Origin of the sequence: Bradyrhizobium genosp. SA-3, from assembly GCF_004212635.1 — a bacterium.
Lineage (GTDB): Bacteria > Pseudomonadota > Alphaproteobacteria > Rhizobiales > Xanthobacteraceae > Bradyrhizobium.
The window spans coordinates 1-55559 of sequence record NZ_PSRT01000050.1 but is presented as its reverse complement, the minus strand read 5'-3'; the positions used below and the strand labels follow the sequence as shown (position 1 = coordinate 55559).

Sequence of the window (55559 nt, the reverse complement as noted above, 5' to 3'; positions counted from 1 at the left end):
GCTCTAGGGAATCGCAGATTCGCCGATTATGCAAAGCTCTCGCTTGCGGGAGAGGTCGACGCGCTCGAAGAGCGCGGCGGGTGAGGGCTTTCTCCTGTTGGGGAGCGTTCATTGCGGAGACACCCTCTCCCCAACCCTCCCCCGCAAGCGGGGGAGGGAGCGCAGCGTCTGTGCCGATGCTCCTGCGGCGCATCTCTTCTCTCGTCTCACTTCTGCATGAACGACGCCCAGCGCTTCTCGGCCGCTTCGCCCGCGGGCGAGGACCACCAGGCGTAGGACATCAGCGCCTGCTTGGCCGCGTTGGCCGGCTCGCTCGGCAATTGCGCCGCGCGCTCGGGCTTGATCACGCTGGTCTCGAACGCCTTCGGATTACCGGGGCCGTAGTCGATGTGGAGCGGCAGGTTGGCCTGGTGCACGGGATCGACGGCCTCGTTGAGGAACTTGACCGCGGTAGCGAGATTCGGCGCCCCCTTGAGGATGCAGAGCGAAGTGCTCTGCAGGATGCCCTGGTTGTAGGTGAAGGCCACCTTGGCGCCTTCCTTGGCGACCGCGCTGACGCGGCCGTTCCAGGCCATCTCCATGTCGACCTCACCGTCATTGAGGAGCTGCGCCGATTGCGCGCCCGAGGTCCACCACACCGTGATGTGCGGCTTGATCTCTTCCAGCTTCTTGAAGGCGCGGTCGACGTCGAGCGGATAGAGCTTGTCGGGCGTAACGCCGTCCGCCATCAGCGCCGCCTCGAGCGTTGCGATTGGATGGTTGCGCAGCGCCCGGCGGCCGGGAAATTTCTTGACGTCCCAGAAATCCGCCCAGCTGTTCGGCGCATCCTTCGGGAACGTCTTCTGGCTGTAGGCCAGCACGCTGGAATAGAATTCGTAAGACACCGAATAGGGGCTGCGATAGGCCTCAGGCATCGCCGCGGCGTTCGGGATCTTGGAGAAGTCGAGCTTCTCGATCAGCCCCTGCTCGCCGCCGCGCAGGCAATAGCCTGTCGGTGTGTCGACGACATCCCAGATCGGCTTGCCGCTGCCGACCTGGGTCTTGATCGCGGGCCAGGCGTCGGGAATGGAGTCCTGGTTGATGGTGATGCCGAGCTTCTTGGCGGAGGGATCGAGGATCGCCACCGTCTGGGCCTGCTGATAGGCACCGCCCTGCGAGACGAAGGTGATTTGTTCTGCGGCATCAGCCGCGGTGGTCAATCCGACTGCGCCCAACAGCGCGCAGCCCAATCCAATGGTGCGCTTCATATTCATCCTCGCCTCCTCCATCGTCAAAGTGATCTCACTGACCGATCGCATCGAGAAACTGGTACCAGCCGGCGACCATGCGCACGGCGGGCTCGCGCAGCGGATAGAACGGAATTGCTTTCATGCGCCTGATATCGAGCAGGCCGACCTCGGGCGTCTCGCCGCGCACGAAGGCGGCGAGATAGCGGCCCATCAGGCTCGACATTGCGACCCCGGCGCCGTTGTAGCCCATCGAGACCAGCGTGCGGTCGTCGAGCCGGCCGATATGCGGCACCTGGTCCAGCGTCATCGCGACGAGGCCCGACCATTTATAGGCGAGCGGGATATCGGCAAGATCGGGGAAGATGCCGACCATCGCCTTGCGCAACGCATCGAACGCCGGTTCGGAGTCCTGCTTGCCAAAGGCGCCGCGGCCGCCGAAGATCACGCGATTGTCGACCATGCGGAACCAGCGCATCATGCGCTTGGTCTCGGTGTAGGTGCGCCCCGTCGGCATCAGCTTGCCGGCGAGATTGCGCGGCAGCTTGTCGGTGGCGATGATGGCGCTGCGGAACGGGATCAACGTGCGCTGCATCTGCGCGGTGGCATCGGTCAGATCCGAATAGCTGTTGGTGGCGATGATCGCCTGCTTCGCCCGCACCGCGCCTTTCGGCGTCTCGGCGACGATGCCGCCATTCTCCCGCCGGAGTTTGAGCACCGGCGACTCCTGAAAGATGGCAACGCCGCGGCGCGCGACACCGTCGGCAAGGCCGCGCAGATAGTTCAGCGGATGAATGCCGCCCGAGCCGGGATTGAGCACGCCGCCGACAAAGATGTCGGAGCCGGTCTCGTCGCGCACGCCGCGCTTGTCGAGGATGCGGACCTCCGCATCGCCCATCTCGCGCGTCATCCAGTTGGCTTCGTCGATCGCGGCCTTCAGCGTCGTCTCGTTATGCGCCGCCTTGACCTGGCCGGTGCGCGTCAGCTGGGCGCTGGTGATGCCGAACTCGGAGACGAGCTCTTCGACCATGTCGGTCGATTCATGCGCGATCTCGTACATGCGCCGCGCCATGGCGCGTCCGTGCACGGCATCGATCTCGCGGAACGAGAGGCGGAATTTTGCGGTGATGACCCCGCCATTGCGGCCGCTCGCACCCCAGCCGGGGCGGTTAGCTTCGAGCACGACGGGCGACAGGCCGCTCTTGGCGATGTGGTGCGCAGCAGAGAGTCCGGTGTAGCCCGCGCCGATGATCACCACATCCGCCTGTTGCTCGCCCGACAGGACCGGAAACTCGCGCGCCGGCTCGGCCGTGGCCGCCCACAGCGAATTGGCTGATGGCAGCGCGCTCCAGTCCCGTGTCATGCCCGCGCTCACGGACTCAGGCCGCCGGGCCGATGGCGGCGTCGGCGAGCGCCTTCAGCGTCGGATAATGGAAGTCCGGCTTGGTCAGCGTCTCCACCGCGGGCGTGCCGCCGAAGCCGGCGATGCCCTGGCGGCGCTCGATCCAGCACACCTTGTAGCCGAGCTTCCGCGCGATCCCGATGTCGTGGTACTGGCTCTGCGCAACGTGCAGGATGTCGGACTGCTTGTAGCCGAAGGCGGACTGGCGACCCTTGTTGTAGGCGAAGAATTCCGGGTTCGGCTTGGCCACGCCGGTCTCGTCGGCGCAGACCGTGTCGTCGAAGGGATTGCCGAGCGCATGCGCGTAACAAGAGAGCGCAACGCGGTCGGCATTGGTCATCGCGACCAGCCGGAATTTGGTGCGCAGGCGCTTGAGCGCCTCGACCGAGTCCGGGAACGGCCCCCAGCGCAGCACGGCGAGCTGGAACACGTCGCAGGACGCATCGTCGGCCGGCAGCCCGAGCTCCTTGGCGAGATAGCGGTAGACGTGGAACATCACCTCGCTCGAGCGCTCGTAATGCTTGTCACGACCGCGCTTGTAGGATTCGAAGATCTGGTCGTCGCTGAGCTCGGCTGGCGTCTTGCCCGAGATCCTGCGCACCGCGGCGAGCACGCCGGTCTCGAAGTCGATCAAGGTGCCGACGACGTCGAAGGTGAGAACCTTGAAATTGCTGAACGCGGCTTGGGTCGACATATCAGTTTCTTCTCTCAGGTTGCAACAAGGCTTCAGTCCACCCTGGGCACCACGATGGTGTCCTCGGGGTGAAGGGTGACGGTGAGACTGCCGCCGAGCGGCGGAATGCGGCTGTAGGCCTGATGGTAGCTCGGCTGGCGCAGGCTGAGCGCGATGCCGCCTTCGAGCGCCAGGAAGACACGCAGGCTCTCACCCTGATAGACGATATCGGTGACCGTGCCGGTCAGCCGGTTGCAGGCGGCATCCTGCACGCCGTCGTCGATCAGCAGTTTTTCGCTGTGCACGGCGAGCATCAGCGCATCGCCGTCCGGAATGGCGCGGGCGCTGCGCAGCAGCGCGTTGCCGAGCGCGACGCAGGCCGCATCGACACGGCGAACGGGCAGCATCGTCGCTTCCCCGATGAAGCTCGCGACAAAGGAATTTGCGGGATGATCGTGCAGCCGCTCGGGCACGTCGATTTGGATCAGCCTGCCGTCCTTCATCACGGCGACCCGATCGCTCATGGTCAGCGCCTCACGCTGATCATGGGTGACGTAGATGATGGTGGCGCCGATGCGCTTGTGCAGCGCGCGCAGCTCGATCTGCATGGATTCGCGCAGCTGCTTGTCGAGCGCGGAGAGCGGCTCGTCCATCAGGATCAGCCGCGGCTCGAAGATCATGGCGCGGGCCAGCGCCACGCGCTGGCGCTGGCCGCCGGAGAGCTGCGCGATGCCGCGCGCCTCGTAGCCGGCGAGGCCGACCATAGCGAGCGCCGCGCGTACCTTGTCAGGCCAGCTCGCTTTCGGCAGCCGGCGCGCGCGCAAGGGAAAGGCGACGTTCTCGCCGACGCTCATATGCGGGAACAGCGCATAGTTCTGGAACACGACGCCGAGATCGCGCTTGTGCGGCGGCATCCAGGTGACGTCGCGGCCGCCGAAGAGAATTGTTCCGCTCGATGGCAGGATGAAGCCGCCCAAAATGCCGAGCAGCGTGGTCTTGCCGGAACCGGACGGACCGAGCAGCGAGACGAACTCGCCGGCGCCGACATTGAGGGACACGTCGTCGAGCGCGCGAACCGCGCCGTACGTCTTGCTCGCGGACCTGATCTCGACGCTTTCCGCTCGCTTGTCCAACGATCGACCCTCGCCACGTCCGTGTGATGGCGTGCCTCACTGCGCGCCATAAGCCTGCTTTATAGACAGGGATTTCGAGCACTCACGGACGAAGCGTGCACCGCACCAAATCTTCCTCCACAGGCCCTGTCTTTTGGGCTGTCATGCCGATGACACCAGACTTGGCAAAACTCGGCAATTGCCAAATTCTCACGCGGCTCATAACATGACGTTATGCCAGAGCTGCGCCGCATGCTGCCGTCCAGTAACGCCCTGTTCGTCTTCGACGCGGCGGCGCGCAACGGCAGCTTCACCGCGGCGGCCGCAGAATTGAACGTCACGCAGCCGGCGGTGAGCCGGATGCTCGGCCAGTTCGAGGAGCATCTCGGCGTTCGCCTGTTCGATCGCACGGCCGGACGCGCGGTGCTCACCGAGGAAGGCGAGTTCTTGTATCGCCGCGTGCTTGAAGGCTTTCGCAGCATCGAGAGCGGCCTCGTGGAGATCGAACGGCGGCGCAAGGGCACCGAGACGGTGACGCTGTCAGTCTCCTCCGCCTTCACCACGCATTGGCTGATGCCGCGCATCGACAAGCTCCAGAAGCAGTTTCCGCAAGTCGATCTCCGCTTCCAGCTGATCTCCGGCGCGCTGCGCGGGCCGGTGGAGAATGTCGATCTCGGCATGCGCTTTCGCGATCGCGATGAGCCGCCGTCCGGCGGCACGCTGATCATGAAGGAAGTCATGCTGCCGATGTGCAGCCCCGGCTATCTCGGCGAGACCGATCCCACTGAAGGCAACACCATCATCCGCCTTGCCGAGACGCCGGGCGATTGGGCCGCCGATTACGCATCGCTCCTCACCGGGCGCCGCGGCGCGGCCAAGGCGCTGAGCTTCACCGACTATGCCGTCGTGGTGCAGGCCGCGCTGCTCGGCCAGGGTATCGCGCTCGGCTGGCTGACGGTGGCCTCGCACTGGCTTCTCACCGGCGCGCTGGTGCCGGCCTCCGACACCCTCACCACCACGCGCCGCGTCTGCGAATTCCTGCCGCCGCGCAACCGGCCGATGCGCCCCATCGCCGCCGAGATCCGCGACTGGATCATCGCGCAGATGAAAAGCGAGATCGCCGCGATTGACCGGCTCTATCCGAAACTCGGCGCGATGGCGGCGTGCTATTGAGCAGGCGTTAGGGTGAGGCACCACTCCCTCCACGTCATTGCGAGCGTAGCGAAGCAATCCAGAGTCTTTCCGCGGAGGGATTCTGGATTGCTTCGCTACGCTCGCAATGACGATGTGGATAGAGCTTTGGTCCTACCGATGCTCGATCGCGCGGATGGCGCCGCGGAGTTCGGCGAGGCCGCGCAGGCGGCCGATCGCGGTGTAGCCGGGATTGGTGCGCTTGGTGGCGGCGAGATCGTCGAGCATGCGGTGGCCGTGATCGGGACGGAACACGATTCTCTTGTCTCGGGAACGCCGCGCATTCTCCTTCAACAGCGCCTTGAGCACTGCGACCATGTCGACGTCGCCGTCGAGATGGTCGGACTCGTAGAACGACAGGCCGTCGGCCTCGCGCTTGGTCGCGCGCAGATGGGCAAAGGCGATGCGAGGGCCAAAGCGCTCTGCCATTTCAGGCAGATTGTTCTCGGCGCGCACGCCGAGTGAGCCCGTGCACAGGCAGATGCCGTTGGCCTTGGACGGCACGGCGTCGAACAGCGCCTGGTAATCCTCGGCCGTCGAGGCAACGCGCGGCAGGCCGAACAGCGGGCGCGGCGGATCATCCGGATGCAGCGTCAGCGATACGCCGAGCTGCTCGGCGACCGGCGCGACCCGGCCCAGGAATTCGGCGAGATGCTGCCGCAGGATCGCCGGCGTGATGTCGCGATAGGTTTCCAGCCGGTCGCGGAATTGCGGGATGGTCATCGGCTCGGTGGTCGAGCCCGGCAGAGCGCTGGCAATGACCATCACGAGATAGTCGATATCGGCCTGGCTCATCTGGTCGAACAGCTGTTTCGCGCGCGCCTGCTGCTCCGGCGAATACTCCTGCACGGCCGCCGGGCGCTTGAGGATATGCAGCTCGAAGGCGGCAAAGCGGTCCTGGTCGAAGCGCATGGCGCGGGCGCCGTTCGGCAGCTCCCATTCCAGATCGGTGCGGCACCAGTCGACGACAGGCATGAAATTGTAGCAGATGATCTTGATGCCGGCGGCGGCCACCGCTTCCAGGCTCGCGATCCACGCCTCGATCGACTTCGTCGCCTTGCCCCCGAGCCGCTTGACGTCGTCGGGGATCGGAATCGATTCTACCACCGACCAGGTCAGTTGCGAACGACCCGGCTGGCCGTGCTCGATGAAATTCTTGCGCTCCTCGACCGCCTTGCGCGTCCAGCCTTCCCCGATCGGCACCTGATGCAGCGCGGAGACAATGTCCGTCGCGCCGGCCTGCCTGACATCGTCGAGCGAGACCGGATCATCCGGCCCGTACCAGCGCCATCCTTCCAGCATCATGCGTTCTCCTAAAGCGTTTTCGAGCGAAGTGGGCACCGGTTCGCGTAAAGAAAACGCGTCAAAACAAGAATCCAGAGCCCGTTCCGATCCAATCGGAACGGGCTCTGGGATCAGTTCGCGGTCAGCACGACCTTGACGCTCTGCGAGCGGTCGAGTGCCAGCCTGAGTGCGTCGGGCGCGGTCGACAGCGGCCGTTCGGCGGTGACCAGCGACAGCACATCGACACTGCCGGCCGCGATCAGTTCCACCGCCGTCATGAACTCGAAGCCGAAGCGGAACGAGCCGCGCAGGTCGATCTCTTTGGCCATCACCGCGTTCGACGGGGTCGGGATCTGCCCGCCCGGCAGATTGCCGATCTGCACCACGACGCCGCCGCGCCGCACGATGCCGATCGCGCTCGCAAGCCCCGCGGCCGTGCCGGAGACCTCGAACGCGACGTCATAGGGACGCGAAGCCGCCTGCGCCTTCAGACCCTCCTCCCCGCCCGAGACGTTCTCGACATGCGAGGCGCCGAGCCGGCTTGCGAAAGCCAGTGGCGCCGGCGCGATGTCGGCCACCGTGACATCGGCCATACCGGCGCGGTGTGCGGCGAGCATGGTCAGAAGCCCGATCGGGCCGGCGCCGAAGATGATGCCGCGCTTGCCCTCGATGTTGCCGGCGCGCGCGACCGCGTGCAGGCAGACCGCGAGCGGTTCGGCCAGCGCTGCGGCCTGATAGGACACGTGATCCGGGATCTTCACGCACTGTGCGGGGATCGCGTCGAAGTAATTGGCGAAGCCGCCCTGCATGTGCGGCGTCTTCGAGGCCGAGCCCATGAAGTAGATGTTCTCGCAGAGGTTCGGCCGGCCCTCGCGGCAGGCGACGCAATGGCCGCACCAGCGCGACGGGTTGACGGCGACGCGGTCACCGATCTTCAGGTTCGCTGCGGCGCCGGAGATCTCCACGACTTCACCGGAGATCTCGTGGCCTAGCACCAGCGGCGACTTCACCACGAAATCGCCGGTGCGGGCGTGACGGAAATAATGCATGTCCGAACCGCAGATGCCGCCGGCGCCGAAGCGGATGCGCACCATGCCGTCTGCGAGCTTGTCGAGCGGATGCTCGATCATGCGCAGGTCTTCGGGCCCGAACAGGGTCGCGGCGAGAGCAGTGGAGGTCATTTGGAGAGTCCCATGTATTTTGGCAGCCAGAGGGTCAGGTCAGGAATGTAGGTGATCGCGATCAGCGCGAGCATCAGCGGCACCAGCCAGGGCAGGATCGCCACCGTCGTGCGCTCGACCGAGAGCTTTGCCACGCGAGCGAGCACGAACAGCACCATGCCGAGCGGCGGATGCAGCAGTCCGATCATCAGGTTCAGCGTCATGATCAGACCGAAGTGAATGGGATCGATGCCGAGCTTGAGCACGATTGGCAGCAGGATCGGCACCAAAATGGTGATCGCCGCCGTGGTGTCGATGAAGCAGCCGACGAACAGGATCAGGACGTTGGCGAGTGCCAGGAACACCCATTTGTTGTGGGTGACGCTGAGCATCCAGTCCGACAACGTCTGCGCGGCCTGTGACACCGTCAGCAGCCAGGCGAAGATCGAGGCCGCTGTGACGATAAACAGCACCGAGGCCGTGGTCTCGATGGTGTCGAAGGTCGCCTTCGCCACCGTTTGCAGCGTCATGGTGCGGTAGCGGACGAGGCCGAGGAACAGCGACCAGATCACGGCGGCGACCGCGGCTTCCGTCGGCGTGAACCAGCCGAGCGTCATGCCGCCGATCAGGATCACCGGCGCCATCAGCGCCATCACCGCCGAGAAGTCGAAATACCAGTCGATCACGAGCAGCGTGCCGAGACCGATGACCACGGCCATGTTGACCGAAAGACCGGCCAGCACCATCAGCCAGATGGCGAGGGGGAACGAGAGCACGATGATGATCTCGAGCCCGGCCGAGCCGAGCTGCGGCCAGGAGAACGGCGTATCGCTGCCCCATTTGTTCTTGTGCGCGAAATAGGTGACGGTGGCCATCATGAACAGGGTCAGGACGATGCCGGGAATGACGCCGCCGAGAAACAGCGCGCCGATCGAGACGTTCGCCATCATGCCGTAGATCACGAAGGGCAGCGACGGCGGGATGATCGGCCCGAGCGTCGCCGAGGCTGCGGTGACGCCGACCGAGAACTCGGTGGAATAGCCGTGGTCCTTCATTGCCTTGATCTCGATCGTGCCGAGACCGGCGGCGTCCGCGATCGCGGTGCCGGACATGCCGGAGAAGATCACCGAGCCGATGATGTTGACGTGACCGAGGCCGCCGCGCATCCACCCGACCAGCGCGACGGCGAATTTGTAAATGCGCCCGGTGACGCCGGCAATGTTCATGAGGTTGCCGGCCAGGATGAAGAACGGCACGGCAAGCAGCGGAAAGCTCTCGACGCCGGCGATCATGCGCTGCGCCAGCGTGACGTCGGGCGTCACGCCGCTGACCAGGATGTAGAGCAGCGACGACGCGGCCATGGCAATCGCCACGGGAACGCCGAGCAGCATCAGGATGAGAAAGCCTCCGAGCAACAGCAGCATGATGTTATATCTCCGATCCGTCGTAGGCACCGGGACGTTCGAGGACCGAATAACCCTGCCGCCAGTGTTGCAGCGCCGCCTGCACCGAGCGAAGGAACATCAGCACGAAACCGAGCAGCACGGCGTAATAGACGTAGTTCTTGGGGAAGTTGATCGTGGTCATCTGCTCGTCACCGATGATCTGGATGTAGACCCAGACCAGCTTGGTGGCGTAGCCGAAGAAGGCGATCCGGATCAGGTCGATCACCGTCGACAGCGCACGGCCCACGGGCCGCGGCAGATAGCGATAGACGAGATCGACCTGGATGTGCCGCGACAGCCGCACGCACATCGCGGCGCCGATGAAGACCACGCCGATCAGGCAATAGGTCGCGATCTCCTCGGTCCAGGCGTAGCTGTCGTTGAGCACGTAGCGGGTGAAGAACTGGAGGAAGACGGCGAGCGCCATCACCCAGAAGATCGCAAGCGCCACCCAGTCCTCGAACACGTAGATGCCGAGATCGACCTTCGGCGTCGCCTCCTCCTCGAAGGTGTGGGCGATCTCGTCCGCGGTGATCTGCCGGTGTATTTCGGCGGTCGACATGGGGTTGCTCCTTAATGCACTCGATCGTCATTCCGGGGCGGCTCGAAGAGCCGAACCCGGAATCTCGAGGTTCCGGATTCGACGCTTACGCGTCGCTCCGGAACGACGGGCATCGGTTACTTGACCGCCTGGATCCGCTCCCAGTCGGCCTTGCGATAACCAAACGTCTCGAACGCGACGTTCTTCAGCACGGTGTCGCGGAACTCGTTCTTGTCGACCTCGGTCACGCTCAGGCCCTTCTCCTTGAAGAAGGCGACCAGCTTGGCCTCGTTCTGCTTGATCTCTCCGGTGGCCTTGGCGGCGGCTTCCTGCGCCACGTCGGTGAAGATCTTCTTGTCATCGTCGGAGAGCTTCTTCCACAGCGCGCCGGCGACCACGGTGTTGAGGTGATCGACGATGTGACCGGTCAGCACGATGTGCTTCTGCACCTCGTAGAACTTCTTGGCCTCGATCGTCGTCAGCGGATTCTCCTGCGCCTCGACGGTGCCGTTCTGGAGCGCGAGATAGACTTCGGCGAACGCGATCGGCGCGGTGTTGGCGCCGCAGGCGCGCGGCATTGCCAGATAGGCCGGCACGTCGGGCACGCGAATCTTCAGGCCCTTCATGTCGGCGCAGGTCTTGATCGGCTTGTTCGACGAGGTCTGGCGCACGCCGTAATAGGTCACCGCGACGATGTGGTGGCCGCTCTTGTCCTCATAGCCCTTGGCGAGCTCCTTGAAGATGTCGCTCTTGGTATAGGCGAGAAGATGATCGGCGTCGCGGAAGGTGTAGGGATAGTAGGTCACGCCGATCGGCGGGAAGCTCTTGGCCGCGAAGCTCGAGCCGGAGATGATGATGTCGACCGAGCCGAGCGAGAGGCCCTGGTTGATGTCGGCCTCCTTGCCGAGCTGCGAGGCCGGATAGACCTCGATCTGATAGCGCCCGTTGGTGCGCTTGCCGATCTCCTGCGCGGCCCAGACCGAGGCGGTGTGGAACGGTTCCGAGGTCTCATAGACATGGGCCCATTTGAGCTTGGTCTGCGCCATGCCTGCATTGGTCGCAGCCAGCAGCGCTGCGGCGGAGAGTGCCGCGGCAATCGTCATCTTCTTCAACATCGACTTTTCCTCCATCGTTCAAGTCTGCTTCTTGTTCGCCCGCCCCGACAAGGATGCGGACCGCCCAATCTCATCGCCGCCGCGCGTGGCTGCTCGCAGTCCGCTTCTTCGGCGCATGTTTCGGTTTCGACGGTTTTGCCGCAGGTCGCACCGTGCTGGCGCGTCCGGACGACGATCCCGCCGCGTTCTCGGCGCCAAAATTCTGCGCAAAGCGTTCCTGGGAGCGCGCCAGATGAACGCGCATGGCATCGCGCGCGGCGTCCGGATCATGCGCCACGATCGCGTCGCGCACCGCGCGATGCTCGTCGAGCGCCGTGCGCCACGTGCCCGGGCTCTCGAAATAATGCGCAAGCTGCGCGAAATAGGGATTGAGGCGCTGGTCGAACAGTTCGCCGACCACGCGCACCAGGACGGCGTTGCCAAGGCTGCCGGCAATCGCGACGTGAAACGCGCGGTCGTGGACCATCGAAGCTTCGCCGGGATGCTCGACATTCTCCATCGCGACAAGGGACGCATCGATGCGGGCGATATCGTCCTTGGTTGCCACGCGCGCGGCCTGTTCGGCGATGGCGCTTTCCAGGAATTCGCGGGCGCGCAGCAGCTCGAACGGGCCTTCGATGACGGAAGCGGGTGCCGGTGCCGCAACGGCGGCGGGCTCGATCACGTAGATGCCGGACCCGACGCGGATGCGGAGGCGGCCTTCGACCTCGAGCGCGATCAGGGCTTCGCGCACCGTCGGCCGCGACACCTTGAGCTCCTCGGCGAGTTCGCGCTCGGTCGGCAAGCGGCTGCCGACCGCGTACTCGCCGCTGTCGATCAGGCCTCGCAATTGATCGGCGACTTGGCGATAGAGCCGTCTCGCCTCCACAGCTTCCAGCGGCACGCTGGTCCTCCCGAAAGGGTCGCGCGACGCACCTTAAGCACCCGCGACCGGCCAATTTTGGAAAATTGGTCTTACCAATTGACCGGAGCATTGACCGAGGACGGGCGCCATGTCAAGCAGCGGCAAAGCAAAGGGGAGACGTCCATGCGCCTTAATTCAACGCGCCTTGGCCGCGCCAATCTCGACCGGCTGCCGCCCGGCATCCGCCGCCCGGCCTATGACCGCTCGCGCGTCACGCCCGGCATCATGCATCTTGGTCTCGGCGCGTTTCATCGCGCGCATCAGGCCGTCGTCATCGACGACTGCCTTGCCGCAGGCGCTGCGTCCTGGGGCATCGTCGGCGCGAGCCTGCGCAGCCCGGATACGCGCGATGCTCTCGCCCCACAGGACCACCTCTACACCGTTGCGATCCGTTCGGCCGAAGGCACCGAGCACCGCGTCATCGGCGCGCTGCTCGACAGTGTCGTCGCGCGCGAGGATCCGGCCCAGCTGGTCGCGCGGATGGCCGATCCCGCCATTCGCATCGTCTCCCTGACCGTCACCGAGAAGGGCTATTGCCACACGCCGCAGACCGGCGACCTCGACGAGCGGCATCCCGACATCGTGCACGACCTCAACAATTTCGACACGCCGCGCTCGGCGCCCGGTTTCATCGTGGCGGCGCTGGCGCGCCGCCGCGCACAGGGCCTTTCACCCTTCACCGTGCTGTGCTGCGACAACCTCGCCGCCAACGGCCACACCGTGCAGCGGATCGTGACGCAGTTCGCCGCGCTGCGGTCGAAGGAGCTCGGCAAGTGGATCGCGGATGCGGTCGCTTTCCCCTGCACCATGGTCGACCGCATCGTGCCGGAAACCACGGATGCCGACCGGGAAGCGGTATCATCCGCGCTGGGCATGCGCGACGCCTGGCCCGTGATGACCGAGCCGTTCACGCAATGGGTGGTCGAGGACCGCTTCACGGCGGGCCTGCCCGATCTCGCCGCCGCCGGCGTCGAGCTCGTCAGCGACGTCAAGCCGTTCGAGCTGATGAAGCTGCGGCTGCTCAACGCCAGCCATTCGGCGCTGGCCTATCTCGGCTATCTCTCGGGCTACGAGACCATCGCCGATACCATGCAGGACCCGCATTTCGCACGCCTCGCCGCGCAGGTGATGGAAGAAGCCGCGGTGACGCTGACAATGCCTTCAGGTACCGACCTTGCCGCCTATCGCGCCTCGCTGCTCGAGCGCTTCGCCAATCCGGCACTTCACCACCGCACCTGGCAGATCGCGATGGACGGCTCGCAAAAGCTGCCGCAGCGCCTGCTCGGTGCAATGCAGGATCGCCTGCGCCAGGATTTGCCGATCGCAACCCATGCGCTCGCAGTGGCCGGCTGGATGCGCTATGTCACCGGCCTCGACGAGCAGGGACGCGCCATCGACGTGCGCGATCCCCTTGCCGGCGAATTCGCCGCATTGGCGCGCGAGGCAGGTCCCGTCGCCGAACGGCTCGCGCCCGCATTGCTTGGAGTCGCGAAGGTGTTCGGACCTCTTGGCGCCGAGCCGCGCCTGCGTGAGGCCGTGACCGCGGCGCTCGGCTGTCTCTACAAGGATGGCGCGCGGCGGGCGGTGGAGACGCACGTCTCGGCGTGACTGCGAAACGGGCCATGCTGCACTGCGGTCAAAATTGACGGAAGTCGCGCTTGATTTTTGCCTATCATTGCCGCACCCGAGAGGCATGGCAAAGGACAGCAAGGTCATCGCCGCGAACGCGGCCTTCTACGCCGCCTTTTCGACCGGCAATTTCGACGAAATGGAGCGGATGTGGGCCGATGATGACGCCATTTCCTGCATCCATCCCGGCTGGCCAGCCATTATCGGGCGGGCCACCGTGATCGGAAGCTGGCGCGACATCCTGCAGAACCCGGAGCGGCCGCAGATCGTCTGCGCCGAGCCGCAGGCGATCATCGATGGCGACAGCGCGCGGGTGCTCTGCATCGAGATCGTCGACGGCACCGCCTTGGCCGCATCGAACCATTTCCGCCGCGTCGGCGACGGCTGGCGCCTGGTGCATCACCAGTCGAGCCCAATCGCGCAGATTGTCGAGCAGGCTGAAGAGGATAGCCCGAGCCACCGGGTCCACTGAAGATGGCGATCACGCCGGCGTGATCTACTGTGCATGGGGTTGTTTTTTCATTTTCTTGTTCTGCCGTCTGGTCCAAGCCCAGACAGATCGTCCAGCACGACCCGCGCATGGCTGAAATCATCGTCCCGGAAGAACATGCTGCGCGTGATCAGAACCGGTATGCCGGCACGTGAGGCCGCGATCAGGCCATTGGCGGAGTCTTCGATCGCCACGCAGTCGTGCGCAGTCAGCCTCAGCCGCGCCAGGACCTCTAAATAGACGTCCGGCGCGGGCTTCTTATGCCGCACGTCGTCGCCGGCAACGATCGCGTCGAAATCCCCGGCCCAGCCCGTCCCCAGCGCCTGCGAGAGCAGTGCGTCGATATTGCCGTGAGAAGTAGTGGTCGCGATCGCGAGCCGCTGGCCGCGCTCCCTCGCCGCGGCGAGCAGCTCCGCCACGCCGGGCCGTAAGTGGCAGCAGCCGGTCTCGACCAGCTCGGCATAATGGGCGGTCTTGATGCGGTGAAGCTCCGCGATATCCGCGTCCGCCAATGGCTGGGCGATCCGTAGCCTTGAATGGTAGGCGCGCATGCGTTCCTTGCCCCCAGTCACCCGCAGCAGGTCTTTGTAGACGGCTCGGTCCCACTCCCAGCCGAGCCCGTGGCACGAGAAGGCATGATTGAAGGCCTGTCGATGCAGCTCCTCGGTTTCGGCCAGCGTGCCGTCGACATCGAAGATCAGCGCGGCGGCGCGCCGGATCAGCTCGGCGGCCTCGCATGCTAACGGGGCGGGTGCTTCTGCCTGCATGATCGATGATTTCTCCTGACGCCCGGGTGACCATCGCCCGAGGCCGCAGGTCAGACAAATCGCAATATCTTTTGCCGGCCCCAAAAATCTCTTATGAGCGGAGAGGCGCGCGGCGGCGCGACGGGAACTCCGACCAGCACGGCAGACGCATGCGGCTCTTCATTCTTGGCTTCGGCTATAGCGCCAGGCACTTCGTCCGCAGGTTCGGCGGCGCCTTCTCGCACGTCGCCGGCACCGTGCGCGATCCCGAGCAGCGGGATGATCTCGCCAGCATCGAGGTGCATCCCTTCTCCGGGACTGATCCGGATCGCACGACGGCCGAACGCATCAGCGACGCCGACGTCCTTCTCATCTCGATCCCGCCCGGCCGCGCCGGCGATCCCGCGCTGGCGGCGTTCGGCAACGTGCTGGCGGCGGGCCGCCGCAAGGTCGTCTATCTCTCCACAATTGGCGTATATGGCGATCACGCAGGCGGGTGGGTGGACGAGAGCACGCCGCCGCAGGCTGCGCTCGAGCGCACGCAAATGCGGATCGCAGCGGAGCAAGCCTGGACGGGTGCGTCAAGCGGCGACGTCGCGATTCTGCGACTTGCCGGCATCTACGGTCCCGGCCGCAACGCGCTGGCGACGCTGCGGGCGGGAACGGCCCGGCGCATCATCAAGCCGGGACAGGTCTTCAACCGCATCCACGTCGACGACATCGCAAGCGTGATCATGGCCGCGATTCATCACCAAGGCGGTGGCACCTGGAACGTGTGCGACGACGAGCCCGCGTCGCCACAGGACGTGATCGCCTACGCCGCGCAGCTGATGGGCGTTGCACCGCCGCCGGAAGAAGCGTTCGCGACCGCCGAGATGTCGGCGATGGCCCGCAGCTTCTATGCCAGCAGCGCCCGGGTCTCCAACGCGAAATTGAAGCGCGAGCTCGGCGTCACGCTCGCCTTCCCGACCTATCGGCACGGCCTCGATGCGCTGTGGCGCACGGGCGAAGGACGATAGGGCCGGGCGCGTCCCAGACATGCCGGGGCAGGTCCGGGACATCATCGATTGCGCAATGACGAAGTGACGGTGGAGCCGCAATCCTCAATGCGGCGCCGCCTGCGATTGCCACTCGCCAGGCTTTCCCAGATATGATCGTGTGCCGGATTTAACCGCTTGGCCACGTTGCGGCGCAATATCCATTAACCGAAAACTGCGGTTCTCCCGCCGCAGTCCATGCGGGAGATGCCACCGACGATCCGCGTCCTCGCGCAAATCGACGCGCTCCGTTGCAACAAATGGGCGTCATCATGGCCGGAGCGACACATCATATTGCTCAGTGATCGCACATCGCCGTCAATCCGGGCGCGAGCCGTTGTGATTTGATTGAAATTTTCAGAGCAGTTGAGCCGAGCGATTTACTCGAACTTTCTTTGTGACGTCCTAGTTCCACGGCCGGAAGTTCCATCTCCGGAAACGGAGAAGGGTAGTCCCCGCGCGAACTGCCGTCCGACCAGACGAAGGATCGCCCGAGTGCTTCATTCTCGTCCACCCAGATTGCGCTTACTCAGGGCTCAATTGAATAAAGCTTTATCCGACCTGGAATTGAAATGAATTTGGCTCGCGAATCGATTGAACTGTTGGAGCAGGTCGCGCGTATCCTGTGGTTCGAAGGCACCAAGCACGGATTGCGCGACCGCGAGTGGATGGCGTTGCGCTTCCTCTCCCGCGCCAACCCGTTCTCGCGGACACCTTCGGCGCTGGCTAGTTACGTCGGCACCACGCGCGGCACCGCCTCATTCATCATCGGCGAGCTGGAGCGGCTCGGCTATCTCGAGCGGAAGCGCTCGGCCAAGGACAAGCGCTCGGTGATGCTGAGCGTGACGCAGCAGGGCAAGAGGTTCCTGGTGCGCGACCCCGTCAACGTTCTCGTCGAGGCGATCGCCGTCCTCGACGACGACGTCAAGATCCGCTTTCGCGACACGTTGCGGCACGTGCTGGATCAGTCGGACGCAGCCGAGCAGCGGCACCACACCGACATTTGCCGGCGATGCATCTTCCTCCGGGAAGATCGCACCGCCACGGACAGCAAGACGACGGTGGAGTTCAGCTGTCGCCTTTTTCGCGCGCCGATCGCCGAGGCCGAGGTTGATCTGCTATGCACCAGCTTCGAGCATCACCGCCAATAGAAGACTCCATCGATCAGGGCGTTGCCTTGCGCGACGAATAGACGACGCCTCCGCTGGACTCCACCACCAGACGCCCGTTCTCGTTCCTGATGTCCTCGATACGGCCGAGCCCGGGTACCTGCTGTCCCAGCACGGCCTCGATGACGCCGTTCGGGCTTTGCAGGATCGCAATTCCCTCATAGGCCTGGCGGACTGACCAGCCCTTGATCACCTTGCGCGGCGCCGACGGAGCAAGCGAGCCCGTGACCTCGGGCGCAGCGGCCGAAGCCACCATCGGCATTGCCTGCGATGATGGCGGCTGCGATGCCACAGTTGCCGGCACCGGAGCCTGGGCCTGTACCTGAGCCTGCCCTTGGGCGAGCTTATCGAGCTTCACTGTGGAGGACGAGCTCACCCGCTCGATGCGGTCCAGGTTCTCGGCAAACCTGCCGAAGCGGTCATTGGTCGCCTTGCTGGATTGATCGACCGCGGTACGCAGCCCGTCGAGATTTTCGGATACGCCCGACACCTGCTTGCGCAGTTGCGCGACCGTCTCGCGCAGATTCCTGATCTCTGTATTGGCCGCGACGTTGTTCTGGACGGGCTGCGTCGTGGTGAGATAGGCGATCACGCCAGTGCAGGCGCAGACCACCAGGATGGCGGCGACCGCCAGTGTTGCGAGCGGCGCTACCCATGCCGGGCGCGGCGGCGGCGGCTTGGCCACGATCACGGCCGGCTTGATCACGACCGGGGCGGGTTTCGGTATCGCCATCTTGTCGAGGCGCGCCTTGGCGCGAATACGCTTCAGCCCCTCGAGCGCTTCTTTCGCCAGAGCTTCATCGCTCGCCGCAGCCGAAACACGCTTTGCGCTCGCTGCGGGCTTGGTCGCTCGTGCCGCATTGTCCTTTGTATCGCGCGCCTCCGGAGCCGGCTTCGCCGCCGCGGAAACATCAGCGCTCGCGTTGGGACGAGCTTGTCCATCGGACAACATTTTGGAAATGCTCCGTTCGGTTCGATCTTTCGAACCGCAACGTTATGTGTCGAAGCTTGCCTGAACCGTGCGCACCGAAAAACTTTTCATGGCGCGCGACGCGACGTCAGATGAGTCGAACACGTCATGCACGTGGCAAGAGTGCGACTCGAAAGACACACCCTCGCCAAGATTTGGCCAAGCTGGAGTCTCGCCGCTGCACATGAGTCGAATTGTCGCATGTGGAAACAGGGTGGTGGGGGTCAATCTCGGGTTGAAAACCCCTCAATTTGCATGACGAGCAGCATCACCCAAAACGGCTGTAATTATACGGGGATGCGGAACTTTAGGAATGCCACGGTGCAAAATTAGTTCAAGATCCAAATCAACTGATGCGTTTGAATATATCAAGAAACAACTCGAAACGAACCAACAGCATCAAGCACACGTAGCAATCGCTTTGTGGCGCACGCTTGATCGGAAATGGGCAATCGTTACGGTCCTAGTCAAGTGATTCTCGTCAGTTGGCGAGGAGATCGACACAGTTCAGTAGTGTTCGGACGCGATGAGCAACTTGGCGCAACTGTTCTAGGTCGTTTCTCAATCCGCTCCGCGAGGTGATCCGTAAGACACCCGCCGGGCCTCACGCAGTAAGCGTTCAGTATCGAGTCGAAGTAGCAGGCCTGCGAGACGCAGGCACTGAATGCGTAGGGCTGCCCGCGAATATCGGAACCATAACAACGATACGCGGGAAGGAATGTCGTCAAACAGCATCGTTGCCGAGCCGGGGCATCACAATAACCAACCGGGCGCAACAAGTGCGAAACAGGGGCGAAAGACTGATGTATATTATCGTTGATGATCGCGAGAGCGTCGCGAACAGCTACGTCGGAGGGCTCGTTCGCGAAGGTGTATCGTCGATCGGCTTCTCCTCCGGAGAATTCTGGGACTGGCTGCAATCTGCGAGTGAATCGGATCTAGCGGCGGTGGACGCCTTCCTGCTCGGGGACTGCGATGCCCGCGGAAGCCTGCCGCGGGCGATGCGCAAGCGCTCCTCGGCTCCGATCATCGCCATGAGCGGCCAGAAGATGCTCAAGAACACGCTGGAGCTGTTCGAGTCCGGCGTCGACGACGTCGTGCACGTGCCGATCCACCTGCGCGAAATCCTCGCCCGAACGGCGGCGATCGCGCGCCGCCGGGTAGGCGAACTGCCAAGGCACTGCGAGACCAGGATCCAGGTCTTCTTCAACGGTCGTGACCCCGAGATCGCGGGCCACGCCCTCACCCTGCCCCGCCGCGAACTGCGCATTCTCGAATATATGGTGAGCAACCACGGCAAGTGGATCACCAAGACGCAGATCTTCAACGCGGTCTATGGCATCTTCGAGTCGACCTTCGACGAGAGCGTGATCGAGAGCCACGTCAGCAAGCTGCGCAAGAAGCTCCGCGACCGCCTCGGCTTCGACGCGATCGTGGCCCGGCGCTACGTCGGGTATCGCCTCAACATCCCGGCCGGCGAGACGCTCGACGTACCGATGCAGGAGCTCGACGAGGTCGGCATCCTCCTGAACAGGGCGCACGCCGCCCCGGCAGCGTATCCGGCAGGTAACTAGCGCGGCAAGACAGCGATACGAAGGCGGCCTCCGCGGAGATATCCCCGCGGAGGCCGGAGTGTTCTGAAGGCTGACGGAAGCGGCAGGAATGCCTGCGCAGCGCCGCGACAACGAAGATCGAGCTACGGCTTCTGCTGGAATTCTTCCTTCGACACGTAGTTGAAGTCCTCGACCAGGACGTCCTGGACCACGTCGGCCTGCATCCGCTCGTTGACGCGCTGCTTGATGGCCGTCGTGAGGACGGAGAGGTCGTAGCGGGCGAGCTTCCTGAAATCGAGCCGGTCGTCGGCATAGATCCTGCGGAAGGCCTCGTCGACGACGAACGGCTCCGGCGGAACGTTGAGCTGATGCATGGTCCGCGCCTCAACCGTGTAGACGAAGCGCGCGACGATGTAGCCCTGCACGTTGCCGTTCTCGACCATGGGCACGCTCAGCGCCCGCGTCTTCTGATATTGCAGCCCCTCGAGATACTCGTCCTTCGCCGGCAGCAGGCTGCCGTTTTCCTTCCAATAGGCCACGGCATAGCTCGTGCCTGCGGTGAGGATGCATACCCAGAGCCCGGCCAGCACCAGCCTGATCATTTTCCATCCTGTGTTGCGCGGCCGGTATAGGTGCCGTCCGACTCGGCATCCTTGATCGCCTTGACGATGATGGTCGCGACCTCGCGCACCGCGTCGTAATGCATTTCGAGGACGGAGCGATTCCGCTCCAGCTTCTCGCGCAACCGCTGGATCTCCTCGGTGATCTCGATCTCGCCGCCGAGATGCACCCGTGCCCGCATCAGGCGGACGAATTCGAGCATGCTCCGGCTCTTCCGGGCGCTGAAATCGTCGAAATCGATCTTCTTTCCGGCCGCGAGCGCTGCCGTCTCCTCCTCGACGATGCTTTCGAGCCGGCGGATCGCCGCCAGCAGGCCGCGCATCTCGTCCGATCTCGCTGCGTCAGTGCCCTCGATCACCACCTCGCCGCCGGGATTCGGCAGGAGCACGGGCAGCAGCGCATCGCCTGCTGCTGCTCCCGTCGTCGTCGCCTCGATGTCCGCGACCGGCTGTTCCATCACCAGGGCCGCCGCGCCTTGTTGTGCCTGCATAGGAAATTCACCCTTCAACTTCTGTCACCATTCCCGGATCGCTATCCGGCCTTCCCCGCAACGTCCGGTCCTGCCGGATGCGCGGCAGCGAGCTGCCTGGCAATGCCAATGCCCTTGCCCTTGGCCAGCTGACTACCGAGCTGCTCCGCCAGCATCGACTTCCAGACGCCGCCGGCCGTGCCCTTGCCGAAGACCTCCTCCGACTCCTTCGGCAACATCGTCTCGACGAAGGTCTGGAGAATGAAGGCCTCGAACTTCCGGTATACCTCGCCGGAGGCCGGCGCCTTGATCACCTGCACCGGCGCGCCGTTCACTGCGCCCGACTGCGCGTCGGCAATCTTCGTCGCGGATTGATCGACAGCAGCAGCCTTGGCCTTGCCGACTTCCGCCTCCATCGTGGCGGCGAAATCGACATCCGATGATTTCGGCGCATCGAGCTTCGCGGTGGCCACGCGCTGCGCCACGGGGTCACCAGCTTCGAGGACGTCGAGAACGAGGTCGGGTGTCGCTGTCACGATCATGTCTTGTTCCGGCTGGCTGGCCGCGGCGTCCACTCGCGCACGGCTGGGCTTGTGCCCGTCATTTCCTCGAGCGAGCGCTTCTCCGCGTCGCGAAGCTTGTCGGCGAGCGCCGCTTTCGCGACCTGCTCGAGCTGTTTCACACGGCGGCTCTCCGAGCGAACCAGGTCGAGCTGCTGCGATGCCTGCGCCTGAACCGCGCGGGCGCCGACGCTCGTCCTGGTGAGGCGCCGCGCGATCGATTCGCTTGATGATCCCGCCGGCGGCTTCCCTTCGTTCAGGGCCCCTACCAGCCATTCCTGCTCGTCCTGCAGGCTGCGCTCCTGCTGGCGCAATTGCGCAAGCTGCCATTCGGACAGCCGGAGCTGGAGCTTCACCAGCGAGACCATCCGACCGAGCTTGTCCGCGCGCGACGTCATGACCATCACTCCGCCAGCCACGACGAGACGCCGAGCATGAATTGCGTCAGCAGCTCGTCGCTGGTGAGATAAAGCAGCAGGAAGCCGCCGAACAGCACGAACGGCACCGAGATGAAATAGACCGGTATGGCGGGCGTCAGCTTGTTGATCAGGCCGACCGCCAGGTTGACGATAACCGAATAGACGATGAAGGGACTGGTGATCCGCAGCGTCAGCACGAACGCTTCCGAGAGGCGGCTGACGAGCTGGTCGAGCGCCATGCTGCCCCCGAGCCTGTTCCCGGGATGCCAGACGTCGTAGGAGTTCATCAGCCCGCGCAGGACCTGCCAGTGCTGGTCGGTCATGAAGAACAGCGTAGTGACGGCCGCCATGATCAGCGGCACCAGGGCCGGCGCCGGATCAGTGTCGCCGACCGGCGTGCCCGGGATGTTGCTCAACCCGATCGCGCTCGCCATCACCGTCGCCATGGTCTGGAGCGCGAGGAAGAACACACGCCCGCCGAGGCCGATGACGCTGCCGACCACGAGCTCGGAGCAGATCAGGAGCGCCAGCGTCAGCGGCGCCGCGTTGTCCGTAAGCGGTTTCAGGACCGCGATCAGGATCGGCGTCAACGCGAACGTCGTGACGAGCGCGACGAACAGGCGGACCTGGGCCGGAACGTTGACGCTGGAATAGCCCGGCACCAGCATCAGGCAGGCGCCGATGCGGCAGAACACGATGAACGTCACCAGCACGCTGTCGGCGAGGCCGCTGATCACGATACGGCTCCGAGCGCCCTGATCTCGGCGCTGCGCGCGACTTCGACATGCGACAGGATCGGCAAGGTCGGGAATACCCGCTCCAGGATCATCCGGACATAGGGACGGGCTTCGGGGGTCACCGCCAGTACCACGCTGGTGCCGTTCTCGGTGAACTTGCGGATCGCCGCGCTGGCTTCGGTCGCGAACTGCTCGATCAGACGTGGATCGGCGTCGAACTCGACGACGTCGCCCTTGCCGTCGCGCTTCAGGCTCTGATGGAACGCCAGGTCCCAACGATTGCCCAGGCGGACCACGTTCAGCACGCCGTTGTCGGAGAGGTCGCCGCAGATCTGCTGGGCAAGACGCGTCCGTACGTGCTCTGCGACCTGCTCGGAGCGCCGCACATGCGGCGCGATCTCGGCGATCGCCTCGAGGATGAGGTGCAGGTTGCGGATCGACACGCGTTCGGCCAGCAGAATCTTCAGGATGGCCAGCAGCCCCGAATAGGAGATCTGCGACGGGCAGAGATCCTCGACCAGGCGCTTGTATTCCGGATCGAGCCGGTCGAGCAGGGCGCGCATGTCCTTGTAGGACAGGAGCTGGGCGAGATTCGCCCGGATCACCTCGCTGAGATGCGTGAGCAGCACCGACAGATTGTCGACCGGCTTGCAGCCCTGCCGCTTGATTTCGTCGGTGAAGGCCTCCGTCACCCACAGCGCCTTCATGCCGAAGGCGGGTTCGATCACCTCTTCGCCGGGGACATCGGGCTTTCCGTCCTTGTCGACCAGCACCAGCACCTCGCCGAGCCTGAGCTCGCCATGGGCGACGCGGGTGTCGTGGATCCGGATCTGATACCCCTTGGGATCGATCGACAGATTGTCGCTGAGCTTGATCTCCGGAATGACGAAGCCGTACTGCTTGGCGAACTTCTTGCGGATCTTGGCGACGCGGTGCGCAAGCTCGGTGCGCGAGCCCAGGAGATGGACCGAAAGATGGCCGCCGAGCGCCAGCTCAATCTCCGCGGTCTTGAGCTGCTCCTTGACGGATTCCTTGGCATCGGCCTGGGCACGTTCGTCGGCCTTGCGCGCATCTTCCTTCTGCTTCAGCGCCGCCTGCCGCTTCGGCAGCGAGTAACCGACGAAGGCCATGACGCCGCCGAGCAGCACGAACGGCGCCATCGGCAGCCCCGGCATCAAGGCGAGCACGAACATCATCAGCGCAGCTGCCGACACCGCGCGCGGATAGCCGCCGAGCTGCCGCAGCACGGCCTGCTCCGCCGACCCCCTGGTGCCGCCCTTGGAGACCAGGAGGCCTGCCGACAGCGACACGATCAGTGCCGGCATCTGCGACACCAGGCCGTCGCCGACGGAGAGTTTCGTATAGACGTCGGCAGCGCGCGACAGCGTCAGCCCGTGATGGGTAACGCCGATGATGATGCCGCCGAAGATGTTAATTGCGGTGATGATCAGGCCGGCGATGGCGTCGCCACGGACGAATTTCGAGGCGCCGTCCATGGCGCCGAAGAACGCGCTCTCCTCTTCGAGCTCGCGGCGCCGGCGCTGGGCCTCCTTGTCGTCGATCAGGCCCGCCGACAAATCTGCGTCGATCGCCATCTGCTTGCCGGGGATGGCGTCCAGGGTGAAGCGGGCGCCGACTTCGGCGATACGCGTCGCGCCCTTGGTGATCACGACGAAATTGACCGTGACCAGGATCGCGAAGATGATCAGGCCGATGACGAAGTCGCCGCCCATGACGAACTTCGAGAATCCGGCGACGACGTAGCCTGCGGCCTGCTCGCCCTCCCCGCCCCGCGACAGGATCAGGCGCGTCGTCGCGACGTTCAGTGCGAGGCGCAGGATCGTCGCGATCAGCAGCACGGTCGGAAAGGCCGAGAAGTCGAGCGGCCGCTGGATCCACAGCGCGACCATCAGGATCAGCGCCGAGAGCGCGATGGAGAAGGCGAGGCCGAGATCGATCAGGATCGGCGGTATGGGAAGGAACAGGATCGTGAGCATGGTCACGATACCGCCCGCAAAGAAGGCGTCCGCCCCGAGGCGGCGCGGGCTTGGCAGGCTAGCAGCTAACGTATCGGCCATGGGTCACCGGCAGAGGATCCGCCCGGTAATCTGCCGTGCAAAGCTTACGCGAGGGTGGTGCCTCGGGGATCAGAAGCCGTGCTCGATCCGCGAATAGACCATCTCGGTGAAGGTGGAGAGATGCGCCCCGATGAAGGAGCCGGAGACGGCGACGACCAGGAGAATGACGATGATCTTCGGGACGAAGGTCAGCGTCACCTCCTGGATCTGGGTCAGCGCCTGGATCAGCGCAATGACGGTGCCGACGAGCATTGCCGCACCGACCGCGGGCCCGGAGGCGACGATGATTGTCCAGATCGCGGCCTGGACGATGTCGAGGGCGTCCCGCTCGTTCATGATTGGCTGATGGTGAGCCCGGGCCCGACGGCGACCTTCGTGCCGTTCTCGAGGGTCGCGATGGAGCCGTCGCTGTTGATGGAGACTGAAGCGACCTTGCCGCTGAAGCTGGCGCCGGTCGAGTCGGTGAAGCTGACGGTTTTTCCGATCAGCCCGTTGGCCTGCGACAACGACTGTGAGGACAACAGCGCATCCAGCTTCGTATTGGTCTGCATGGCCTGCTCGACCGTCGAGAGCTGCGCGAACTGGCTCATATATTGCGAGGTGTCCATCGGATTGGTCGGATCCTGGTTCTTCATCTCGGCGACGAGCAGCTGAAGGAACGTGTTGTAGTCGACGCTGTTGCTCGACGTGGCCGTGGTCGAGCTGGTCGAACTGGAGGACTTGCCGGTCGTGTCGGTCGCGCTGGTGACGTTCATCTAGCTTCTCCGCTGTCAGGCAGCCTCGAATGGGGTATGGGTGGTGGCGCCGGCCAGGATCGCCTGCTCCACCGGGAACAGCGCCCGGATCCGCTTGAGCGCCTCGAAGTAACGGGTCGTCTCGACCAGCTCGTCGACCGCGGCAAGTCCGTCGAGCATCTCGCGGTTCTCGCACACCGCAAGCAGGGCCGCGTAATGTTGCGCGTAGAGCGCCGACGCATCCCGGACGTCGGTCGGGTTCATCAGCATGAGCTGCACGATGAAATAAAGCTGCCGCATCGCCGTAGTGGCGTCGGATGCCTGCATGACCTGCCCTTCGAGCAGGAACATCACGTCGTTGACGAGCTCGACGGAGACCTTGCGGTCCACGCGCAGCACCGCGCCGTTGATGTAGATCCGTTCGCCCGCCCGCAAGGAGATCTTCATCAAAGAGCGTCTCGGATCAAGCGGTTGATTTCGATGAGCTGCATCACGTCGTTCGATTTCTCTTCGCGAAGGCGGTCGGCTTCCTTGACGACCCACAGGCCGATCGAGATGATGTCGGCCCGCAGCTTGTCCGGCAGTCCGTTCTCCGGATGCGAGAGGTCCTCGATGAAGATCGTCCACAGCCGCCGGACATAGAGCAGGCTCTCGACCAGATCCTCGAGGCGGAATCCGCCTCGCTGAATCCGCTCAAGCCGGTCGATGCCGAGGCTGAGCGCCTGCCGCTCGCGGCCCCGCGCCTCATGGCCACTCTCGTCGACGACCGCTTCATAGGCTTCAAACGTCATCAGAACCACTCTGCACGGGAGACCGAATAACAGGACAAGGTTGCGAGCCTTACCAGCGAGCTTTGGCTCAGAGATAGTTGATGAGGCTGATCTTCTGGAGCTGCGAGGTGAGCGCGAGCGCCGTCTGGATCTGGGTCTGCAAGGTGTTGACCCGGACCGAGGCCTCGGTCGGGTCGACCGCCTCCATCTTGACGATCTGGTCGTTGAGGATGTCCTTCTGGATCTTCAGCTTCTCGGTCGCGCCGGTGACGCGTTGCTGGATCGAGCCGACCGTGCCCCCGAGCACGGCGAGATCGTTGATGGCGCCGCTGACGAGGCTGATGGCCTTGTCGACGACGACCTGGAACGTATCCTTGCTCAGGTTCGTATTCCCGAGATCGGTGAGCATGGTGTAGGCCTCGGCCAGCTTGCGGAAGCCGGGCTGGTTGGCGCTGACGGAGCTGTCGACGACCTCGGTCGTGGAGATGCGGCTCGACAGCGTCTGGTCGGTCGCCGACGACCAGTTGGTGTTCCAGGCCGGGCTCGCGAACTCGGTGTCGAGGGTGTTGTCGAGGAAGTTCTGCATCTGCGCCGGAGTGATGGTGCTCACGCTGGCCGAGGACTGCGAGAAGCCGAAGCTCGCCAGGAAGTCCGCGTCGACCTGGTTCTTGCTGGCCGAGCCGGCGGTGTAATTCGTGACCGGCTGGGTCTGCGTATTGATGCCGCCGAACAGGTACGAGCCGTTATAGGAGACGTTGAGCGCGCCGACGAGATCCTGGAGATTGGCGGATGCGCTCGGTAGGATGATCCGCGCACCGCTGTCGGCGTCGCGAGCGGCGATCAGGTTCTTGAGGAAGTCCGACGCAGTCGTGCCGAGCTGGGTGATCCGGTTCTGCGTCACGTCGAGCCGACCCGCGACGAGTTCGTTGGTATCGACGAGCTGGTCGGCGAAGTTGAATTCGGCGCGCAAGCTCACGTCGCGGCCCGTCCCCGTGCCGAGTTCGAGACCGACGTCCGCGAAGCGGCCCGTGGTCGCCTCCTTCGAGGCCTTGCTCAGCGCACTCTGATTGTTGGTGATCGATGACCTCAAGGCCGAAGACAGCATCAAGGTCGAGATGTAGTTCGCGCTCATCATGACTTAATTCCCCACGGCGGCCAGCAGGCTCTGCAACATCTCGTCGACGGTGGAAATGATCTTCGACGATGCCGAATAGGTGCGCTCGACCTGGAGCATCAGCGACATCTCGTCGTCCATGTTGACGCCGTTGACGTTGGACAGCGCCGCGGTGCTGCGGTCGAGCAGCGTGTTCTGGTACTGCACGCTATCGTCCGCGGCCTTGCGTTGGCTTTCGATCCAGCTCGCCGAGGAGGACGCGAATTCGATCACGCTGCCGCTCGGCTTGCCCTGAGCCGTGGCGTCGAATGGCTGCGACGCGTCCATCTCGTTGATGAGCTGCTGGAGCCGCGCCGAGAAGCCGGCGTTGCCGGTCGTGTTGTAATTATAGGCGGCGTTGCCGCTGATCGCGCCGTCGCGCAGCAGGTTCGGGTTGCCGCCTGCGGCCGGATCGACCGACGCGGCAACACTGATCGTGCCGGCAAGGCCGACCGAAATGGTGGCGCTCGCGGGCATCGCGGGCGCGCCGGGATAGGTGAAGAGGCCGGGCACGTCCGGTAGCGCGGCGCCGGACTGGTCGACTTCCTTGAAGGCGTCGACCAGACCGCGCGCGATTTCGTCGAGCTGGCTCTGATAGGTGACCGTGGCGTTGTCGCGCAATTCGGCGAGCCCCGCGAGCTTGCCTGTCTTGAGCGGCATCACGGAATTGGCACCGGTGACCGGGACGCCGTCGATATAAACCGCATTGCCCGTGGTGCCGGCAGTATAGACGTTGGTCGCCGTGAAGCTCACCGTTCGCGCCGTCTTGTCGAACAGCACGACGCCGCTGTCGGTGTAGAGCGCCGCATCGCCGTTGGCGCGGAGCGACATCGAGACGCCGACCTCCTGCGACAGCTTCGAGACGATGCTGTCTCGCTGGTCGAGATAGTCGGTGACGTCGTCACCGGTGATCGTCCCCCGCACGATCGCGGTGTTGACCTTGTCGAACTGGGTGAGGAGCTGATTGATATTGGCGACCGACGTCGCCATGTCGGCGTCCGCGCCTTCGCGGACCGACTGCACGGTCTTGGTGGCCTGGTTGAGCGCGGTCGCCATGTCCTTGGCGGAGGTCACCGCGGCCTGCGCCAAGGTCGCGTTATCCGTCGAGTTCGCGAATTGCTGGAGCGCCTGCTTCAGCTTGTTGAGCTGGGCGGTCGGCGATTGCTCGAGCTCGGGGTCGTCCACCGTCGAGGTCGCGATCTTCTGGAGACCGTCATAGATCGCGCTCTGCTTGGCAGACGCCGACGTCGCGGTCAGGACGTTGGTGAACAGGCCGCCGCTGGCCGCGCGCTGGATCGCCGCGACATAAACACCGGTATTGGGAAGATTGTCCAGCACGGCGATCTTGCGCGAATAGCCGGCTGTGCTGGCGCCGGCGATGTTGCGCGAGATCGTCGACGACTGGATGCCCGACGCCATAAGCGAAGCGCGGGCGGAGTCGAGAGCGGCGGTAAGGGACATGATTTGCTCTTGCCCGGAATGAGCGCTCGAGGATTCAGCGCTTCAGGTTGACGACGACGTCGAGCAGGTCGGCGCCGGTCTGGAACGATTTCGAGTTCGCTGTGAAGCCGCGCTGCGCCTCGATCATCCCGGTGAGTTCGTCCGCGAGATCGACGTTGGAGTCTTCCAAAGCGCCGGACTGGATCGTGCCCAGCCCGCCAGTGCCGGCATTTGCCGCCTGCGCGTTGCCGGAGTTCATGTTGGTTGAATAGACGTTACCGGGCTCGGGCGTCAGATTGTCGGGGCTCGCAACGTCGGCAAGCATGATCGTGTAGAGCGTCAGCTGCTGGCCGTTCTTGAGGACCGCCGTCACATGGCCTGCCTCGTCGACGTCGACCTTGTCGATGGCCGAGGGGGCGCTGCCATTGACGGTCGTCTTGAAGCTGAAGTCCGTGCCGGCTTGCGTCATGTTCGACAGATCCATGGTCAGCGCCGCACCGCCCGGCACGGTCACGGTGAGACCCGTCGGACTTGCCGCAGCCAGGGCGCCCTTGCCGACCGCGGTGGTGTCGAAGGTAAAGGTGGTGGCGGGGGCGAGCGAGGTCCCGGTCGCGGAATCGTAGACCTGGATCTGCCAGGTATCCGAACCGGCCGCCGTCGCGGTGTGGGACATATAGACGTCAAGCGTAACGGGCTGGCCGATATTGTTGTAGGCCACGATCGAGCTTTTCGATGAATATGATGCCGGGCCAGGCGGACCGGCAATAACAGCCGCATTCGGATCCAGATTGCCGGCCGTCAGCGTTCCCGCCGTCGACGGCACGGGCACCTGCGAGACCTGGGCGATGTTCACGATCTGCATTCCGGCCAGACTGTTCTGCGAGAAATTGGTCACGAGACCAGGCTGACCGAGAAGATAGTAACCGGCGGCGTTGACCAGGTTGCCCTGGCTGTCCGGCACGAACGAACCTGCTCGCGTCAGGAACTGCTGCGTGTTGGTGGCGTTCGACACCACGAAGAAGCCATTGCCTTGAACGGCAAGGTCCGTCGTCGACGTGGTGAACTGGGTATGCCCGGCGTCGCTGATGGCGTAGCGGACGGTCGTCTCGACGGCGCCGGAGTCGTAATTGCCCGAGCCGCTCTTCAGGATCAGTGAGGAGAATTCGGTCGAAGCCCGCTTGTAACCGGTGGTGTTGACGTTCGCGATGTTGTCCGAGACCGTCGACAGCTTGTTGGACTGCGCGCTCATCCCGGAAACGCCGGTGCGCATAACGCCGTAGAGGCTCATGGATTGGGCTCCTGTGGTAGGTTGAAGTTACAATGAGGGTTCTTGCTTGCGCGGGGCTGATGGTGGGGAACCATGCACAGCTTCATGTCGTCAGGTCGTCTTCGGCTGGCAGAACGAGCGCGCCTTGTCGGTCCACGCGCCGAAGCCGCTGGAGACGAGATGGGCGACGATGTGACAGACGTAACGCTGCTGCGCCGGCTGATTGTTGGGCCCTGCATTGTAGCGGGCGACCGCCATGGTCCAACTGCCCTCGCGCTGCTTCAGCTCTTTCAGGAAGCGCGCGGCGTATTCGACGTTCTTGGCCGGATCGAACATCGCGCGCACCGAGGCGAACTTGTCGCCGTGATAATAGTGATTGATCTGCATGCAGCCGAGGTCGATCAACTTGATGCCCTTGCTTCGCATCGTTTCGAAATTCACGATCGCATCGTTCATGTCCTTGGCGAACACGGTCTGGCCGTCGGCGCCGAGCGCGTAGGGATGGAGCGCGCCGCGCCGCCCGGTCTCGGTGAGGCCGACTGCATAGAGGATGCCGAGCGGAATCCCGTGCTGCCGCGCCGCACGCGCCATCTCGCGCTCGCAGGGGCGCACGCTGTCGGCCGCCGCCTCCGCAGCGCCGGCGTTACAGATAAACAGGGCCGCGACGAGTCTGCGGCGCCACGTCCTGGTCATGACGCGTCTCCTGATTGGGCTGGCGCTCCTGCCGGGCCTGCTTCGCGTCGCCGTCAGACTGCCCCGACGACGTGCTGGCGCCACCGAACGAGCCTTGCGACTGCGATGGCGGCTGCTGCTGGCTCGAAAGCTGCGGCTGCGACTGGCCGGAGCCGCTCTGGAATCCATCCAGCGAGCCGTGCTGGACCGGCGCGACGTCAGCGACATAACCCGCCGACTGCATGAGATCGCGGATCGAGTCGCGCTGCTGGTCCAGCATCTGGCTGGTGTCCTTGCGTTCGGCCGCGAGGTGGACGGACACTTCGGCGCCGACGAGACGCAGGCGCACGGTGACGTTGCCGAGCGCCGGCGGCTCCAGATTGATGGTCAGGATCTTGAGCGGCTGATCCGGCGCGTTGGTCTGGGACGCTGCGGGATCGGCGGCCGCAGAGGTCGTCGGGGATTCCTTCAGCTCGGCGACAACCGCGTTGGCGACCTGTTGCGGCGCGTTGAACTGCGCCGGCGGCAGATGGGTCTCCTGCTGCACCACGGTGACCTTGGTCGCCTCGGGCAATGCATCCCGTGCCGAGGCTTTGATGGCGCGTTCCACATTGGCCGTGACGGCCTCGAAGCCGGGTGCCGCCGGCATTGCCTTTGGCGATGTCTCGCTGCTCTGCTGTGCGGCCGGGGGCGCTGCATCCTGAGAACGCGTGCCAGCCGAAGCGAGAGCGGACGACGCGGACTCGGCTGTCGCGACCTTCGCCATGCCCGCAGCCTGAACCTCTCGCTTCGGGGACATGCGCTCGTCGCGCGCGGACACGTCTTTCTTGTCAACCGCCGCCGGCTGCGGCTTCGCGGCCGGCACAGCGGCGAGCTCCTGTCCGACGATCGCGGGGATGCTCGGCCGATTCGAAACGTCCGCCTTTGCGGTCGAGTCGACCGAATCTTCCGCCCCCGGCAATTCGTCGATCTTCCGGTCGCCGGTCTTGTGACTGGACTCGGGCTCGTCAGCCGCTGAGATGCGGTCGGACGTCGCCTCGTCCTTCGCCGTGTCTTTCCCGATCGGGTGCGTCAGACGCGTGTGCAGTGTTCCGGTTTTCGCGCTCGTGTCGCTGCCCTGATCGTCGAGCGCGCGCTTGGCGAGGTTGGAGACGGTGTGGAGCAGATCGTTGAACGACGAGTCTGCCGACGACTTCGCTCCTGCGGTCTTGCCGGAGCGCGACGTGCTGCGCATGTTGAGGCTTTCGGCGAGGCCCGAGAATGGTTGTCCGGAGGTTCCGCTGAGCTTGGTCATGGACGGCGATCCCTGGTGAGGAGTTCAAGTTCGCCGAGCTGTTTCTGCGCCCGCGCGATGGCCGCGGTCGATGACGCGAGGTCGAGGCGCGCCGGCGTTGCCGGAGGCTTGTCGGCTGCGGCCGCGGATCCGGCGGCGAACGGCTTGCGGACGTCGAGCGCGAGCTGCACCGTCGCATTCAGAAGGGGAACGTCGCGCTCGGGCAGCTTCGAGCGGTCGAGTGCCTTCAGCTCGGCGAGACCGCCGTCATACTCGTCGGTGAGCGTCCGCGAGACGCCACGGAAGAAATGCGCACGTTCGCGGTCCGCTGATGCATCAGCGCTGAGCGTCAGCGCACGCTCGCCGGCGAGCCGGCTCACGGCCAGCTGTCCGCGCAGCATCGCCGCGCGCGCGATCACGAGATAGAGCTTGAGGCGGCTCGCGCGATCGATCTGCTCCAGCAGGGCCGTGATCCGCGCAAAGCGGCGCTCGTCGAGCGCGAGGCTGGATTGCGTCAGGCCCATGGAGAAGCGCTGCCAGAAATCGCCGGCATAGATCGAGTTGCGGTAGTGGCGGATATAGGCCAGCGTCAGGAACTCGAACTTCTCGAATTCCTCGGCCTGCCCAACCAGCAGGATCTCGCGCCGCAGCGCCGCCTCCTCCACGAGCGTTCCGGGCAGGAGCAGGCGCGCGTCGTCGAGGCGCTCGATCGCGAGCGAGGCCTCGGCACGTGCGAACAACGCGCCCTGAACCAGCGCGACCTGCCCGCCCAGGCCCGACGGAAGCGTGCGCGGCCTGACGTCCTTGAGCAGCTCGCGCGCTTCGTCCTGGCGGCCCTCGACATAGGCCAGCGCACCATTGAACAGTCGTTCGTCGACGTTCAGCTTCTCGCGCGGCAACTTGCGCACAATCTGCGGCGCGCCGCCGCTGAGCAGATAGATGACGACGGCCTGGCCGTTCCGCGGATTGCTCCACACGCCCGCGTCGGCGGCGAGAAATTTCTCGCCGACCTGACGGATCAGCGCGATGTGGCTGCCATGCGCCGCGGTGTCACCATTGGCGATGCCGTCCTGCACAGCCTGCAATGCGCGCACGAGTTCATACGGCTCCCCCGATGTCGATACCGGGGTCGGCGCAGGCTCGGCCAATGCCCCTGCCACCGTGAACGGCAGCAGCAGCAAGGCGGTGCGGAGGAGCGGCCAGATCAAGGGCGCTTCTCCCGGATCAGGATCTCGATCCGGCGATTCTGCGCGGCCGCCGGATCGTTCGGCAGTTTCGGCCGCCGGTCGGCGTAACCTTCGACATGCTCGATCCGCTGCGCATCGACGCCGGAGCGGACCAGCATGTAATAGGCCATTTGCGCACGGGCGGTCGACAGCCGCCAATTGTCGTAGGTCTCCGACTTGTACGGCCGATTGTCGGTGTGACCGCGGACGATGATGATGCCGGGCCGCTTCGTCAGCAGCGGGCCGATCTTGTCGATGACGCGGACGAGTTCGGGCCGCGGCTCCGCCGAGCCGACCGCGAACATGCCGAAGCTCGCATCGTCGGTCAGGCTGATCAGAAGGCCTTCCTCGACCTGACGAACCTCGGCCGCCGGTCCCGCACCGGCCTTGACGTCCGACAGCGCGTCCGCGATCGCAGACTGAAGCTGCTTGACGGTCGGCTGCTGCGTTTGCGCCGCATCGCGCGGCTCGGAGTCCTTCGTCGTATCGTTGGGACGTGCCTGCGCGGCGGCATTGGCCTGAACGGTCGCTTGGGCGCTGCCCTCGCGCGAAGATTGCGATGGCGCAGGCCCCAGCGGCAACAGGGGCGACAGGCTTGCGGACGGGCTATCTGCGTTCGGCGCAACGCTTCCGCCGGCATCATCCAGCTTGGCGCGGCGCGCCTGCGGCTCGCCCTGACCCGCGCCGGACGCATCGCGCGCGGAGGCATTCGGCTTCGGCTCGCTCTCGATGATGCGATCCGCGTCCGTCGACACCTGCGGCGCCAGCTTCCAATAACCGGGATCGAAGGGATCGCGGTAAGCGTCGCCGCCCTTGAGGCCGTCCTCTTCGGCGGACGTCAGGGCGCCGGCGCGCCGCTGGCCCGAGGCCTGGTTCGCGCTGTTGGCGATCTCGGCAAGCGTCGCATAGGGATCGCGGAACAGGACCTTCTCTTCGTAGGAGGCCGGCTTCTCCGCCGTCGGCGAGTCGCCACGACGTTCTTCGTTCGGCCCCGCCGGCTTACGCCTGCCGTCCTGGCCTTCGAACGACGATGGCTCCTTCTTGGAGAGGTCCTTCAAGCCCTTCGGAGCAGGCGCATTCTCCGCGAGCTTGATCGGATTGAAATAGCTCGCCACCACCTGCTTCTGGTCCTGGTTGAGCGCGTTGAGCAGCCACATGACCAGGAAGAACGCCATCATCGCGGTCATGAAGTCCGCATAGGCGATCTTCCAGACTCCACCATGATGCGGCTCGTCGGCGAAGGCGCTCCGCCGGCGGATGATCACGAGCTCTGGCTTGACTTCATTCATGGCGGACTACCGGCGCGCCTCTTTCAGGTGCTCGCTCCAGGCCGATATCTGGGTCTCGATCACGGTCTGGTCGGCCACGACGCGGACCTCGAAGGTGTCGGCGGCCTCATAAGCGATGCCCGTCCGCCGGGCCTTATCGAGCTGCGCCTTCACCAGGTTCAGCAACTCGCTCGGGCCGGTGACCTTGAACACCGGCACCGGCGAATTGCCGGTCAACGCCGCGATCTGCTCGACCAGCGATTCGATCGCCTTGTCGCGGACCGCCTCCGTGAGGAACGGCAGCAATATCCGCGCAACCGAGCTCGCGATATTGGTCTCGATCTCGCGGCAAGCCGTCTCGAAGCCATTGACGATGGTGGCCGCCTGCTGGTCGGACCACTTGGCCCGCTCCTCGCCGAGCCGGATCGCGCTGCGGACACGTTCCTCCGCAAGCCTGGCCTCGCCTTCCGCGACGCCGGCCGCATGGCCGCGCCGATAGGCATCGTCGAGAAGGTTGACCGGCGGGGCTTCCGGTGCCGGGGACGGCGGCTGAAGCTGCTGCTGCGAGTGGGTCTGTGGCTGCGGCTGAGGCTGAGGTTGCGGCTCGCGCCGAACCTCCCTCGGCCTTGTCAGCACGTCCTGGATCTTGGGCGGCGGAGGCGGCGGCGATTTGGCCCGGCCGTTCGCGTCGAACTGCGTCAGGAGCTTTCCGATTGCTGCGTTCATGCCGCCTCCTCGCGTCGCATCCAGTCTTTAAGGATCGCGGCCGCCTGCATCTGATCGAGCCGGACGATCTGCTCCAGCCGCTTTTGCGGCGTTCGCTGCATCTTGCCTTCGAGATCTTCGACGAGGTTGAGCTCGGCCTCCTCGCTGTCAGGCAATGCAAGGGCCGCGGCCTCGAGGGCGGCGGCCTCCGCTGCCTCGGTCTGCTCCTGTTCGGCGCGATGGCTGAGAATACCGTTGACCGCCGGCCGAAGCCCGAACCAGACCAGCATCGAGGCAACGGCGAGGATGGTCACCGCGTTGATGACGCTGCCGAGCTGCTTGTTGATCATCTCGACGAAACTGATCGGCGGCACCGGCGCCAGCTCGCGCGAGCCCTCAATGAAGTCGACGGCCGTCACCTGGATCTGGTCGCCGCGCTGCTTGTCCAGTCCGCCGGCGGTGGCCGCGAGCTGACTGATCTCGGCGAGCTTGCTGTCGATGATGGCCTGGTTGCTCTTGTCGCCGAGATCGGCGACGAGGCGCGCGCGATTGACCAGGACCGCGATGAAGAGCTTCTTGACCGAATAGCCGTCGCTCACCGTCGTCGTGGTCTTGGACGACACTTCGAAATTGGTGACGTCCTCGCGGCGGGTCTTGTCCTCGCTGGAGTTCTTGCTGCCGCCGGCGTTCACCTGCTGATCGGGCAGGTTCTGCTGCACCGTGGTCGGCGTCGACCGGTCCGCGTTCTGCGAAGACTCTTTCTCGCGCACGTTCCGCACCGAACGCTCGGCGCGGCTCTCGGGATCGTAGACGGTCTCGTTGATCTGCCGCTTGTCGGTAGAGAGCTGCGGTGCGACGCTCACCTCGAAATTGTCGAGACCCAGATAAAGCGTCAGCGCCTTGCGGATGTTCTCCTGCACCATGCCACCGACCGTCTTCTGGAGGCTTGCCATCTTGGTCGGCGCGGCGCTGGCCTCATCCTCTTCGGCGAGCAGCATGGAGCCGTCGGCGTCCAGCACTGTCACCTTGTCGCGACTCATGCCGGGAATGGCGGCCGCGACGAGATGACGGATCGATTGCGCCGTGCGCGCCTCGATCGCGCCGTCGGTGCGCAGCACGACCGATGCCGAGGGCGGCTGCTGCGTCGCGCGGAACGAGCCGCGTACGGGCATGACGATATGCACTCGCGCGGCCTTCACGCCCTTCATCAGCTGCACCGTGCGCGCAATCTCGCCTTCCAGCGCCCGCAGCTTGGTGACCTCCTGCATGAACGAGGTCAGGCCGAGCGAGCCGATCTTGTCGAACAGCTCGTAGCCGGAATTGGCACTGGTCGGCAGGCCCTTCTCGGCAAGCAGCATCCGCGCCTGCATGGTTTGGCTCGGGCGCACCGAGACGGCGTCGCCGGCCGTATTGACGTCGAAGGCGATGTTCTGCTCGCGCAGCGCGGCGCCCATACGCGTCACGTCTTCGCGGGTGAGGCCGGTATAGAGCGTCTCGAATTCAGGCCGGCTCAGATAGTAGGCACCGCCGACGACGGTGACGAGAACGGCAAAGCCGATCAGCCCCAAGGCCATCAGGCGTCGTGGCCCAAGCTCCAGCAGATTGTTGAGCAGTTGCTGTACCTGCGCACGACTGAGCAGCATATGACCTCGTACCAATGCGAACGTATGAGACACTCCGCTGCCAACCTTGTCTGAAGGTTGCGCGCGGGCGCGAATGTGTCGGTTCGCTGGCGAGGCGTTGCAATTTTACAAATTCGGTAGCGCAATCGACATCGGCAATTGACGGCCGGACGCATTGCCGCCCGAGCGGCCGCGACATGTCACATGAAATCTGACGTCGGATGGTCGATTTCGGGCACGCCTTGTGCCGTCACGTCCGCCGATCTCGGCGGGGACCGTGCTCCGCGGGGAGCACGGTCGTTTTCGAAAGCGCCGCTTAGCTGCGGAACAGCGACAGGATGCTCTGGCTGTTCTGGTTGGCGATCGAGAGCGCCTGAACGCCGAGCTGCTGCTGGGTCTGGAGCGCCTGGAGGCGGGTCGATTCTGCGTTCATGTCGGCGTCGACGAGCTGGCCGATACCGCGATCCACCGAGTCCATCAGCGACTTCACGAACTCCGTGTTGTTCGAGATGCGGTTCTTGATGGCGCCGAGGTTGGCGGCGGACTGGCTGACGGTGTTGATCGCGGCGGTGACCTGCGCGATGTAGCCGTCGAGCGTGGTCTGGTCGGTCGCCGAGTCGGTCAGCGCAGCGATGCTGATCGTGTCGACCGATGCGGTGCCGCTCACCGTGTCCAGGATGCCGGCCGTGGTCGAGGTGTAGAGCGAGTAGTTGGCAACCGTCACCGTGATGGTGTTGATCGTGGGCGTGCCGCCGACGCGCGAGAACGACGACACCAGGTTCACCGTCGCCGGGGTGGTAGCGGTGGTGCTCAGCCAGTTCACGCCGTTGAACGTCGCCGCGTTGGCGACGTTCTTCATGTCCTGCTGGATCTGGGTGATTTCGGCCTGGATCTTGGTGCGGTCGATGCCGGCGGTCTTGGCTTCGACCAGCAGCGCCTGGAGCTTGGTGAGGCCGGAGTTGCTGTCGCCGATGACCTTGTTCAGAGCGGTGTATTCGGTGTCGACGGTCGCAGCCGACAGACCGAGCGAGTCCGAGACGGCGGAGAGCGCGGCGTTGTCGGCGCGCATCGAAGTCGCGATCGACCAATAGGCCGAGTTGTCCGAAGCGGTCGCGACGCGCTGGCCGGTCGAGATCCGGTTTTCGGTCGTCTGCAGGCTGGCGCTGACATTCCGGAGGGTCTGGAGCGCAGTCATTGCAGCGGAGTTGGTAAGCAGGCTGGAAGCCATCTTTGATGTCCCTTTGAAAGCAGATTGGATTTTGGGGACATACCGGGCTTGCACCGGTACGACAGGGCGGCATCATGCCTTTGGGATGCGGAAATGCGCGTGAACCCAATCCGTCGTAGCGGCGAGACTAGCCAGCTAAGCTTGTGCGAGGCTTGCGGCCCTGTGATCTGACCGCAACAGGAAGCCGAAATCGTGGCGTGCGCACCGCCACGCAAACGAAAGGGCCGCGCTTCGCGAGAAGCGCGGCCCTCCCCGGACTGTCTTGACGCTTAGCGGAACAGCGACAGGATGCTCTGGCTGTTGTTGTTGGCGATCGAGAGCGCCTGAACGCCGAGCTGCTGCTGGACCTGGAGGGCTGCCAGGCGGGTGGACTCCTGGTTCATGTCGGCGTCGACGAGCTGGCCGATACCGCGATCAACCGAATCCATCAGCGACTTCACGAACTCCGAGTTGTTCGAGATGCGGTTCTTGATGGCGCCGAGGTTGGCGGCACCCGAGGAGACCGTGCCGATCGCCGCGGTGACCTGCGCGATGTAGCCATCGAGCGTGGTCTGGTCAGCCGCCGAGTCGGTCAGTGCACCGATGTTGATGGTGTCGACCGACGCGGTACCGCTCACCGTGTCCAGGATGCCGCTCGTGGTCGAGGTGTAGAGCGAGTAGTTGGCGACGGTGACGGTGATCGAGCCGGTGGTCGGCGTGGAGGCGACGCGCGAGAACGACGACACGAGATTGACGGTCGCCGGCGTGGTGGCCGTGGTGCTCAGCCAGTTGACGCCGTTGAACGTCGCCGCGCTGGCCACGTTCTTCATGTCCTGCTGGATCTGGGTGATTTCCGACTGGATCTTGCTGCGATCGATACCGGCGGTCTTGGCTTCGACCAGCAGCGACTGGAGCTTGGTCAGGCCCGAGTTGCTGTCACCGAGAACCTTGTTTAGAGCGGTATATTCGGTGTCGACGGTCGCGGCCGACAGACCGAGCGAGTCGGAGACGGCGGAGAGCGCGGCGTTGTCGGCGCGCATCGAGGTCGCGATCGACCAGTAGGCGGCGTTGTCGGACGCGGTGGCCACGCGCTGGCCGGTGGAGATCCGGGTCTGCGTGGTGGAGAGTTGCGAGCTGACAGACCGCAGGGTCTGGAGCGCGGTCATGGCGGACGAGTTCGTGAGCAGGCTTGACATTGCGAATGTCCCTTTATGTACGCGTTACATTTTCACTTGGGGACATACCGGGCTTTCACCGGTACGGAGGGGCGGCATCATGCCTTTGGACTGATGTGGGTGGGGTCCAACCCGCCGTGACGCTTTGCTAGCACGCCGAATCTTGCCGCCGAATTAAAATCGCCTTGAATATCATCGCTGTAGCGGCGGTATCGCGGTTACCATCCGCTAACCATGATGACGCGGTCCGAGCGGCGCTCTTTCAGGAGAACGACCGCACCAGTCCGGAGGCGAGCAGGTTCCAGCCGTCGATCAGCACGAAGAACAGCATCTTGAACGGCAGCGCGAGGATCGTCGGCGGCATCATCATCATGCCCATCGACATGGTCAGCGTCGCCACGATCATGTCGATGACGAGGAACGGCAGGATGATGAGGAATCCGATCTCGAACGAACGCCTGAGTTCGGAGATCATGAAGGCCGGAATGATGACGCGCATGTCGATGCGCTTGTCGTCGAACTTCTTGCGAAAGCTTTCCGCGGCGAGCGCCTCGAAGGTCTGGAGATCCTTGTCGCGAACGTGGGCCAGCATGAACTCGCGGAAGGGATCGGTGATCTTCAGATAGGCCTCTTCCTCCGAGATCTCGTTCTTCATCAGCGGCTGGACGCCAGTCTCCCAGGCGCGGTCGAATGTCGGCGCCATCACGTAGAAGGTCATGAACAGCGCGAGGCTGATCAGCACCAGGTTGGCCGGAGTGGTCTGGAGGCCGAGACCGGCGCGCAGGAACGACAGCGCCACCGCAAATCGCGTGAAGCTCGTCACCATGATGAGCAGGCCCGGCGCCACCGACAGCACCGTGATCAGCGCCATCAGTTGGATGATGCGGCCGCTGGTCGAGCCGTTGCCGGGCGGCAGCAGCGAGTTGAGATCCGGAATCTGGGCCAGCGCCACTTCGGGCAACACGACCAGGATCAACGCGAGCAGCAGGACTCTCACTCTCACTGGATCACCAACGTCTCAATGATCAATTCGCGGACCTTGCCCGACGAGCGGATATTGGCGCGCTCGGTCAGGTCGTCGCGCAGGTGCTGGAGCCCGCGCGATCCTTCGAACTGGCCAACCGACGCCGACCGCAGATAGGTGATGATGTCCTCGCTGATGTGAGCGGCCAGGATGCCGGCATCCTCGTCGCTCATGCTCTCGGTCACCATGGAGGCCTCGACGCGGGCCCAGTTGTTGGCAGGGGCGGCGAGATTGGTCACGATCGGGGACAGTTTTCGAAGCCGCGCGCTGCCGGCGTAGCTCGACGCAATCGGCGGCGGCGTGGCGCTCTTCTTCGCGTCGGCGACGCGCTCGGCGGCCGCAAACAGATGCAGGCCGGCAAGCGCGCCCGCACCGATCGCGACAAGGGTCAGCACGACAATGGCCGCAATCAGGCGCATCACGTCCCCTGCCCTCGCGACGCGGCTCGGCCGGTGCGGATCTCAGAATGGTGCCACGGCGTCATAGATCCGGTGTCCCCATCCAGGCTGCTGCACGTCAGAGAGATTTCCACGGCCACCATAGGACACGCGCGCCTCGGCGATCTTGTCGTAGGAGATCGTGTTGGCTCGCGAGATGTCGCGCGGACGCACGATGCCGCCGACATTGAGCACGCGCATCTCGGTGTTGACGCGGAATTCCTGCGAGCCGCTGATCATCATATTGCCGTTCGGCAATACGTCGGTGACGATGGCGGCGATCGAGAGCTTGATATCCTCGGTGCGGTCGATCTGGCCGTTACCCTTGATCTGGGTGTTGGTGCTGAGATTGGCGTTGGTCTGACCCTTGTCGCTCCATCCTGCGACGTCCATCAACCAGTCGAGCCCGAACTTGACCTGCGAATCGCGCGAGCGGCCGGTCTTGTTGTCGAGCTTGGCCTTGTCCTGCATCGAGATGATCACCGTCACGACGTCGCCGGTACGCCGGGCGCGGGGATCGCGGTAGAGATCGGTGCCGTCGTCCCAGGTCGATCGATAGCTGACGGGCGTGCGCATGCGCGGCGTCACCGGGATCGGATCGGCCTGGGTCCTCAAGCCGCTGCCGACCGGCGACATTTGCGGGCCGGTCAAGATCTCGGCCGGATCATGGAAGCATCCGGCGAGGAAGACAGACGCCAGTACGAGCGGGAGGATGAGGATCGGCTTCTTCATCTATTTGGTCTTTCCGTCATCCACACGGCGCATCCCGCCGAGCAGGTCGGCGAGGTGCGCCGCACGGGCCGTATCCATCTCGTTGAAGATTGCGCTCGAGCTCCTCGGGCTGAGCTTGGCGAGCACGGCGGCGGCGGTCTCGTCGGCCATGCCGGCAATCTGGGTCGCCGCGGCCTCCGGCTTCATGCGCGAATAGATCTCGACGACGCTGGCTTCGGCCTTCTTCAGGAAGTCGTCTCGCAGCGCCATCCACTTCTCGTATTCGGCACGCTTGGCCTCGACCTCGGCGATCCGTTCGCGGAGCAGGTTCTCTGCCTTCTCCAGCTCCTTGAGCTGCCAGGCCAGCCTTGCATCGACGGCGGGGTCGGCCACGTTGCTACAGAATAGCGCGACGTCATTGTCGGCGGGCACGGCGGCCTGCGGCGATGCGGGCTTCGGCGGCGCCGTGACGCTGCCGGGTTTGGCTGCACGTACAGGTGCCGGCGCCGGCGTCTCGGAAGCCGGCACTGCGCCGGTGATGGCCGGACCTGAATCTTCCGCCGCCCACGCCGTCGCACGGACGGAGGCGCTTCCGCCCGGAATCGGGGTGGCCGGCGTGCCCGGCTTCTGCGGTCCGGACGCGCGGGCACGCGCGAAGGAGAGCAGATTGAGCGGCTTCGTCGGCTTCGCCTCATCCAGCGCCAGCACGGGCGAAGCGCCCGCAAGCGTCCACACCGCGACGAGGAGGAGTTTGGCTTTGTGATCCAGCTTCAGCATCGGGCCGCGTGCGATTCTCGGTCGAGACCAGAGCATTGAGCGACCAAGCTTGCACGACGCTTGTGCATCATTGCACGATGACATCGGCCTGGAGCGCGCCGGCCGTCTTGATCGCCTGGAGGATGGCGATGATGCCTGATGGTTTCAGGCCGATCTGGTTCAGCCCGCGTACCAGGCGCTGGAGATCGACGCCGCTCAGGATCGCCACCTGCGCGCCGGCCTCGTTGGCCTCGACCACGGTCTGCGGAACGACCACCGTCTGACCTCGCGAGAACGGCGCCGGCTGCGACACCACGGGAAGCTCGGTGACGCGCACCGTCAGATTGCCGTGCGTCACGGCAACGGTCGATATCCGCACGTCGCGCCCGATCACCACCGTGCCGGTGCGCTCGTTGATCACCACCCGCGCGGGCGTGTCCGGCTCGACCGTCAGCTCGCCGATTTCGGCCAGGAATCGGACCGGGCCGATGTTGCGCGGCTTCGACAGCACGATCGTGCGATAGTCGCGCTCGAAGGCGATCTGCGCGCGATAGCGGCCGCCGGCGTAGCGGTTGATAGCATCGAGAATGCGCGTTGCGGTGACGAAGTCCGGGTTCTTGAGCTCCAGCACCAGGAATTCCATTTCATGGAGGCTTCCCTGCACTTCGCGCTCGACCAGCGCGCCGTTCGGAATGCGCCCCGCAGTCGGCGTGCCCTGGCTGACGTTCTGCGCCTGGCCGCCGACGCTGTAGCCGGCGACCGTGATCGCGCCCTGCGCGACCGCATAGACCGCACCATCCGCCGCCCGTAGCGACGTCATCACCAGCGTGCCGCCGAGCAGCGAGGTCGCATCGCCGAGCGACGACACGGTCACGTCCATCCGCTCGCCGGCACCGATCGAGGGCGGCAGGTCCGCGGTCACCATCACGGCCGCGACGTTGCGCGTGCGCAGCGTCGTCGGACGCGTGGGATTGTTGGTGCTCGTGGTCTCGTTCCTGACATTGATGCCCATGTTCTCGAGCATCGATTGCAGGGACTGTTCGGTGAACGGCGCATTGCGGAGCGTGTCGCCGGTGCCGTTCAGGCCGATCACGAGGCCATAGCCGACGATCTGGTTCTCGCGCAGTCCCTTGATGTCCGCGATGTCCTTGATGCGGACCGCGGCCTGAGCGCTGGCGGTGAAGAGAAGGAGGACGAGCGCAAGCAGGACTCTGGTCATGACCCATCCACGACCTTGACCGTGCCGTCCGGCTGGACGATGCCCCTGATGATCACGCCGGTATCGGTGTTTCGCACCGGGATGAGCGCGCCGGCCGCGCCCGACTGCATCGCCGAGCCGTAGGTGACGATGGACAGGCCGCTGTCTTCCACCACGACCTTGACCATGGCGCCGCGGGCGACTGTCCAGGGATCCTCCACCGAATTGGTCGGGATCGGCTGGCCCGGCAGCAGCGTGCGCCGCGCCATGCGACCGACCAGGACCTGACGTCCTTCGATGAACATGGCGACGCCGAGCAGGCTCGGCGCGAAGGTGCGCTCAGTGATCATGTCGTCCCGGATCAGCTCGCCCGCGCGGATCGAGACGGCCGGTACGGGAAGCCGTTTCTCCTCGGCCGCCGCGAGGCGCGCCGAGACGAGAACCAGCAGCACGGCGGCCAACCCGCGCATGATCAGGCCCACCCTGTTCAACATCGAGCCACCGGAACTAGCGCAAGCCCTTCGAGACAGTCGAAGCCATTTCATCCGAGGCCTGGATGACCTTGGCGTTCATTTCGTAGGCGCGCTGCGCCGAAATCAACTCGGTGATTTCCTTGACGGGATCAACGTTCGAGGCTTCGAGATATTTCTGGTTGATCTTGCCGTAGCCGGAATCGCCCGGCAGCCCGACGACCGGCGTGCCGGACGCCGTAGTCTCGCGATAGAGATTGCTGCCGAGCGGCTCGAGACCCGCCTCGTTGGCGAAATTGGCGAGATTGAGCTGGCCGATCTGCCGCGGATTTATTTCCGTGTCCAGCTTGGCAAACACCTGTCCGGTCTGGTTGACCGTGACCTCGACCGTTCCCTGCGGCACCGTGATCGCGGGGTCCAGCAGATAGCCGTCGATCGTGACGAGCTGGCCGTTGGCATTCGTATTGAACGAGCCGGCGCGGGTGTATTGCACCTCGTTGTTGGGGCCCAGCACCTGAAACCAGCCGCGGCCGTTGATCGCGAGGTCGTAGGGGTTGCCGGTCTGCGTCAGCGCGCCTTGGATGTGCAGCTTGCGAATCGCCGCCGACTTGACGCCGAGGCCGAGATTGGCGCCCTCCGGAATCGGGGAGGAGCCGTTGACGTTGGCGACGCCCTGCATGCGGTCCATCTGATAGAACAGATCGGTGAATTCCGCGCGCGCCCGCTTGTACGACGTCGAGTTGATGTTGGCGATGTTGTTGGCGATGACCTCGATGTTGGTCTGCTGGGCGTTCATGCCCGTGGCCGCAATAGCGAGCGATTTCACGATCGTCACTCCTTCAGATCAAATCGACATCCGAACGACTTCTTGGTAGGCCTGCACGACCTTGTCGCGAACCGCGACCGCCGTCTGCAAGGCCTGCTCGGCCGACATCAGCGCCTCCACGACGCGCCGCGTCGATTCCTTGCCCTGCATCGCCGAGATCGACGCCGCTTCGCCCGCCTTCAGCGTTCCGATCGCGTCCGTCGTCACCTGCTTCATCACCGATTCGAAGCCGACATCGTCACCGATCTGAATCGCGGTCGTCGCCGCCGGTGAGATGGCCTGCGTCTCGGTCGCGCGGCTTGCCGCCTGGCCGGCGGAGATCGCCGTGGATGAAATTGCCTCAAGCATTGTCAGCTCCTCAAGAGGTCGATGGTCATTCCCAGCATCGACCGCACTTGTTTCACGACCTGGAGATTGGCCTCATAGGACCGGTTGACCTCACGCATGTCGGCCATCTCGATCATCATGTTGACGTTCGGCAGCTTGACGTAGCCGGCCTTGTCGGCGGCGGGATGCCCCGGGTCGTACTCGACGCGGTACGGCGTGGTGTCGACCCCGATCTCCTTGACTTTCGCAAGCTGCGCACCCGAGGCACGGTCCATGGCGGCATCGAAGGTGATGGTCTTGCGCTGATACGGATCGGCCCCGGCAGTGCGCCCGGTCGACGTCGCGTTGGCGAGATTCTCCGAGACGATGCGCATGCGCGTCGACTGCGCTTCGAGCCCGGAACTTGCGACCGTCAATGACGACTGTAGAGAGTCCAGCATATCAATTCACCTCAGGCCTTCGCACTCGACAGGACCATGCGGTGAAACGACCGCACGATCGCCGAGTTCATCGAATAGTCGCGATTGACGTCGTTGCCCTTGATCATCTCCTGCTCGAGACTGACCGAATTGCCGGAGTGAACCACTTCCCAGCTGTCCTTCTTGGCGATCTTGCGCGTATCGGTCTCGGCGGCGGACAGCTGCATGTGCGAGGGCGAGGTCGTTGCGAGCCTGACCGGCATGCCGTCGAGCACCTTGTTGAAGGGTTCGACATCGCGCGCCTTGAAGCCAGGCGTGTTGGCGTTGGCGACATTGGTCGCGATGGTCGACTGGCGGAGCTCGAGGTAGCGCGCCTGCGACGATGCGAGTTCGAAGAGATAAAGCGGTCCCACGACAGCCCCGTTCTGGTCCATTCGGGAGAACCCTAGGGCGTTAAGCTTTCGTCAAGCTGATGCGCGAAGCACCATCCTCAAAAATCTACTGGACCTTCTCGGGTCGTGCCGTCTGCTTGGACTGGAGGAAGTAGATGATCTCGGCTACGGGGCGGAAGAACTCCGCCGGAATCACCTGGTCGACCTGCACCGCCTCGTAGAGCGCGCGCGCAAGCGCCTTGTTCTCGATGACCGGAATCCGGTTCTGCTCGGCAACTTCGCGGATCTTCAGCGCGATCACGTCCATGCCCTTGGCGACCACCAGAGGCGCCGCGTTCTCCTCACGCTTGTAGCGCAGCGCGATCGCGAAATGCGTCGGGTTCGCAATCACCAGCGTCGCGCGCGCGGCGGATGCGATCATGCGCTGCCGCGAGCGGTCGCGCGCCAGCGAGCGCAGGCGCGCCTTGATCAGTGGATCGCCTTCCGCCTGCTTGTGCTCGTCCTTGATCTCCTGCCGCGTCATGCGCAGCTCGCGCCGCCAGTGGAAGCGCGCCCAGGCGAGATCGATCGCCACCAGGACGATGGTCGCGATGCAGATCGCCGAGACGATCCGCATCGCGATGTTGAGGATCATCTCCGGCAGCGCCACCGGATCGGTGTACATCGCCTCGAACGCCTTCGCCTCGGACGAGCGCAGCACGAAGGCGACGACGGCGGTCACCGAGGCGAGCTTGAACAACGACTTGGCGAACTCGACGAGTCCTTGCGTGCCGAACAGACGGCTCCAGCCGCTGACCGGGGAGATGCGCGACAAGTCCGGCTTGATGCGCTCCAGCACCAGGCGCGGCGCATTTTGCAGCAGCGAGGCGGCGAGGCCGAATACCATCATGATGACGACCAGCGGCACCAGGAATCGCAGCGACTGAAGTCCCACCACGGTGAGTAGGTTCTGCGCGTCCGCCGCGGTGCTGAGCGGGAAGCCCTCGGGATCGTCGAGAAAGCTCTTCAGCGTCGGCGTCAATTGCTGCACGCCCTGACCGATCAGGAAGGCCTGGATCACCATCAGCGCAGCCATCGAGGCGAAGATGGACGCCTCCCGAGAGACCGGGATTTTGCCCTGTTCGAGCGCATCTCGGACTTTCTTCTCGGTCGGCTCTTCTGTCTTGCTCTCCTGATCGGATGTTTCTGCCATGCCCGTTCAGCGGTCAGCGGAAGACCAGCTCATCCTCCTGCTCGGGGTTGAGCTCGATTTCACCCTTCTCCGCCAGCTCGAGCGCGAGGTCGGTGATCACGCGCCGCGCCTCCAGCACATCGCGCTGGTTCGACGGCTCGCCGATGGCGAGCTCGTGTTCGACGACGCGGCGGACGCGCGAGGCGACCGAGGACAGGATCAGCTCGCGGAAGCTCTTGTCGGTCCCCTTGAGCGCGACGACGATGCGATCGGTCGGCACCTGGTCGAAGATCATGGTGCGCGCCTTCGGCGTCAGGTTGATGACGTCGTCGAACGTGAACAGCAGCTCCTTCAGCACTTCGGCCGACTTCGGCCGCTTCTCCGACAGGCTCTTCAGCATGTCCTCGATATGACCGCGCTCCATCTTGTTGATGATGTCGGCGACGCGGGCGTAGGTGTCGGCGCCGAGGTTGCGCGCGAAGTTGAGCGTCAGATCCTCGTGCAGCGTCTTCTCGATGATGCGCATGGCGTCGTCGACGATCGGCTTCAGGCTCAGCACGCGCCGCATCAGCTCGTTGCGCAGGCTGGATGGCAGCTGGCTCATGACCTTGGCGGCACAGGCCGGCTTGACCTTGGACAGGATGAGCGCCGCGGTCTGCGGGTGCTCCTTGGAGAGATAGCTCGCCAGCGAGTTCTCCGACACTGACGAGACGCGATCCCAGACCGACCGGCTCGAATTGCCGAGCAGGTCCGACATGATCTGCGAGACCTGGTCGGCCGGCAGCACGTCACCGAGCACGGCCTCGAGACCGCCGAGCGTGCCGAGGATGTTGGCGCCCATCGAGAATTGCTGGGCGAATTCCTCGACGATCCCCTCGAGCTCCTGCGCCGTGATCGGCCGCAGCTCCGCCGCGGCCTTGGTGACGATGCGGATCTCCTGCGGCTCGAACTGCTGGAGCACGCTCGCGGCCGCCTGCCGGCCCATGGCCAGGAGGAGCGCAGCGACCTTTTCCGTTCCGCCCAGCGTGGCGACGCCTCGCTGCTTGACGGGAGCGATGCCGACCTGTGCCGCCATGGTCAGGTATCACCCTGCCCCAGCGGACCGACGATTTCCGTCAGCGAGACGCCGAAGCGGGAATTGTCTTCTTCGACCACGACCACCTCGCCGCGGGCGACGATGCGGCCGTTGACGACGACGTCGACGGGCTCGCCGACCCGGTGATCGAGCGGCACCACGGCGCCGCGCCCGAGCTTCATCAGGTTCGCCACCGGGATGGTCGCCGATCCCAGCACCACCTGCATGGTGACGGGAATGCGCAGAATGGCATCGACATTGGCGAACTTGCCGGTCTCCTCCGCCGTGCGCGCGGCGATCTCCGCCAGTCGCTCCAGTGGAGATGCGTCGGTGTGCCCCTCGTCGGGTGCCGATGCGCGAGTGGCAGACTCATAATCGAAGGATTGCGCCATTTGGTATCGCCTCTTGGTATTTCCGTTCCCGGAGCGCCGCCGCGTTCCGACCGTATCGTTTTCGCCGGCTCCGGCTTCAATGCTTGTTCACGTCGGCGCCGCCTGCAGTCGCGACGGGCGCGAGCCCGGTCCTCGCATCGAGCGCCGCGATCGCCTCGTGGGCCTGATCGATCTTCGTGCTCAGCACGTTGGCGAGCCGTCCGAGATTTGCGGTGGAATCGTGCGCCGCGTTGATGACCGTGTCGAAGGCGCCCGCGGTTTCGTGGACGATGGTCGAGAATTCACCCTGGTAGCTGCGCAGCCGCGCCAATTCACGGTGCATCCGGGTCACCCGCATGCTGGTGAAGGCAAGCGCAATCAGCAGCACGGCATCAACGAGATAGGATATCATCGACGAACTCCCGTTTCTGATCGACGGGATCTGCCACCTGCATGGCGTAATAGCCATCAAGCTGGCCGATCTGACACCAGAACAGCACCTGGTTGTTGCTTTCGAGCCGGGCGAGCGTGCGCGGCGTGGCTTCGAGCTCGAGCACCTGCCCGACCTGGAACTTCACGACGTCGCCGAGCGATATCATCTTCTCGTCGAGCACCGCGCTCAGCGTCACCTCGGTGCGGTGAACTTCGCTCTCCATCTGCTCACGCCAGCGCGGATCGGTCGCGCGGCCGTCGCTGACGACGACGTGCGCGAGCTTCTGCCTGAGCGGGTTGAGCGCGGAGTGCGGAATGATGAGGAACATCTGGCCGCCGCGATAGAGCGCCTGCAACATGATGTTGGCGCAGATCGACATGTTGCCGCTGCGTCCGATCGCCAGCGAGGCCATGGCGGTCTCGACCCGCTCCACGCGGAAGGTGACGTTGGAGGTTCCGGCAAAGGCGGATTGCAGCGCCTTGGCGAACCGCTCGAACAGCGCCTGGACCAGGCGGATCTCGATGTTCGAGAACGCGCGCTCGACGTCGAGTGGCGGCTCGGCGCCGTCGGAGCCGAACATCGCCTCGACCATCGTGAACACGAAATCGCGGTCGAGCATGATGATGATACGAGAGTCCCACTGCTCGGCATAGAGCACCGCCGCGACCGCGTTGGCCTCGTAGTCCTTGATGATGTCGCCGACGCGGTCATTGGTGATGCCATTGACCGAGAAATAGCACGGCGTTCCGGCCATCGGCTGCAGGCTGTCCGTGCACGATGCCGCCATGCGATCGAAGATCACATTGAGCATCGGCATGCGTTCGATCGATATGCCGGCGGCGTCCAGCAGGTAGTTCGGCAGCTGCTTGCGCTGATCGACGTCGACGTCTTCCATCATCATGCGCGGGCAGCCTTCGGTTCAGCCTCGGTCACGACGGCCTTGGGACCTGCAATCGTCTCGTTCTCGACGACGTCGATCGACGGCCGCTCGGTGCTGGCGATCATCTTGCGGCCGTGCTCGACGGCGATCTGCGGCATGGCGCCGTTCATGAACGCCAGCAGCGTCTGCTTGACGATGATATAGGGCCGGCACTTCTTCTCGCGCGTCATCTTGATCTTCAGCGCGAAGGGCGAAATGATGCCGTAGGACAGGAAGATGCCGGCGAAGGTGCCGACGAGGGCCGCGCCGATGAAGCCGCCGAGCAGCTTCGGCGACTGGTCGAGCGCCCCCATGGCCTTGATGACGCCGAGCACGGCGGCGACGATGCCGAGCGCCGGCAGCGCCTCGGACACCACCACCAGCGCATGGTAGGGCGTCAGCTTGCTCTTCACGATGGTGTGGATCTCCTCGTCCATCAACGCCTCGATTTCGTGCGTGCGCGCATTCCCCATGATGATGAGGCGGACATAGTCGCAGATGAACTGGAGCAGTGCGGGGTCGGAGAGCACGCTCGGAAACGCCTTGAAGATCTCCGAGGAGGAGGGATCGTCGATATGTGCCTCGACCTCGTTGCGGCCCTTGCCCCGCAGCTCGCGCATCAGGGCATGGAGCGCGCCGAGCAGATCGAGATAATAGCGCTCGCCGGGCACCGCGCCGGTGATGGCCTGCATGCAGGCAACGCCGGTGTCCACGACCGTCTTCCACGGATTGGCCACGATGAAGGTGCCGACGGCCGTGCCCATGATGATCACGAACTCCCACGGCTGCATGAGCACGGCCAGGTGCCCGCCCATGGCGGCAAATCCGCCGAGCAGTGCCGCCACCGTGATGAAAATCCCCACGAAACTGCCCAACGCGCCGCTCCATCGCCGATCCCAGCGGGAATATCTAGTCGGCGACGCTTGCGCGAAGCTGGCTTCGGGACCGCCAGCCCCGCGCAAGCAATTCGCGGCAGCTTGAGACGTGCCGCAAGAGCGGCCAGAGGGACGCGTGTCATGCTATCCACCATCGCGGATTACACCAGACTGACCAAGGACATGGGAAAGTCGCTGACACAGGTCGCGAAACAGCCGGACGTCAGCCGCGAGACCGATTATTTCCTCAGCCATATCGGCAACGTGAAGACCATCGACGACTTCCTGAAGGACTATCGGCTCTACTCCTATGCGATGAAGGCCTATGGCCTCAGCGACATGACCTACGCCAAGGCGTTCATGCGCAAGGTGCTGACCGAAGGTGTCGCCAACAAGTACACCTTCGCCAACAAGCTCACCGACGTCCGCTATCGTGAATTCGCCACGGCGTTCAACTTCGCCGCCCTCGGCAGCAACGCCACCCAGACCACTCAGGCCACGACCGGGACGGCGACCCAATATGTCAGGCAGACGATGGAGCAGAAGGCCGGCGACCAGAACGAGGGCCTGCGGCTGGCGCTCTATTTCACCCGCAAGGCCTCCACCGTCACCACCGCCTACCAGATCCTCGCCGACAAGGCGCTGACGCAGGTGGTTCAGACCGCGCTCGGCCTGCCATCGACGATCAGCTCGGCCGATATCGACGCCCAGGCCAAGATGATCGCGAGCAAGATCAAGCTCACCGATTTCCAGGACCCGGCCAAGGTCACCAAATTCGTGCAGCGCTTTGCCGCGATGTGGGATGCGACCCAGGCCCAGAGCGACAACTCGACCAACCCCGCGCTGGTGCTGATCGGCGGCGCGTCGTCGATGGCCAGCATGGATACCGACATGCTCTCGAAACTTCAGTCCATCCGCTTCGGAAAGTAAGTCATGCAATCGGCCCTCTATGTGGGATTGTCGGCGCAGGTCGCCCTCGAAAAGCGCCTTCAGACGATCGCCAACAACGTCGCCAACGTCAACACAGCGGCGTTCCGCACCGACGTGGTGAAGTTCGAGACCGTGCTGTCCAAGGCGGGCGCGAACCCGGTCGCCTTCTCCTCGCCCGGCGACAACATCATCTCCCGCGAGATGGGCAACATCACCGAGAGCGGCAACCCGCTCGACGTCGCCGTGGTCGGACAGGGCTGGATCGCCTTCGCCGGTCCGAACGGCACGGTCTATACCCGTGACGGCCGTCTCCAGATCGCCCCCAACGGCGACCTTCAGACCGTGTCCGGCTTTCCCGTGATCGATTCCGGCGGCGCGCAGATCACGCTCGACCCGAACGGCGGACCGATCTCGATCGCGCGCAGCGGCGCCATCACCCAGGACAACAACGAGATCGGCACCATCGGCCTGTTCAACATTCCCGCGGACGCCAATCTCGAGCGCTACGGCAATTCCGGTGTCACGCCCGATCGTCCCGCGACCGCGATCGCCGATTTCTCCCGCGACGGCTTCAAGCAAGGCTACGTCGAAGGCTCCGGCGCCAATCCGATGATGGAATTGACGAAGCTGATCGCGGCCTCGCGCGCCTTCGACGGCACCAATTCGATGATCGAGGGCACCGAGAGCTCGCTCCAGAATGCAATCCGGACGCTCGGCGAACCCGGCAAATAGGCTGCGCCTCGCGCGCAATGAGGTTGGACGGTTTCCTTGAACGCTCTTCGGCAACTCGAGTGGGCGCTGCTGGAGCTTCAGCAGAGCACGCCCCTGGCAAGCGTCAGCGGCGCGATCTCCGAGATCGCGCCGACGCATTTCCGCGTCTCCGGCCTGTCGCGCTTCGTCAGGCTCGGCGAGCTCATCGGCGTCAATGCGGCCGGCAGGCCCCAGATCGGCGAGGTGGTGCGGATCGACAGCGAGGGCATCATCGCCAAGCCGTTCGACCGCCAATTCGCCGGCGGGCTCGGCTCGGTCGCATACCGGATGCCGCCGCTGTCCTTTGCGCCCGATCCGAGCTGGAAGGGCCGCGTCATCAATGCGCTCGGCGCGCCGCTGGACGGACAGGGCCCCCTCACGCCGGGATCGCGCGCGGTCTCGGCGGAAGCCGAGGCGCCTTCGGCCATGAAGCGCGCGCGCGTGCACAAGCCGCTGCGCACCGGCGTCCGCGTCATCGACCTGTTCTCGCCGATCTGCGCCGGCCAGCGCGTCGGCATCTTTGCCGGCTCCGGCGTCGGCAAATCGACGCTGCTGGCGATGCTCGCCCGCAGCCAGGGTTTTGACACGGTCGTGCTGGCGCTGGTCGGCGAGCGCGGCCGCGAGGTGCGCGAGTTCATCGAGGACGTGCTGGGCACCGACCGTCACCGCGCCGTCACAATCGTGTCGACGGGAGACGAGAGCCCGATGATGCGGCGGCTGGCGCCGAAGACGGCGATGGCGGTCGCCGAATATTTCCGCGACCGCGGCGAATCGGTGCTGCTGATGGTCGATTCGATCACCCGCTTCGCCCACGCCGCCCGCGAGGTTGCACTCGCCGCAGGCGAGCCCGCCGTCGCGCGCGGCTACGCGCCGACGGTCTTCACCGATCTGCCGCGCCTCCTGGAGCGCGCCGGCCCCGGCGAGGAGGGATCTGGCACGATCACCGGGATTTTCTCCGTGCTAGTCGACGGCGACGATCACAACGAGCCGATCGCCGACACCATCCGCAGTACGCTCGATGGGCACATCGTGCTCTCCAGGCACATCGCCGACCAGGCGCGCTATCCGGCCGTGGACGTTCTGGCCTCGGTCTCTCGCCTCGCCCATAACGTCTGGGATCCCGAAGAGCGCGAATTGGTGAGCAAGCTGCGCGCCATGATCGCCAAATACGAGGATACACGTGACCTTCGCCTAATGGGCGGATATCAGTCGGGGCGCGATTCGGGTCTCGACCAGGCGGTCGACATGGTTCCGAGAATCTACAGCGCGATGCGGCAGGACGCATCGGCCCCGCCGAGCGCCGATCCGTTCCGCGAACTCCGGGACATGCTCAAGGGCGAGTAGCAGGTTGCCCGGTGAGACGGCGCGCGACGCCGTCGTGGCTTGCCCGATGTTTTCGACAGATGATTGCGCATGCGGCCACGCTTCCAGCGCATGCGCACGCGCAGTCATGACCGGCTTCCGTCGCGGGACATCACTCGATCGGACGAGAGGAATCGAGCGGAAGCGACGAACGGGCAATTCCTACGACCGCGACCGCGACCGCAACAACCGCCGCGTGCAATTCCTGTGAGTTCCCTCAGGCGAATCCCCGACAGATCGTACAAGTTGTGGATGATATGCCGACGCACATCGTCGTCATGCACAAGCTTCGATCAGCTTGCATCAACGACAGACAGCAACGTGGCGTGCACAAACCGACGTATAGTTGCGTGCATGCTGCTCATCGGGCAGCGTGTTGCGTTCACTATCATGTGTCCCGACGAGCGAGATTGTCTTGAACGTTACATTAGCGTCCAACGACATCCAGTCTTCGAGAGCGTCTGTACTTGATTTTGTTGAGAAGCTCATTCATCGTTTCGATGGATACAAGAAACGTCTGCTTGCGACTTGAACTTTAGGGGCTTCGGTTGAACTACTCCGATCCATCGTCTGCTGGCGACGGCAACTCGGGCTCCCGTGCGACGACGACGCTATTGGTATGCCCTCAGCGACGCAGGCTTGCGCTTCGAACGACGCGACGCCCATCGGTTCGGGTCGGGCGCGTTGCAGTGCGTGCCTTCGAGCGAGAGTTGAACACGACGTGCTCGTCGGGCACCTCCAGCCGTCTGACGCCTCACGAAGGATTCGCAAGCCATGGCGCGAGGCGGCTTCGGAACGCCGCACACGAAGTTCCGGGGACGAGGTAGATTCATGCCATTGGCGCGAGAAGCCGTCGAGCTGCTGGTTCAGGCGGCGCGGGCTTGGTATTTCGAAGGCAATCAACATGGATTGCGCGATCGCGAATGGATGGCGCTGCGCTTTCTCGGCCGCGCCAACAGGTTCTCGCGCACGCCGTCCGCGCTTGCCGGCTTCATCGGTGCCACCAGGGCTACGGCATCGCAGATCGTGAAGACGCTCGAGAGCAAGTCCTTCCTCGTGCGAAAGCCGTCGCACGAGGACAAGCGTTCTGTCGTGCTTCACGTCACCGCGCAAGGCGAGAAATGCCTGAGCCAGCACGACCCGATCAATCACGTGTTGAATGCAGTCACCTCGCTCGGCACTGACGAGTGCATCAGATTGCGTGACTCGCTGCGGGAGATCCTCAATCATCTCGACGCAGCCCATCAGCGCCTCGACGCCAGCATCTGCCGGGACTGCATGTTTCTCGCCGAACGCGGCCCCGGCACCGGCAAGGGACGCGCGACCGCCGAGTTCATGTGCCGGCTGTATCGCGCCCCTGTTTCGCTCGAGGAGATCGAGCTGCTCTGCACCAGTTTCGAACGCACCCGCGACCGCCCGAAGATCGAGGAACATCTCGACCGTGCGCGGGTGGCGAGCCAGGGGTGAGCGAGAGCAATTCCCGAATAGGTGATTTGGGCAACGCTTGCCGATCATGTCGCGGCCGTACCTTTGTTTGAAAGGCGCACATGGTCCGCTCGTGTCCCGGACAAGCTGCAACGCGCAGCGTTGCAGCGCAGAGCCGGGACCCAAAGCGACACGGCAAAATGTGGAGAGATGGGCCCCGGCTCTGCAGCGCATCGCTGAAGTAGCGCTGCGCTGCGTCCGGGGCACGAGAGCGCAGTGTGGCGCATGCTCTTTCAACATCGTCATTGCGAGCGCAGCGAAGCAATCCAGAATCCCTCCGCGGAAAGACTCTGGATTGCTTCGTCGCAAGGGCTTCTCGCAATGACGGAGCAAGGGGCAATGGCGTCGTTCTCCAACTCAGGCTGTCATTCCCCGCCACCGGGTCTCGCCTTTGGCGAGCCCGATGACAGGCTCCGGCGGGGAATCCAGTACGCCGCGGCCTCTCGGTTCAATCACAAGCATCTCGGAATACTGGATCGCCAGGTCAAGCCGGGCGATGACAGCGCGTGGCTGGACGCAGACACGCCTTCGCCTTCTCGCGGCGGGTTTCGCCCGAGCTTTGCTTGATCGCTCCACCCTTTAAAG

Annotated in this window: 59 protein-coding genes; 10 read left to right on the top strand and 49 right to left on the bottom strand. The window is 64.5% G+C overall.

Going from position 1 to position 55559, the window contains the following annotated elements; all coding sequences use genetic code 11:
• Window positions 1-206: 206 nt before the first annotated feature.
• The 4 genes from CWO91_RS19120 to CWO91_RS19105 are packed head-to-tail and all read right to left on the bottom strand — an operon-like array spanning window position 207 to window position 4434.
• Window positions 207-1253, bottom strand: coding sequence for an ABC transporter substrate-binding protein (locus tag CWO91_RS19120; protein ID WP_165405546.1), 1047 nt, complete (start codon window positions 1251-1253; stop codon window positions 207-209).
• A 28-nt stretch (window positions 1254-1281) separates the two neighbouring features.
• Complete coding sequence (locus tag CWO91_RS19115) at window positions 1282-2589, bottom strand: NAD(P)/FAD-dependent oxidoreductase (protein WP_165405545.1); 1308 nt, start codon at window positions 2587-2589, stop codon at window positions 1282-1284.
• Window positions 2590-2605: 16 nt separating this feature from the next.
• Window positions 2606-3322, bottom strand: a complete 717-nt coding sequence (locus CWO91_RS19110) for an HAD family hydrolase (RefSeq protein WP_130215273.1) — start codon at window positions 3320-3322, stop codon at window positions 2606-2608.
• 32 nt (window positions 3323-3354) lie between these two features.
• A complete protein-coding gene (locus CWO91_RS19105) occupies window positions 3355-4434 on the bottom strand; it encodes an ABC transporter ATP-binding protein (protein WP_091879785.1) in 1080 nt (359 codons plus the stop codon).
• 213 nt (window positions 4435-4647) lie between these two features.
• Here CWO91_RS19105 and CWO91_RS19100 point away from each other — a divergent pair, with 213 nt between their 5' ends.
• Window positions 4648-5586 carry a LysR family transcriptional regulator gene (locus CWO91_RS19100; RefSeq protein ID WP_130215271.1) on the top strand — a complete coding sequence of 313 codons (939 nt, stop codon included), beginning with the start codon at window positions 4648-4650 and terminating at the stop codon, window positions 5584-5586.
• 132 nt (window positions 5587-5718) lie between these two features.
• On the opposite strand, the gene uxuA is transcribed toward CWO91_RS19100, so the two are convergent.
• From uxuA to CWO91_RS19070, 6 genes are all read right to left on the bottom strand, one after another.
• The gene (uxuA, locus tag CWO91_RS19095) at window positions 5719-6909 is read right to left on the bottom strand and encodes a mannonate dehydratase (protein WP_130215269.1); all 1191 of its coding nucleotides are present in this window, start codon (window positions 6907-6909) and stop codon (window positions 5719-5721) included.
• A gap of 110 nt (window positions 6910-7019) precedes the next feature.
• Entirely contained in the window at window positions 7020-8069 is a 1050-nt protein-coding gene (locus CWO91_RS19090; protein ID WP_130215267.1) for an L-idonate 5-dehydrogenase, read from the bottom strand.
• Window positions 8066-9472 (bottom strand): TRAP transporter large permease, encoded by a 1407-nt coding sequence (locus CWO91_RS19085; RefSeq protein WP_130215265.1) that lies wholly within the window; start codon window positions 9470-9472, stop codon window positions 8066-8068. Before CWO91_RS19085 ends, CWO91_RS19090 begins: the two co-directional genes overlap by 4 nt.
• 4 nt (window positions 9473-9476) lie before the next feature.
• Complete coding sequence (locus CWO91_RS19080; RefSeq protein ID WP_130215263.1) at window positions 9477-10055, bottom strand: TRAP transporter small permease; 579 nt, start codon at window positions 10053-10055, stop codon at window positions 9477-9479.
• Between the two features lie 116 nt (window positions 10056-10171).
• The gene (locus tag CWO91_RS19075; protein WP_165405544.1) at window positions 10172-11149 is read right to left on the bottom strand and encodes a sialic acid TRAP transporter substrate-binding protein SiaP; all 978 of its coding nucleotides are present in this window, start codon (window positions 11147-11149) and stop codon (window positions 10172-10174) included.
• Between the two features lie 70 nt (window positions 11150-11219).
• Window positions 11220-12032 (bottom strand): FadR/GntR family transcriptional regulator, encoded by an 813-nt coding sequence (locus tag CWO91_RS19070; protein WP_130215259.1) that lies wholly within the window; start codon window positions 12030-12032, stop codon window positions 11220-11222.
• A 144-nt stretch (window positions 12033-12176) separates the two neighbouring features.
• On the opposite strand from CWO91_RS19070, the gene CWO91_RS19065 reads away from it, so the two are divergent.
• Both CWO91_RS19065 and CWO91_RS19060 read left to right on the top strand, forming a co-directional pair.
• Window positions 12177-13661 (top strand): mannitol dehydrogenase family protein, encoded by a 1485-nt coding sequence (locus CWO91_RS19065; protein WP_130215257.1) that lies wholly within the window; start codon window positions 12177-12179, stop codon window positions 13659-13661.
• 85 nt (window positions 13662-13746) lie between these two features.
• Window positions 13747-14154, top strand: coding sequence for a nuclear transport factor 2 family protein (locus CWO91_RS19060; RefSeq protein ID WP_091879810.1), 408 nt, complete (start codon window positions 13747-13749; stop codon window positions 14152-14154).
• 47 nt (window positions 14155-14201) lie between these two features.
• On the opposite strand, the gene CWO91_RS19055 is transcribed toward CWO91_RS19060, so the two are convergent.
• Window positions 14202-14939 (bottom strand): HAD family hydrolase, encoded by a 738-nt coding sequence (locus tag CWO91_RS19055; protein WP_130215255.1) that lies wholly within the window; start codon window positions 14937-14939, stop codon window positions 14202-14204.
• A gap of 149 nt (window positions 14940-15088) precedes the next feature.
• Here CWO91_RS19055 and CWO91_RS19050 point away from each other — a divergent pair, with 149 nt between their 5' ends.
• Together CWO91_RS19050 and CWO91_RS19045 are read left to right on the top strand one after the other, a co-directional pair.
• Window positions 15089-15937, top strand: a complete 849-nt coding sequence (locus tag CWO91_RS19050; protein WP_130215253.1) for an SDR family oxidoreductase — start codon at window positions 15089-15091, stop codon at window positions 15935-15937.
• 590 nt (window positions 15938-16527) lie between these two features.
• On the top strand, window positions 16528-17106 hold the full coding sequence (locus tag CWO91_RS19045; protein ID WP_130215251.1) for a MarR family winged helix-turn-helix transcriptional regulator: 579 nt from the start codon (window positions 16528-16530) through the stop codon (window positions 17104-17106).
• A 13-nt stretch (window positions 17107-17119) separates the two neighbouring features.
• Here CWO91_RS19045 and CWO91_RS19040 read toward each other — a convergent pair whose 3' ends face one another.
• On the bottom strand, window positions 17120-18076 hold the full coding sequence (locus CWO91_RS19040) for a hypothetical protein (RefSeq protein WP_130215249.1): 957 nt from the start codon (window positions 18074-18076) through the stop codon (window positions 17120-17122).
• A gap of 821 nt (window positions 18077-18897) precedes the next feature.
• Here CWO91_RS19040 and CWO91_RS19030 point away from each other — a divergent pair.
• The gene (locus CWO91_RS19030; RefSeq protein WP_165405543.1) at window positions 18898-19668 is read left to right on the top strand and encodes a response regulator transcription factor; all 771 of its coding nucleotides are present in this window, start codon (window positions 18898-18900) and stop codon (window positions 19666-19668) included.
• Window positions 19669-19790: 122 nt separating this feature from the next.
• Here CWO91_RS19030 and CWO91_RS19025 read toward each other — a convergent pair whose 3' ends face one another.
• From CWO91_RS19025 to motA, 37 genes are all read right to left on the bottom strand, one after another.
• Window positions 19791-20249, bottom strand: a complete 459-nt coding sequence (locus CWO91_RS19025; protein ID WP_130215245.1) for a hypothetical protein — start codon at window positions 20247-20249, stop codon at window positions 19791-19793.
• The gene (locus CWO91_RS19020; protein WP_130215243.1) at window positions 20246-20758 is read right to left on the bottom strand and encodes a flagellar biosynthesis protein FlgN; all 513 of its coding nucleotides are present in this window, start codon (window positions 20756-20758) and stop codon (window positions 20246-20248) included. The genes CWO91_RS19025 and CWO91_RS19020 overlap by 4 nt, the downstream gene beginning before the upstream one ends.
• Window positions 20759-20799: 41 nt before the next feature.
• Entirely contained in the window at window positions 20800-21279 is a 480-nt protein-coding gene (locus CWO91_RS19015; RefSeq protein ID WP_165405542.1) for a rod-binding protein, read from the bottom strand.
• The gene (locus CWO91_RS19010) at window positions 21276-21695 is read right to left on the bottom strand and encodes a hypothetical protein (RefSeq protein ID WP_130215239.1); all 420 of its coding nucleotides are present in this window, start codon (window positions 21693-21695) and stop codon (window positions 21276-21278) included. Before CWO91_RS19010 ends, CWO91_RS19015 begins: the two co-directional genes overlap by 4 nt.
• A 5-nt stretch (window positions 21696-21700) precedes the next feature.
• A complete protein-coding gene (fliR, locus tag CWO91_RS19005) occupies window positions 21701-22453 on the bottom strand; it encodes a flagellar biosynthesis protein FliR (protein ID WP_130215237.1) in 753 nt (250 codons plus the stop codon).
• Window positions 22450-24531 (bottom strand): flagellar biosynthesis protein FlhA, encoded by a 2082-nt coding sequence (gene flhA, locus CWO91_RS19000; RefSeq protein ID WP_130215235.1) that lies wholly within the window; start codon window positions 24529-24531, stop codon window positions 22450-22452. Before flhA ends, fliR begins: the two co-directional genes overlap by 4 nt.
• A 69-nt stretch (window positions 24532-24600) precedes the next feature.
• Window positions 24601-24867: a flagellar biosynthesis protein FliQ gene (gene fliQ / locus CWO91_RS18995; RefSeq protein WP_027572776.1), complete on the bottom strand. Its 267-nt coding sequence runs from the start codon at window positions 24865-24867 to the stop codon at window positions 24601-24603.
• On the bottom strand, window positions 24864-25286 hold the full coding sequence (gene flgD / locus CWO91_RS18990) for a flagellar hook assembly protein FlgD (RefSeq protein WP_091879847.1): 423 nt from the start codon (window positions 25284-25286) through the stop codon (window positions 24864-24866). Before flgD ends, fliQ begins: the two co-directional genes overlap by 4 nt.
• A 15-nt stretch (window positions 25287-25301) precedes the next feature.
• Window positions 25302-25712: a flagellar biosynthesis repressor FlbT gene (gene flbT / locus CWO91_RS18985; RefSeq protein WP_130215233.1), complete on the bottom strand. Its 411-nt coding sequence runs from the start codon at window positions 25710-25712 to the stop codon at window positions 25302-25304.
• Complete coding sequence (gene flaF / locus CWO91_RS18980) at window positions 25712-26056, bottom strand: flagellar biosynthesis regulator FlaF (RefSeq protein ID WP_128956043.1); 345 nt, start codon at window positions 26054-26056, stop codon at window positions 25712-25714. Before flaF ends, flbT begins: the two co-directional genes overlap by 1 nt.
• Window positions 26057-26123: 67 nt before the next feature.
• On the bottom strand, window positions 26124-27170 hold the full coding sequence (locus CWO91_RS18975) for a flagellar hook-associated family protein (protein ID WP_130215231.1): 1047 nt from the start codon (window positions 27168-27170) through the stop codon (window positions 26124-26126).
• A 3-nt stretch (window positions 27171-27173) separates the two neighbouring features.
• Entirely contained in the window at window positions 27174-28649 is a 1476-nt protein-coding gene (flgK, locus tag CWO91_RS18970; protein ID WP_130215229.1) for a flagellar hook-associated protein FlgK, read from the bottom strand.
• A gap of 34 nt (window positions 28650-28683) precedes the next feature.
• Window positions 28684-29916, bottom strand: coding sequence for a flagellar hook protein FlgE (locus tag CWO91_RS18965; protein ID WP_130215227.1), 1233 nt, complete (start codon window positions 29914-29916; stop codon window positions 28684-28686).
• A gap of 90 nt (window positions 29917-30006) precedes the next feature.
• Window positions 30007-30588 carry a transglycosylase SLT domain-containing protein gene (locus CWO91_RS18960; protein WP_130215225.1) on the bottom strand — a complete coding sequence of 194 codons (582 nt, stop codon included), beginning with the start codon at window positions 30586-30588 and terminating at the stop codon, window positions 30007-30009.
• Window positions 30539-31861 (bottom strand): flagellar hook-length control protein FliK, encoded by a 1323-nt coding sequence (locus tag CWO91_RS18955; RefSeq protein WP_130215223.1) that lies wholly within the window; start codon window positions 31859-31861, stop codon window positions 30539-30541. Before CWO91_RS18955 ends, CWO91_RS18960 begins: the two co-directional genes overlap by 50 nt.
• Complete coding sequence (locus CWO91_RS18950; protein ID WP_130215221.1) at window positions 31858-33048, bottom strand: chemotaxis protein; 1191 nt, start codon at window positions 33046-33048, stop codon at window positions 31858-31860. Before CWO91_RS18950 ends, CWO91_RS18955 begins: the two co-directional genes overlap by 4 nt.
• Window positions 33045-34355, bottom strand: a complete 1311-nt coding sequence (locus CWO91_RS18945) for a MotB family protein (protein ID WP_130215219.1) — start codon at window positions 34353-34355, stop codon at window positions 33045-33047. The genes CWO91_RS18950 and CWO91_RS18945 overlap by 4 nt, the downstream gene beginning before the upstream one ends.
• Window positions 34356-34361: 6 nt before the next feature.
• Window positions 34362-35060 carry a hypothetical protein gene (locus CWO91_RS18940; RefSeq protein ID WP_130215217.1) on the bottom strand — a complete coding sequence of 233 codons (699 nt, stop codon included), beginning with the start codon at window positions 35058-35060 and terminating at the stop codon, window positions 34362-34364.
• Window positions 35057-36682 carry a flagellar basal-body MS-ring/collar protein FliF gene (fliF, locus tag CWO91_RS18935; RefSeq protein WP_165405541.1) on the bottom strand — a complete coding sequence of 542 codons (1626 nt, stop codon included), beginning with the start codon at window positions 36680-36682 and terminating at the stop codon, window positions 35057-35059. The genes CWO91_RS18940 and fliF overlap by 4 nt, the downstream gene beginning before the upstream one ends.
• 295 nt (window positions 36683-36977) lie before the next feature.
• Window positions 36978-37889 carry a flagellin gene (locus tag CWO91_RS18930; RefSeq protein WP_128936236.1) on the bottom strand — a complete coding sequence of 304 codons (912 nt, stop codon included), beginning with the start codon at window positions 37887-37889 and terminating at the stop codon, window positions 36978-36980.
• Between the two features lie 269 nt (window positions 37890-38158).
• The gene (locus CWO91_RS18925) at window positions 38159-39064 is read right to left on the bottom strand and encodes a flagellin (RefSeq protein WP_130215213.1); all 906 of its coding nucleotides are present in this window, start codon (window positions 39062-39064) and stop codon (window positions 38159-38161) included.
• A 241-nt stretch (window positions 39065-39305) separates the two neighbouring features.
• Window positions 39306-40046 (bottom strand): flagellar type III secretion system pore protein FliP, encoded by a 741-nt coding sequence (fliP, locus tag CWO91_RS18920; RefSeq protein ID WP_128937942.1) that lies wholly within the window; start codon window positions 40044-40046, stop codon window positions 39306-39308.
• Window positions 40043-40486, bottom strand: a complete 444-nt coding sequence (locus tag CWO91_RS18915; RefSeq protein ID WP_164934357.1) for a flagellar basal body-associated FliL family protein — start codon at window positions 40484-40486, stop codon at window positions 40043-40045. Before CWO91_RS18915 ends, fliP begins: the two co-directional genes overlap by 4 nt.
• A 42-nt stretch (window positions 40487-40528) precedes the next feature.
• Complete coding sequence (gene flgH, locus CWO91_RS18910) at window positions 40529-41236, bottom strand: flagellar basal body L-ring protein FlgH (RefSeq protein ID WP_130215211.1); 708 nt, start codon at window positions 41234-41236, stop codon at window positions 40529-40531.
• A complete protein-coding gene (locus CWO91_RS18905) occupies window positions 41237-41992 on the bottom strand; it encodes a MotE family protein (RefSeq protein ID WP_165405540.1) in 756 nt (251 codons plus the stop codon). It abuts the gene before it with no gap.
• Window positions 41993-42059: 67 nt separating this feature from the next.
• Window positions 42060-43190, bottom strand: a complete 1131-nt coding sequence (gene flgI / locus CWO91_RS18900) for a flagellar basal body P-ring protein FlgI (protein ID WP_130215207.1) — start codon at window positions 43188-43190, stop codon at window positions 42060-42062.
• Window positions 43187-43663: a flagellar basal body P-ring formation chaperone FlgA gene (gene flgA, locus CWO91_RS18895; RefSeq protein WP_165405539.1), complete on the bottom strand. Its 477-nt coding sequence runs from the start codon at window positions 43661-43663 to the stop codon at window positions 43187-43189. Before flgA ends, flgI begins: the two co-directional genes overlap by 4 nt.
• Before the next feature lie 13 nt (window positions 43664-43676).
• Window positions 43677-44465, bottom strand: a complete 789-nt coding sequence (gene flgG, locus CWO91_RS18890) for a flagellar basal-body rod protein FlgG (RefSeq protein ID WP_130215203.1) — start codon at window positions 44463-44465, stop codon at window positions 43677-43679.
• Window positions 44466-44483: 18 nt separating this feature from the next.
• A complete protein-coding gene (locus CWO91_RS18885; protein WP_130215201.1) occupies window positions 44484-44813 on the bottom strand; it encodes a flagellar hook-basal body complex protein FliE in 330 nt (109 codons plus the stop codon).
• 2 nt (window positions 44814-44815) lie between these two features.
• Window positions 44816-45232: a flagellar basal body rod protein FlgC gene (gene flgC / locus CWO91_RS18880; RefSeq protein WP_060735083.1), complete on the bottom strand. Its 417-nt coding sequence runs from the start codon at window positions 45230-45232 to the stop codon at window positions 44816-44818.
• An 11-nt stretch (window positions 45233-45243) separates the two neighbouring features.
• Window positions 45244-45645, bottom strand: coding sequence for a flagellar basal body rod protein FlgB (gene flgB / locus CWO91_RS18875; protein ID WP_091879906.1), 402 nt, complete (start codon window positions 45643-45645; stop codon window positions 45244-45246).
• A 64-nt stretch (window positions 45646-45709) separates the two neighbouring features.
• The gene (gene flhB / locus CWO91_RS18870) at window positions 45710-46795 is read right to left on the bottom strand and encodes a flagellar biosynthesis protein FlhB (protein ID WP_130215199.1); all 1086 of its coding nucleotides are present in this window, start codon (window positions 46793-46795) and stop codon (window positions 45710-45712) included.
• A 13-nt stretch (window positions 46796-46808) separates the two neighbouring features.
• Entirely contained in the window at window positions 46809-47849 is a 1041-nt protein-coding gene (locus tag CWO91_RS18865) for a flagellar motor switch protein FliG (RefSeq protein ID WP_091879912.1), read from the bottom strand.
• A gap of 2 nt (window positions 47850-47851) precedes the next feature.
• Complete coding sequence (gene fliN, locus CWO91_RS18860) at window positions 47852-48241, bottom strand: flagellar motor switch protein FliN (protein WP_130215197.1); 390 nt, start codon at window positions 48239-48241, stop codon at window positions 47852-47854.
• Window positions 48242-48317: 76 nt separating this feature from the next.
• The gene (locus tag CWO91_RS18855) at window positions 48318-48632 is read right to left on the bottom strand and encodes a hypothetical protein (RefSeq protein WP_091879917.1); all 315 of its coding nucleotides are present in this window, start codon (window positions 48630-48632) and stop codon (window positions 48318-48320) included.
• On the bottom strand, window positions 48613-49554 hold the full coding sequence (locus tag CWO91_RS18850) for a flagellar motor switch protein FliM (RefSeq protein ID WP_130215195.1): 942 nt from the start codon (window positions 49552-49554) through the stop codon (window positions 48613-48615). Before CWO91_RS18850 ends, CWO91_RS18855 begins: the two co-directional genes overlap by 20 nt.
• Window positions 49551-50447 (bottom strand): flagellar motor stator protein MotA, encoded by an 897-nt coding sequence (gene motA, locus CWO91_RS18845; protein ID WP_130215193.1) that lies wholly within the window; start codon window positions 50445-50447, stop codon window positions 49551-49553. The genes CWO91_RS18850 and motA overlap by 4 nt, the downstream gene beginning before the upstream one ends.
• A gap of 141 nt (window positions 50448-50588) precedes the next feature.
• On the opposite strand from motA, the gene CWO91_RS18840 reads away from it, so the two are divergent.
• The 4 genes from CWO91_RS18840 (at window position 50589) to CWO91_RS18825 (ending at window position 54956) form a co-directional block, all read left to right on the top strand.
• Window positions 50589-51377: a DUF1217 domain-containing protein gene (locus CWO91_RS18840; RefSeq protein WP_130215191.1), complete on the top strand. Its 789-nt coding sequence runs from the start codon at window positions 50589-50591 to the stop codon at window positions 51375-51377.
• A gap of 3 nt (window positions 51378-51380) precedes the next feature.
• Window positions 51381-52109 carry a flagellar basal-body rod protein FlgF gene (gene flgF / locus CWO91_RS18835; protein ID WP_091879923.1) on the top strand — a complete coding sequence of 243 codons (729 nt, stop codon included), beginning with the start codon at window positions 51381-51383 and terminating at the stop codon, window positions 52107-52109.
• A 36-nt stretch (window positions 52110-52145) separates the two neighbouring features.
• On the top strand, window positions 52146-53471 hold the full coding sequence (gene fliI, locus CWO91_RS18830) for a flagellar protein export ATPase FliI (protein WP_130215189.1): 1326 nt from the start codon (window positions 52146-52148) through the stop codon (window positions 53469-53471).
• Between the two features lie 849 nt (window positions 53472-54320).
• The gene (locus CWO91_RS18825; protein WP_130215187.1) at window positions 54321-54956 is read left to right on the top strand and encodes a MarR family winged helix-turn-helix transcriptional regulator; all 636 of its coding nucleotides are present in this window, start codon (window positions 54321-54323) and stop codon (window positions 54954-54956) included.
• Window positions 54957-55559: the final 603 nt, after the last annotated feature.

Bases quoted from the DNA above. Each gene is read 5' to 3' on its own strand.
- CWO91_RS19115 (WP_165405545.1), bottom strand. From the start codon at position 2,589: ATGACACGGGACTGGAGCGCGCTGCCATCAGCCAATTCGCTGTGGGCG.
- CWO91_RS19110 (WP_130215273.1), bottom strand. From the start codon at position 3,322: ATGTCGACCCAAGCCGCGTTCAGCAATTTCAAGGTTCTCACCTTCGAC.
- flgB (WP_091879906.1), bottom strand. From the start codon at position 45,645: ATGGACCAGAACGGGGCTGTCGTGGGACCGCTTTATCTCTTCGAACTC.
- flhA (WP_130215235.1), bottom strand. From the start codon at position 24,531: ATGGCCGATACGTTAGCTGCTAGCCTGCCAAGCCCGCGCCGCCTCGGG.
- CWO91_RS19090 (WP_130215267.1), bottom strand. From the start codon at position 8,069: ATGACCTCCACTGCTCTCGCCGCGACCCTGTTCGGGCCCGAAGACCTG.
- uxuA (WP_130215269.1), bottom strand. From the start codon at position 6,909: ATGATGCTGGAAGGATGGCGCTGGTACGGGCCGGATGATCCGGTCTCG.
- flgI (WP_130215207.1), bottom strand. From the start codon at position 43,190: ATGACCAGAGTCCTGCTTGCGCTCGTCCTCCTTCTCTTCACCGCCAGC.
- CWO91_RS18885 (WP_130215201.1), bottom strand. From the start codon at position 44,813: ATGCTTGAGGCAATTTCATCCACGGCGATCTCCGCCGGCCAGGCGGCA.
- flgH (WP_130215211.1), bottom strand. From the start codon at position 41,236: ATGAAGAAGCCGATCCTCATCCTCCCGCTCGTACTGGCGTCTGTCTTC.
- CWO91_RS18940 (WP_130215217.1), bottom strand. From the start codon at position 35,060: ATGAACGCAGCAATCGGAAAGCTCCTGACGCAGTTCGACGCGAACGGC.
- fliQ (WP_027572776.1), bottom strand. From the start codon at position 24,867: ATGAACGAGCGGGACGCCCTCGACATCGTCCAGGCCGCGATCTGGACA.
- CWO91_RS18955 (WP_130215223.1), bottom strand. From the start codon at position 31,861: ATGACCAAGCTCAGCGGAACCTCCGGACAACCATTCTCGGGCCTCGCC.
- CWO91_RS19015 (WP_165405542.1), bottom strand. From the start codon at position 21,279: ATGATCGTGACAGCGACACCCGACCTCGTTCTCGACGTCCTCGAAGCT.
- CWO91_RS19030 (WP_165405543.1), top strand. From the start codon at position 18,898: ATGTATATTATCGTTGATGATCGCGAGAGCGTCGCGAACAGCTACGTC.
- CWO91_RS19060 (WP_091879810.1), top strand. From the start codon at position 13,747: ATGGCAAAGGACAGCAAGGTCATCGCCGCGAACGCGGCCTTCTACGCC.
- flgF (WP_091879923.1), top strand. From the start codon at position 51,381: ATGCAATCGGCCCTCTATGTGGGATTGTCGGCGCAGGTCGCCCTCGAA.
- CWO91_RS18925 (WP_130215213.1), bottom strand. From the start codon at position 39,064: ATGTCAAGCCTGCTCACGAACTCGTCCGCCATGACCGCGCTCCAGACC.
- CWO91_RS18915 (WP_164934357.1), bottom strand. From the start codon at position 40,486: ATGCGCCTGATTGCGGCCATTGTCGTGCTGACCCTTGTCGCGATCGGT.
- CWO91_RS18865 (WP_091879912.1), bottom strand. From the start codon at position 47,849: ATGGCGGCACAGGTCGGCATCGCTCCCGTCAAGCAGCGAGGCGTCGCC.
- CWO91_RS19050 (WP_130215253.1), top strand. From the start codon at position 15,089: ATGCGGCTCTTCATTCTTGGCTTCGGCTATAGCGCCAGGCACTTCGTC.
- flhB (WP_130215199.1), bottom strand. From the start codon at position 46,795: ATGGCAGAAACATCCGATCAGGAGAGCAAGACAGAAGAGCCGACCGAG.
- flgC (WP_060735083.1), bottom strand. From the start codon at position 45,232: ATGCTGGACTCTCTACAGTCGTCATTGACGGTCGCAAGTTCCGGGCTC.
- CWO91_RS18850 (WP_130215195.1), bottom strand. From the start codon at position 49,554: ATGATGATGGAAGACGTCGACGTCGATCAGCGCAAGCAGCTGCCGAAC.
- CWO91_RS19010 (WP_130215239.1), bottom strand. From the start codon at position 21,695: ATGACGTCGCGCGCGGACAAGCTCGGTCGGATGGTCTCGCTGGTGAAG.
- CWO91_RS18975 (WP_130215231.1), bottom strand. From the start codon at position 27,170: ATGATGAGCGCGAACTACATCTCGACCTTGATGCTGTCTTCGGCCTTG.
- CWO91_RS18825 (WP_130215187.1), top strand. From the start codon at position 54,321: ATGCCATTGGCGCGAGAAGCCGTCGAGCTGCTGGTTCAGGCGGCGCGG.
- CWO91_RS18945 (WP_130215219.1), bottom strand. From the start codon at position 34,355: ATGAATGAAGTCAAGCCAGAGCTCGTGATCATCCGCCGGCGGAGCGCC.
- CWO91_RS19065 (WP_130215257.1), top strand. From the start codon at position 12,177: ATGCGCCTTAATTCAACGCGCCTTGGCCGCGCCAATCTCGACCGGCTG.
- CWO91_RS19020 (WP_130215243.1), bottom strand. From the start codon at position 20,758: ATGCAGGCACAACAAGGCGCGGCGGCCCTGGTGATGGAACAGCCGGTC.
- CWO91_RS18840 (WP_130215191.1), top strand. From the start codon at position 50,589: ATGCTATCCACCATCGCGGATTACACCAGACTGACCAAGGACATGGGA.
- CWO91_RS18960 (WP_130215225.1), bottom strand. From the start codon at position 30,588: ATGACCAGGACGTGGCGCCGCAGACTCGTCGCGGCCCTGTTTATCTGT.
- CWO91_RS19100 (WP_130215271.1), top strand. From the start codon at position 4,648: ATGCCAGAGCTGCGCCGCATGCTGCCGTCCAGTAACGCCCTGTTCGTC.
- flgD (WP_091879847.1), bottom strand. From the start codon at position 25,286: ATGAACGTCACCAGCGCGACCGACACGACCGGCAAGTCCTCCAGTTCG.
- flaF (WP_128956043.1), bottom strand. From the start codon at position 26,056: ATGACGTTTGAAGCCTATGAAGCGGTCGTCGACGAGAGTGGCCATGAG.
- CWO91_RS18855 (WP_091879917.1), bottom strand. From the start codon at position 48,632: ATGATATCCTATCTCGTTGATGCCGTGCTGCTGATTGCGCTTGCCTTC.
- fliF (WP_165405541.1), bottom strand. From the start codon at position 36,682: ATGCTGCTCAGTCGTGCGCAGGTACAGCAACTGCTCAACAATCTGCTG.
- CWO91_RS18905 (WP_165405540.1), bottom strand. From the start codon at position 41,992: ATGCTGAAGCTGGATCACAAAGCCAAACTCCTCCTCGTCGCGGTGTGG.
- CWO91_RS19075 (WP_165405544.1), bottom strand. From the start codon at position 11,149: ATGTTGAAGAAGATGACGATTGCCGCGGCACTCTCCGCCGCAGCGCTG.
- CWO91_RS19040 (WP_130215249.1), bottom strand. From the start codon at position 18,076: ATGTTGTCCGATGGACAAGCTCGTCCCAACGCGAGCGCTGATGTTTCC.
- CWO91_RS18965 (WP_130215227.1), bottom strand. From the start codon at position 29,916: ATGAGCCTCTACGGCGTTATGCGCACCGGCGTTTCCGGGATGAGCGCG.
- CWO91_RS19120 (WP_165405546.1), bottom strand. From the start codon at position 1,253: ATGAATATGAAGCGCACCATTGGATTGGGCTGCGCGCTGTTGGGCGCA.
- CWO91_RS19045 (WP_130215251.1), top strand. From the start codon at position 16,528: ATGAATTTGGCTCGCGAATCGATTGAACTGTTGGAGCAGGTCGCGCGT.
- CWO91_RS19025 (WP_130215245.1), bottom strand. From the start codon at position 20,249: ATGATCAGGCTGGTGCTGGCCGGGCTCTGGGTATGCATCCTCACCGCA.
- flgA (WP_165405539.1), bottom strand. From the start codon at position 43,663: ATGTTGAACAGGGTGGGCCTGATCATGCGCGGGTTGGCCGCCGTGCTG.
- CWO91_RS18930 (WP_128936236.1), bottom strand. From the start codon at position 37,889: ATGGCTTCCAGCCTGCTTACCAACTCCGCTGCAATGACTGCGCTCCAG.
- CWO91_RS19080 (WP_130215263.1), bottom strand. From the start codon at position 10,055: ATGTCGACCGCCGAAATACACCGGCAGATCACCGCGGACGAGATCGCC.
- flgK (WP_130215229.1), bottom strand. From the start codon at position 28,649: ATGTCCCTTACCGCCGCTCTCGACTCCGCCCGCGCTTCGCTTATGGCG.
- fliN (WP_130215197.1), bottom strand. From the start codon at position 48,241: ATGGCGCAATCCTTCGATTATGAGTCTGCCACTCGCGCATCGGCACCC.
- CWO91_RS19055 (WP_130215255.1), bottom strand. From the start codon at position 14,939: ATGCAGGCAGAAGCACCCGCCCCGTTAGCATGCGAGGCCGCCGAGCTG.
- CWO91_RS19085 (WP_130215265.1), bottom strand. From the start codon at position 9,472: ATGCTGCTGTTGCTCGGAGGCTTTCTCATCCTGATGCTGCTCGGCGTT.
- flbT (WP_130215233.1), bottom strand. From the start codon at position 25,712: ATGAAGATCTCCTTGCGGGCGGGCGAACGGATCTACATCAACGGCGCG.